General features: G+C 72.9%; 35 protein-coding genes and 1 rRNA gene. 14 read left to right on the forward strand and 22 right to left on the reverse strand.

Features of this window, described 5'->3' with window-relative positions; all coding sequences use genetic code 11:
- From F6X68_RS05530 to F6X68_RS05560, 7 genes are all read right to left on the reverse strand, one after another.
- A 16S ribosomal RNA gene (locus F6X68_RS05530) occupies positions 1–69 on the reverse strand; the annotation flags it as partial.
- Between the two features lie 628 nt (positions 70–697).
- The gene (locus tag F6X68_RS05535; protein WP_151453248.1) at positions 698–1,546 is read right to left on the reverse strand and encodes a PmoA family protein; all 849 of its coding nucleotides are present in this window, start codon (positions 1,544–1,546) and stop codon (positions 698–700) included.
- A 23-nt stretch (positions 1,547–1,569) separates the two neighbouring features.
- Complete coding sequence (locus tag F6X68_RS05540) at positions 1,570–2,208, reverse strand: hypothetical protein (RefSeq protein WP_151453249.1); 639 nt, start codon at positions 2,206–2,208, stop codon at positions 1,570–1,572.
- Positions 2,205–2,966, reverse strand: coding sequence for a carbohydrate ABC transporter permease (locus F6X68_RS05545; RefSeq protein WP_132238380.1), 762 nt, complete (start codon positions 2,964–2,966; stop codon positions 2,205–2,207). Before F6X68_RS05545 ends, F6X68_RS05540 begins: the two co-directional genes overlap by 4 nt.
- A 137-nt stretch (positions 2,967–3,103) precedes the next feature.
- Positions 3,104–4,087: a carbohydrate ABC transporter permease gene (locus tag F6X68_RS05550; protein WP_151453250.1), complete on the reverse strand. Its 984-nt coding sequence runs from the start codon at positions 4,085–4,087 to the stop codon at positions 3,104–3,106.
- A 28-nt stretch (positions 4,088–4,115) separates the two neighbouring features.
- On the reverse strand, positions 4,116–5,465 hold the full coding sequence (locus F6X68_RS05555; RefSeq protein WP_151453251.1) for an ABC transporter substrate-binding protein: 1,350 nt from the start codon (positions 5,463–5,465) through the stop codon (positions 4,116–4,118).
- 19 nt (positions 5,466–5,484) lie between these two features.
- Positions 5,485–6,612, reverse strand: coding sequence for a LacI family DNA-binding transcriptional regulator (locus F6X68_RS05560; RefSeq protein ID WP_151453252.1), 1,128 nt, complete (start codon positions 6,610–6,612; stop codon positions 5,485–5,487).
- Between the two features lie 239 nt (positions 6,613–6,851).
- Here F6X68_RS05560 and F6X68_RS05565 point away from each other — a divergent pair, with 239 nt between their 5' ends.
- The 9 genes from F6X68_RS05565 to F6X68_RS05605 all read left to right on the forward strand — a co-directional run bounded on the left by F6X68_RS05565 (position 6,852) and on the right by F6X68_RS05605 (position 21,354).
- Positions 6,852–8,180 carry a Gfo/Idh/MocA family protein gene (locus F6X68_RS05565; RefSeq protein ID WP_151453253.1) on the forward strand — a complete coding sequence of 443 codons (1,329 nt, stop codon included), beginning with the start codon at positions 6,852–6,854 and terminating at the stop codon, positions 8,178–8,180.
- Positions 8,181–8,210: 30 nt separating this feature from the next.
- Positions 8,211–9,635 carry a glucuronate isomerase gene (uxaC, locus tag F6X68_RS05570; protein WP_151453254.1) on the forward strand — a complete coding sequence of 475 codons (1,425 nt, stop codon included), beginning with the start codon at positions 8,211–8,213 and terminating at the stop codon, positions 9,633–9,635.
- Complete coding sequence (locus tag F6X68_RS05575; protein WP_151453255.1) at positions 9,632–10,936, forward strand: enolase C-terminal domain-like protein; 1,305 nt, start codon at positions 9,632–9,634, stop codon at positions 10,934–10,936. Before uxaC ends, F6X68_RS05575 begins: the two co-directional genes overlap by 4 nt.
- Positions 10,933–12,414 (forward strand): mannitol dehydrogenase family protein, encoded by a 1,482-nt coding sequence (locus tag F6X68_RS05580; protein WP_370518910.1) that lies wholly within the window; start codon positions 10,933–10,935, stop codon positions 12,412–12,414. The genes F6X68_RS05575 and F6X68_RS05580 overlap by 4 nt, the downstream gene beginning before the upstream one ends.
- 41 nt (positions 12,415–12,455) lie before the next feature.
- The gene (locus F6X68_RS05585) at positions 12,456–13,655 is read left to right on the forward strand and encodes a Gfo/Idh/MocA family protein (protein ID WP_151453277.1); all 1,200 of its coding nucleotides are present in this window, start codon (positions 12,456–12,458) and stop codon (positions 13,653–13,655) included.
- 171 nt (positions 13,656–13,826) lie between these two features.
- Positions 13,827–15,218 (forward strand): polysaccharide lyase family 1 protein, encoded by a 1,392-nt coding sequence (locus tag F6X68_RS05590; RefSeq protein ID WP_151453257.1) that lies wholly within the window; start codon positions 13,827–13,829, stop codon positions 15,216–15,218.
- A 115-nt stretch (positions 15,219–15,333) separates the two neighbouring features.
- Positions 15,334–16,956 (forward strand): polysaccharide lyase family 1 protein, encoded by a 1,623-nt coding sequence (locus tag F6X68_RS05595; protein WP_151453258.1) that lies wholly within the window; start codon positions 15,334–15,336, stop codon positions 16,954–16,956.
- A 121-nt stretch (positions 16,957–17,077) separates the two neighbouring features.
- Positions 17,078–19,618, forward strand: a complete 2,541-nt coding sequence (locus tag F6X68_RS34055) for a polysaccharide lyase family 1 protein (protein WP_225852007.1) — start codon at positions 17,078–17,080, stop codon at positions 19,616–19,618.
- A gap of 296 nt (positions 19,619–19,914) precedes the next feature.
- Complete coding sequence (locus tag F6X68_RS05605) at positions 19,915–21,354, forward strand: hypothetical protein (RefSeq protein WP_151453259.1); 1,440 nt, start codon at positions 19,915–19,917, stop codon at positions 21,352–21,354.
- 108 nt (positions 21,355–21,462) lie between these two features.
- On the opposite strand, the gene F6X68_RS05610 is transcribed toward F6X68_RS05605, so the two are convergent.
- Positions 21,463–23,184 carry an acyl-CoA dehydrogenase family protein gene (locus tag F6X68_RS05610; RefSeq protein ID WP_151453260.1) on the reverse strand — a complete coding sequence of 574 codons (1,722 nt, stop codon included), beginning with the start codon at positions 23,182–23,184 and terminating at the stop codon, positions 21,463–21,465.
- Positions 23,185–23,210: 26 nt separating this feature from the next.
- Entirely contained in the window at positions 23,211–23,762 is a 552-nt protein-coding gene (locus tag F6X68_RS05615; protein ID WP_151453261.1) for a PadR family transcriptional regulator, read from the reverse strand.
- Between the two features lie 98 nt (positions 23,763–23,860).
- Here F6X68_RS05615 and F6X68_RS05620 point away from each other — a divergent pair, with 98 nt between their 5' ends.
- Genes F6X68_RS05620 through F6X68_RS05630 form a run of 3 tightly spaced genes read left to right on the forward strand, consistent with a single transcriptional unit; the run spans position 23,861 to position 26,099 of the window.
- Complete coding sequence (locus tag F6X68_RS05620; RefSeq protein ID WP_151453262.1) at positions 23,861–24,586, forward strand: FadR/GntR family transcriptional regulator; 726 nt, start codon at positions 23,861–23,863, stop codon at positions 24,584–24,586.
- Entirely contained in the window at positions 24,583–25,434 is an 852-nt protein-coding gene (locus F6X68_RS05625) for a sterol desaturase family protein (RefSeq protein ID WP_151453263.1), read from the forward strand. The genes F6X68_RS05620 and F6X68_RS05625 overlap by 4 nt, the downstream gene beginning before the upstream one ends.
- Positions 25,431–26,099 (forward strand): lysoplasmalogenase, encoded by a 669-nt coding sequence (locus tag F6X68_RS05630; protein ID WP_151453264.1) that lies wholly within the window; start codon positions 25,431–25,433, stop codon positions 26,097–26,099. Before F6X68_RS05625 ends, F6X68_RS05630 begins: the two co-directional genes overlap by 4 nt.
- 60 nt (positions 26,100–26,159) lie before the next feature.
- Here F6X68_RS05630 and F6X68_RS05635 read toward each other — a convergent pair whose 3' ends face one another.
- From F6X68_RS05635 to F6X68_RS05650, 4 genes are all read right to left on the reverse strand, one after another.
- The gene (locus F6X68_RS05635; RefSeq protein ID WP_370518911.1) at positions 26,160–27,101 is read right to left on the reverse strand and encodes a hypothetical protein; all 942 of its coding nucleotides are present in this window, start codon (positions 27,099–27,101) and stop codon (positions 26,160–26,162) included.
- A gap of 96 nt (positions 27,102–27,197) precedes the next feature.
- Positions 27,198–28,253 (reverse strand): enediyne biosynthesis protein, encoded by a 1,056-nt coding sequence (locus F6X68_RS05640; protein ID WP_151453265.1) that lies wholly within the window; start codon positions 28,251–28,253, stop codon positions 27,198–27,200.
- Positions 28,250–30,157 carry a CRTAC1 family protein gene (locus tag F6X68_RS05645; protein ID WP_151453266.1) on the reverse strand — a complete coding sequence of 636 codons (1,908 nt, stop codon included), beginning with the start codon at positions 30,155–30,157 and terminating at the stop codon, positions 28,250–28,252. Before F6X68_RS05645 ends, F6X68_RS05640 begins: the two co-directional genes overlap by 4 nt.
- A gap of 413 nt (positions 30,158–30,570) precedes the next feature.
- Positions 30,571–31,248, reverse strand: a complete 678-nt coding sequence (locus F6X68_RS05650) for a MerR family transcriptional regulator (protein ID WP_151453267.1) — start codon at positions 31,246–31,248, stop codon at positions 30,571–30,573.
- A gap of 458 nt (positions 31,249–31,706) precedes the next feature.
- Here F6X68_RS05650 and F6X68_RS05655 point away from each other — a divergent pair, with 458 nt between their 5' ends.
- Entirely contained in the window at positions 31,707–32,483 is a 777-nt protein-coding gene (locus tag F6X68_RS05655) for a helix-turn-helix domain-containing protein (RefSeq protein ID WP_151453268.1), read from the forward strand.
- Positions 32,484–32,846: 363 nt separating this feature from the next.
- On the opposite strand, the gene F6X68_RS05660 is transcribed toward F6X68_RS05655, so the two are convergent.
- From F6X68_RS05660 to F6X68_RS05700, 9 genes are all read right to left on the reverse strand, one after another.
- A complete protein-coding gene (locus F6X68_RS05660) occupies positions 32,847–34,208 on the reverse strand; it encodes a cytochrome P450 (protein ID WP_151453269.1) in 1,362 nt (453 codons plus the stop codon).
- Complete coding sequence (locus F6X68_RS05665) at positions 34,205–34,738, reverse strand: flavin reductase family protein (RefSeq protein WP_151453270.1); 534 nt, start codon at positions 34,736–34,738, stop codon at positions 34,205–34,207. Before F6X68_RS05665 ends, F6X68_RS05660 begins: the two co-directional genes overlap by 4 nt.
- Positions 34,739–34,758: 20 nt before the next feature.
- Entirely contained in the window at positions 34,759–35,199 is a 441-nt protein-coding gene (locus F6X68_RS05670) for a thioesterase family protein (RefSeq protein ID WP_132238187.1), read from the reverse strand.
- A gap of 3 nt (positions 35,200–35,202) precedes the next feature.
- Positions 35,203–41,025, reverse strand: coding sequence for a type I polyketide synthase (locus F6X68_RS05675; protein ID WP_151453271.1), 5,823 nt, complete (start codon positions 41,023–41,025; stop codon positions 35,203–35,205).
- A 73-nt stretch (positions 41,026–41,098) separates the two neighbouring features.
- Positions 41,099–42,061: a DUF1702 family protein gene (locus tag F6X68_RS05680; protein ID WP_151453272.1), complete on the reverse strand. Its 963-nt coding sequence runs from the start codon at positions 42,059–42,061 to the stop codon at positions 41,099–41,101.
- A 185-nt stretch (positions 42,062–42,246) separates the two neighbouring features.
- On the reverse strand, positions 42,247–43,242 hold the full coding sequence (locus F6X68_RS05685) for a DUF1702 family protein (protein ID WP_151453273.1): 996 nt from the start codon (positions 43,240–43,242) through the stop codon (positions 42,247–42,249).
- A gap of 135 nt (positions 43,243–43,377) precedes the next feature.
- On the reverse strand, positions 43,378–43,983 hold the full coding sequence (locus F6X68_RS05690) for a copper resistance protein CopC (protein WP_151453274.1): 606 nt from the start codon (positions 43,981–43,983) through the stop codon (positions 43,378–43,380).
- Complete coding sequence (locus tag F6X68_RS05695; RefSeq protein WP_225852009.1) at positions 43,980–44,558, reverse strand: hypothetical protein; 579 nt, start codon at positions 44,556–44,558, stop codon at positions 43,980–43,982. Before F6X68_RS05695 ends, F6X68_RS05690 begins: the two co-directional genes overlap by 4 nt.
- A 113-nt stretch (positions 44,559–44,671) precedes the next feature.
- Positions 44,672–45,745, reverse strand: coding sequence for a carboxymuconolactone decarboxylase family protein (locus F6X68_RS05700; RefSeq protein WP_151453275.1), 1,074 nt, complete (start codon positions 45,743–45,745; stop codon positions 44,672–44,674).
- Between the two features lie 195 nt (positions 45,746–45,940).
- Between F6X68_RS05700 and F6X68_RS05705 the strand changes: the two genes are divergently transcribed.
- Positions 45,941–47,002: an SDR family NAD(P)-dependent oxidoreductase gene (locus F6X68_RS05705; protein ID WP_151453276.1), complete on the forward strand. Its 1,062-nt coding sequence runs from the start codon at positions 45,941–45,943 to the stop codon at positions 47,000–47,002.

A 47,002-nucleotide genomic window follows, 5' to 3' on the forward strand; every position in this document is an offset into this window, starting at 1 on the left:
CCGCTCGACTTGCATGTGTTAAGCACGCCGCCAGCGTTCGTCCTGAGCCAGGATCAAACTCTCCAACAAAAACTTGTTGAAAAACTGTCCCGACAACAAAAAGTGTTGCCAAAGGAATCCAAGACCAACAAACCATAAATGGTCTGCCAGTCCGGGGTATAAATCATAATTGGCACTGGCTTATCAAGCACCCTGTTGAGTTCTCAAAGAACAACCACACACCGCCCAGAAACCCCACACCGTGGAGCACCCGACCCGGGGCATTTCGTTCACCGCGTCCGCCGCTTTCCGCGCCGGGCACTTTTACTACGTTACCCGGTGGTTTCCGCCGTGTCAAACCGCTTCGTAGCGATCCGCACCACTTCAACCCGATTTCCGGGCATCCCGATTACGTCGACTCTCGCCGACGATTTTCGGGAAGTTCGGCAGACCGGCCGCTTCGCGGTTTCCCGCGAGCTCGCCCGGATCCCTGCCGGCCGTGAACCTTACCCGGTCGGTTCCGCCTCGCCAAATCCGCCTCGCGACGGATCCGGGGCACCGCCCGTGCCGGCCCCGGTGGGAGAACCCCACCCGGACCGATGGTCTCACCGCGCTCCGGCCTCGCCAGGGCTTTCACCCTGTTCGTCCGTTCCGCGCTGGCAGAGAGAAAGTTACGCCCGCCCGACAAGATCGTCAAATCCGGGGTGGGAGGGCCGCGTCACACCGTCCCGCCGGCGGCCAACGCGGCGGCCGTCGCCTGGTCGAGCGTGCCGTCGGCGACGACCACGCGGTGCCGCCCGGTGCGACTCGTACCCGCGGTGATCACCCTGGGCCGGTCGAAGGCGAACGCCACGCAGACCCCCGGGTACATCGCGGTGCGGACGAACCAGCGGTCGCCCTCCGCGAGCCCGGCCAGCACGAGCGTGTACGCGGCCCCGTCCGGCCCGGTGCCGGCGAAGGCCAGCCACGGCGCGTCGCTGCCGTTGACCGCGTCCTCCCCCTCGGCGGTGGCAGTGCACACCCGGGCGGGTGTCGCGCTGACCGCCCGCCAGAAGAAGCCGCCGTAGCCGGCGCCACCCGGGCGTCCGTTGGTCGCCGGGCTGCCCAGGGCGACGTCCCGGTCGGCGGGGGCGGTCAGCGTGTACCCCACGTCGAGGGCCCAGGCCCGCTCGCCGACCCGCTGCGCGGCCAGCTCCCGCCGCTCGGTGAGCAGCACCGCCCCGTCCCGGTCCCGCCACTCCAGCTGGTGCGCGAGCCGTTGCGGGTCACGGGTCTCCCAGCGGGTGTGCGCGATGCGGCCGTGGTCGTCGCGCCACGTGTAGCCGGTGTCGCGGACGTAGGTGCGCCCACCCCAGAGGTTGGTGCCGTCGACGTCCTGCACGGCCAGGGACGCGCCGAGGTGCCAGACGTGGTCGGCCGGGAACGCGTCGGTGACCACGGTCCCGCCGAGGGTCCGCACGGGGTGCAGGTACGGGCGGGGGCCGTGCCGGGGGTCGATCGCCGGGTCGACGACGTACCGGGCCACCGGCACGTCGTCGACGCTGAGCTGCCGATCGTTCTCGGTCACGCCGGCCCGCCGGTCGCCGCCCGTCACGACTGTCCCACCGGGGCGGGCACGGTCCGCCGCGCGACGGCGTGCAGGGCGGCGACCACGTACCCGGCGAGGATGGGCACCGCGACCGGAATGACCAGGACGGCGAGCAGCGCCGCGACGGCGCTGACCCCGCCGGCGGCGGCCCAGGTGCCCGGGCGGGCGCGGCAGGCGCCGGCGGCGGCACCGGCGGCCTCCCGCCAGCCGCGGCCACCACGGCGGCCGACCTCCACCACCACAAGCGCGGCGTACCCGGCCAGGGCGGCGGCCAGCACGACGGTGACCAGGAGCAGCGGTGCCCCGCCGGGGACCCGGCCACCGGCCAGCGCGGCGACGTTCACGGCGAGCAGCCCGAAGGCGGCGAGCGTCAGCACGCTCACCCCGGCGCCGGGCAGCAGTGCGCGGCCGTACCGGGTCAGGTTCTCCCGTGCGGAGGGCCAGGAACCGACGGTGTACCGGTCGTGCACCGCCGCGCTCGCGGCGGCGACGGCCGCCGCCGCGGTGAGCACCGGCAGCGCCGCCAGGGTCAGGACGATGCCGAGCACGGCCAGGTCCGTGGCGTCGGTGAGCACGTCCCGCCAGTCGCGGCGGGCCGGCCCGTCCTCGCGGTCCGGCCCGTCGTCCCGGTGCGGCCTCATCCCTTGAGTCCGCTCGTGTTGATGCCCTCCACCAGCATCCGCTGGAAGGCCACGAAGAACAGGAACACCGGCAGCAGCGACAGCACCGACATGGCGAACATCGGTCCGACGGCGCTCTGGCTCGTCGAGTCGATGAACAGGGTCAGCGCCACCGGCACGGTGTAGTCCTCGAGGTCGGAGAGGAAGACGAGCTGCCGGAAGAAGTCGTTCCAGGTCCAGATGAACGAGAAGATCGCCGTGGTGACCAGCGCCGGCCGGCTCAGCGGCAGGATCACGTGCCGGAAGATGCCGAAGGCGTTCGCGCCGTCGATCTTGGCGGCCTCGTCGAGCTCGCGCGGGATGCCCCGCATGAACTGCACCATCAGGAAGACGAAGAACGCCTCGGTGGCCAGGAACTGCGGGATCAGCAGCGGCAGGTACGGCCACTCGCCGCCCACCAGGCCCAGGCTGCGGAACAGGATGTACTGCGGCACGATCAGCACGTGCCCGGGCAGCAGGAGCGTCCCGATCATGACGGCGAACCAGACGCCCCGCAGCCGGAACCGCAGCCGCGCGAAGGCGTACGCGGCGAGCAGGCAGGAGACGCCGTTGCCGACCACGGTCAGCAGGCTGACCATCGCGCTGTTGAGGAAGAACCGGCCGAAGCTGAAGTCGAAGTTGGTCCAGCCGTCGGCGTAGTTGCCGGGGGTGAACTCGTTCGGCAGCAGGCCGATGTTGTTGACGATCTCCTCCTGGCTCTTCAGGGACGTACCGATCATCCAGAAGAGCGGGTAGAGCACGACCGCGACGATCGCGATCAGGATGAGCAGGCGCACGGCCTGCCCGCCGCCGCTGGCCCGGCGCGGGCCGCGCGGGCCGGTCGTCGCCGGGGTTGCCGTCGGGGTTGCCGTCGCGGTCACCGGTCCTCCCCGTCCGAGTAGTGCACCCAGAACCGCCCGGTGCTGAAGAAGATCGCGGTGATGATCGCGATGGCGAGCAGGAAGACCCAGGCCATCGCCGAGGCGTAGCCCATCTCCAGGTTGGTGAAGCCCGTGATGTAGAGGTTCAGCGTGTACATCAGGGTGGAGTCGACGGGGCCGCCGGTGCCGTTGCTGAGCACGAACGCGGCGGTGAAGCCCTGGAAGCCGTTGATGGTCTCCAGCACCAGGTTGAAGAAGATCACCGGCGAGAGCATCGGCAGGGTGACGGCGACGAACTGCCGCCACTTGCCGGCGCCGTCGACGGAGGCCGCCTCGTAGAGCTCGGTGGGCACCTGCTTGAGGCCGGCCAGGAAGATCACCATGGGCGCGCCGAACTGCCAGATGGCGAGCACCATGAGGGTTTCCAGCGCCCAGTCGGGGTCGTTGACCCACGGCTTGCCCTCGATGCCGAAGACGCCCAGCAGCGAGTTGAACGCGCCCTCGCGGTTGAACATGTTCACCCAGACGATGGCCAGCGCGACGCTGCCGCCGAGCAGTGACGGCAGGTAGAACAGGCCGCGGAACAGCCCGACGCCGCGCCAGGCGCGATTGAGCAGCAGGGCCACCCCGAGGGCGGCCGCCAGCTTCAGCGGCACGGCGATCAGGGCGAAGGTGAGCGTCACCCGCACCGAGTGCCAGTACGACGGGTCGGCGGTGAACATCCGCTCGTAGTTGGCGAGCCCGACCCACTCCACCTCGGAGAAGGGGGTGAGGATGTCGTAGTTGGTGAAGCTCAGGTAGAGCGACAGGAGCATGGGTATCGCCGTGACGGCCAGCAGGCCGAGCAGCCAGGGCGACAGGAAGACGTAGCCGGCCAGACCGTCACCGTGCCGGGACCGCCCGACCCCGCGCCTGCCGGCGGGGGTCGGGACGGATCCGGTACGTCGTCGGGTCGGACCGGGCGCCGTGGTCAGGGCCACGAGCCGGTTCCTCTCGGTAGCGTCAGGGTCAGGCGATGGCGGTCTTGCAGGCGGCGATGAACTGCTCCGCCGCCTGGGCGGAGCTGATCCGGCCGTACTGGGCGTTCTCGGCGGCCTTGATCAGCTCGGAGCGGACCTTGCTGTGCCCCTTGAGCGGGACCTGCGGCGCCTCGCCGAACTTCTCCGCCAGGTCGGACTCGACCTGGATCGACTGCTTCATCGCCGGGTCGGTGACGTCGTCGCTGACCACCCGGCGCAGGTCCAGGTTCGACGGCAGGCCGCGGTCGGTGCCGAGGATCTTGACCGCCTCGGGGTCGTTGGCCAGGAAGTTGATCACGTCGACCGCGACGTCCTTGTGCTTGCTGCCCTTGAACACCGACCAGTACATGGAGGCGCGGGCCCACTGGGCGCTCGGGTCACCGGGGTAGGCGATGACGCCCAGCTCGTCCTTGGTGTTCTTCTTCAGCTCCGGCATCTGGTTGACCCAGACCCAGCTGGTGCCGGCCTTGCCGGTGACCACGAGCTGCTTGGTGATGTCGGTGGCGTTGCCCTCGTGGATGACGTCGGGGGTCGGGGTGGCGCCCCGGTCCCGGGCTCCCTTCCACAGGTCGAACCACTTCGTCACGTCCTCGGCGGTGAAGCCGAGCTCCTTGCCCTTGTAGAGGTCCTTGCCCTGCTGGCGCAGCCACACCCAGAACGCCTTGTAGTCGGCGCTCGGGTCCTGGGTGCCGGGCACCTTGGTCTTCTTCGCCACCTGCTCGGCCCAGGCGATGTGCTCCTCCCAGCTCATCCCCGTGGTCGGCTCGGGCAGGCCGTTCTTGGTCAGCAGCGTCTTGTTGTAGACCAGGCCCTGGGTGTTCTCCCCCGCGGCCACGCCGGCGAGCTTGCCGTCGACGACGCCGTACTGCCAGAGGCTCTTGGGGAACTTCGACACGTCGAGGTCGCCGGAGTCCTTGTACGACGTCAGGTCGAGGGTGGTGCTGCGCGAGGCGTACTCGGCCAGGTAGTTGTCGTCGATCTGGAAGAGGTCCGGCGGGTTGCCGCCGGCCGTGAGAGTGGCCAGCTTGTCGAAGTAGCCCTGGTTGGCCTGCCAGGTCTTCTCGAACGTGACGTTCGGGTGCTTCTTGGTGTAGAGGGCGAGGGCCTCCTCGGTCAGTTTCGCCCGGGCCTCACCGCCCCACCAGAAGACCGAGAGCTTGACCGGGGCGTTCGGGTCGGTGCTGGCCTCGTCGTCGCCGCCGCAGGCGGCGGCACCGAGGACCAGGGGCAGGGCGACGACCGTGGCGAGCAGGCCGCGGATCAACCGCCGTCGGCGGACGGGGGTACGGTGAACGGGCACGGCCTGCGTGCCAGTGGTGGGGGGCGTTGCGGGGTGCATGTGCGCTCACTCCTTGGCGTTAGGAGGCGACGACGCCACCGGTGGCCGCGGTCGGGCGACCCGGGCCCGCAAGGCGATGCGGGCCCGGGACGACCAACTCGGCGTCGGGGCGGTTCCGACCGTCTGCCGGCGCGGCGGCGGTCGAGTCGCGGATGACCAGTTCGGTCTGGAGCATTACCTGTGCGGTGGTACGACGGTCGTCGCTCGTGACACCCCGACCGCCGCGTGAGCCACGGGCGGCGACGGTGTCGTGTTGCAGGAGCATGTCGACGGCCGTCCGGCCGGCGGCCGCGTTGGGCGTGGCCACCGTCGTCAACTTGGGCCGGGTGAGCCGGCTCAGGGCGATGTCGTCGATGCCGACGACGCTCACGTCCTGTGGGACGCGCATCCCGACGGCGTCGAGCCCTTCGATCAGGCCGATCGCCATCAGGTCGTTGTAGGCGAGGACCGCCGTGGCCTCGCTGCGGCGGACCTGCTCGGCGAGGGCCGCGCCGCCAATCTCGGTGGGCTGGTTGGGCCCGAGGACGGTGAACTCGGCGCCGCCGGCCCGCGCCGCGACGCCGGCCGCCCGGCGGATCTCCCGGCTGGTCCACGAGCCGCGCGGCCCGCTGAGCAGCGCGATCCGTCGGTGGCCGAGGCCGAGCAGGTGCTCGATGGCCGACCGGGCGCCCTGCCCGACGTCCATGGTGACGCACGGCAGGCCGGCGACCTGCCGGTTTATCACCACCAGCGGCACCTCGCGGCTGAGCTGCTCGATCATGCTGTTGCTCATCCGCGGGCTGCACAGCAGCACCCCGTCCACCTGCTTCGCGAGGGCGTGGACCAGCTCCTCCTCGGCGATCGGGTCCTCGTTGGTGTCGGCCACGAACACGTGGTAGTCGCGTTGGCGGGCCTGACTCTCCGCCGCCTTGATCAGCGGCGGGAAGAACGGGTTGGCGATGTCCGCGATGATCAGGCCGACGTTGTGCGTACGGCCGGTGATCAGGGCGCGGGCGGCGCGGTTGGGCCGGTAGCCGAGCTCCTCGGCGCAGGCCAGCACCCGGCCCCGGGTCTCCGGGTTGACCAGGTGCGGGGCCGAGAACGTGCGGGAGACCGTGGAGATGTGCACGCCGGAGGCCCGGGCGACGTCTCGGATGGTGGCTGGCACGGCGGGGCCCTTCGTCCAGTGTGGCTGGGGTCACGTCAGGTGCCGCCAATTAATGCAAACGGTTGTGCCGGTGTCAACGGCCGATGGTTACAGATGCGTTTCGGCCACGCTCCCACCATGTGCTCAAATGCCTATCAAAACGGATCTATGCCGCCGGTTTGGCATCGATCGTTGACGCCGCCGCGCGGCGCGTGGTTATTTCGCTGCAAACCTTTGCAGCAACACGGGAGGCGGTCGACATGTCGTCCAGCACCGGTCAACGGGTCCGACACGCCCTGGTGGGCACCGGGTCCCGGGCCGAGATGTTCGTCCGGGCGCTGGTGCGCGACCACGCCGACACCGCCGAACTCGTCGCGTTCGCCGACGTCAACCAGGCCCGCATGGACGCCCACAACCGGTGGCTCGGCGAGCTGGGCCACCCGCCGGTGCCGACGTACCGGGCCGAGGACCTGGCCGTCATGCTCGCCAAGGAGCGCGTCGACGTGCTGGTGGTGACGAGCGTGGACGACACCCACGCCGCGCACGTCGACACGGCGTTGCGGGCCGGCTGCGACGTCATCACCGAGAAGCCGATGACCGTGGACGCGGCCGGCTGCCGGCAGATCCTCGACGCGGTCGCCGACACCGGGCGGCAGGTGCGGGTGGCGTTCAACTACCGCTACAACCCCCTGCACGAGAAGCTGCGCGAGATGCTCGCCGACGGCGCGATCGGCGAGGTGGGCTCGGTGCACTTCGAGTGGCTGCTCGACGTGCGGCACGGCGCCGACTACTTCCGCCGCTGGCACCGCGACAAGGCGCACTCCGGCGGGCTGATGGTGCACAAGGCCGGCCACCACTTCGACCTGGTCAACTGGTGGCTGGACGCCACCCCCGTCGAGGTGTACGCCACCGGCCGGCTGTTCTTCTACGGCGAGGCCGGCCACCGGCACGGCTACGCCCGCGACTACGAGCGGGCGCACGGCTCCCCCGCCGCCGACGACGACCCGTTCGCGCTGCGGCTCGACGCGCACCCGAAACTGCGCGAGCTCTACCTCGACGCCGAGGCCGAGGACGGCTACCAGCGCGACCGCAACGTCTTCGCCCCGGGCGTGGACATCGAGGACGACATGGCGGTGCTCGCCCGCTACTCCACCGGCGCGACGATGACCTACCACCTCACCGCGTACGCCCCCTACGAGGGCTACCGGGTGATGGTCAACGGCAGCCGGGGCCGCCTGGAGCTGGAGGTCGTGGAGAGCGACCACGTCAGCCCGGCGTCCGCCGGTGCGCTCAAGGGCGCGGCGCTGCACGGCGACGAGGCCGCCGCCGAGGCCGGCTCCGCCACGCTGACCCTGCGGCCGTTCTGGGCGCCGCCGCAGGTCGTACCCGTCACCGGGCACACCCGCTCCGGGCACGGCGGCGCCGACGCCCGGATGGCCCGGGTCCTGATCGCCGGCGAGCCGGACCCGATGGGGCGGGCGGCGACTGCCCGCGACGGCGCCCTCGCCCTGCTCACCGGGCTGGCCGCGAACCGCTCCTTCACCACCGGCGCCCCGGTCCGGGTCGCCGACCTGCTCGACCTCTCCTGAGCCACGAACACCCTCCGAGGAGCCCCACCCGTGCCCACGACCGACCTGCTCTTCCCCGCCGACCCCGCGCAACGCGCGGTGGCCCGTCGGCTGTACGCGCTGGCCGCGCCCCAGCCGATCATCTCCCCGCACGGGCACGTCGACCCGGCGATCCTGGCCGAGGACCGCCCCTTCCCGGACCCGGCGCGGCTGCTCATCGTGCCCGACCACTACCTCACCCGGATGCTGCTCAGCCAGGGCGTCCCCCCGGCCGACCTGGGCGTGCCCACCGTCGACGGCAGCCCCACGGAGCCCGACGGGCGCACCATCTGGCGACGCTTCGCCGCGCACTGGCACCTGTTCCGGGGCACCCCCTCCCGGCTCTGGCTGGAGCAGACCTTCCGCGACGTGTTCGGGGTGCGCACCCCGCTCTCCCCGGCCACCGCCGACGCCGTCTACGACGAGCTCGCGGCCCGGCTCGCCGAGCCGGAGTTCCGGCCCCGGGCGCTGTTCGAGCGGTTCGGCATCGAGGTGCTCGCCACCACCGAGTCGCCGCTGGACGACCTCGGGCAGCACGCCAAGCTCGCCGCCGACGGCTGGGGCGGGCCGGGCGGCCGGGTGATCACCACGTTCCGGCCGGACAACGTGGCCGACATGGAGTTCGACGGCTGGGCGGACAACGTCGCGCAGCTCGGCGAGATCACCGGCGAGGACACCGGCACGTACGCCGGCTACCTGGCGGCGCTGCGCCGGCGGCGGACGGCCTTCATCGCGGCCGGCGCCACCTGCACCGACCACGGCCACCCCACCGCGCGCACCCTGGCGCTGGGCGCGGACGAGGCCGCGCGCCTCTACGACAAGGGCCTGCGCGGGGTCGCCGACGCGGCCGACGCGGAGACGTTCCGGGCGCACATGCTGCTGGAGTTCGCCCGGATGTCGCTGGACGACGGCCTCGTCATGCAGCTGCACCCCGGCTCGGTGCGCAACCACAACCGCTGGCTGTACGCGCGGCACGGCCGCGACGTCGGCGGCGACCTGCCGCAGGCCACCGAGTACCTGCACGCGCTGACCCCGCTGCTGGACGCGTACGGCAACGACCCGCGGCTGCGGGTGGTGCTCTACACCCTCGACGAGTACACCTTCAGCCGGGAACTCGCCCCCCTGGCGGGCGGGTACGCCGCCCTGTACCTCGGCGCGCCGTGGTGGTTCCTGGACTCGCCCGAGGTGCTGCGCCGGTTCCGCGAGTCGGTCACCGAGTCCGCGGGCTTCTACAACACCGCCGGGTTCGTCGACGACACCCGCGCGTTCTGCTCCATCCCGGTACGCCACGACGTGGCCCGCCGGGTCGACGCCGCCTACCTGGCCCGGCTGGTCACCGAGCACCGCCTCGACGAGGACGAGGCGGCCGAGACCATCGTCGACCTGGCGTACCGGCTGCCGAAGAAGGTCTTCAAGATCGGAGAGAATGTCCTGTGAGTGTCACCGTCACCGCCGTCGACGTGCACGACGTGCGGTTCCCGACCGCCGCCGCGGGCGACGGCTCGGACGCGATCAACCGGGGTGACTACTCGGCCAGCTACGTCGAGCTGCGCACCGACGCCGGCGTCACCGGGGCCGGGTTCACCTTCACCAACGGTCGCGGCAACGAGCTGACCTGCGCCGCGATCGAGGCCCTCGCCCACCACGTGCGGGGCCGGACCGTGGAGGAGATCTTCGCCGACCCGGTGGCGTTCTGGCGCTCGCTGAGCGCCGACGTGCAGCTGCGCTGGCTGGGCCCGGAGAAGGGGGTCATCCACATGGCCACCGGCGCCCTGGTCAACGCGGTCTGGGACCTGCGGGCCAAGCTGGCCGGCAAGCCGTTGTGGCAGCTGCTCGCCGAGCTGCCCACCGAGGAGCTGGTGGCCAGCATCGACTTCCACCACATCACCGACGCCCTCACCCCGGACGAGGCGGCGGCCATCCTCGACAAGGGACTGGTCGGACTGGACGAGCGCCGGGCCGGGCTGGAGCGCGACGGGTTCCCGTCGTACACCACCTCGGTGGGCTGGCTGGGCTACCCCGACGACAAGGTCCGGGCGCTGACCCGGCAGGCGTACGCCGAGGGGTGGCGGGCGATGAAGATGAAGGTCGGCGGGTTGCCGGCCGACGACCTGCGGCGGGCGCGGATCATCCGGGAGGAGATCGGCCCGGACGCGCTGCTGATGATGGACGCCAACCAGGTCTGGGACGTCGACGAGGCGATCACCAACATGGCGGCCCTGGCGGAGGTGGACCCGTACTGGATCGAGGAGCCGACGCACGCCGACGACATCCTCGGGCACGCCCGGATCGCGCGGGCGGTGACCGGCCTGACCGACGGCCGGTGCCGGGTCGCCACCGGTGAGGTGGCCGCCAACCGGGTCATCTTCAAGCAGCTGCTCCAAGCCGAGGCGATCGGCGTGATGCAGATCGACGCCTGCCGGGTCGGCGGCGTCAACGAGGTCCTCGCCGAGATCCTGATGGCGGCGAAGTTCGGGGTGCCGATCTGCCCGCACTCCGGCGGCGTGGGTCTGTGCGAGTACGTCCAGCACCTGGCGGTCTTCGACTACCTGCGGGTCGGCACCAGCCTCGACGGCCGGATGGTCGAGTACGTCGACCACCTGCACGAGCACTTCGTCGACCCGGTGCGCACCCGCGAGGGGCGCTACCTGCTGCCGCAGGCGCCCGGCTACAGCTCCACGATGAAGCCGGAGTCGATCGCCGAGTTCCGTTTCCCCGACGGACCGGTGTGGCGATGACCGGCGCCGCCCGGCTCGGTCTCGGGACGCTACGCCGGCTGCCGACGGAGAGCCGCCCGCTGATCCGCCCGGGCAGCGCGCCGGCGGGGATCGTGCACCTCGGGCTGGGCGCGTTCCACCGCGCCCACCAGGCGGTCTACACCGAGGAGGCGATGGCGCACGCCGGGGGCGACTGGGGCATCGTCGGCGTGGCGCCACGCAACCCCGACGTGGCGACGACGCTGGCCGCGCAGGACAACCTGTTCAGCGTCACCACCACCAGCGCCGAGGGGTGCCACACCCGGGTCGTCGGCGCGCTGGCCGGGACCCGGCACGCCGCCGGTGACCCCGCCGCCGTGGTGGCGCTGCTGGCCGACCCGGCGATCCGGGTGGTCACCCTCACGGTGACGGAGAAGGCGTACCAGCTCGACCCGGTGACCGGCCGGCTGCGGCCCGACCCGGAGGTCGCCGCCGACCTGCGCACCGACCGGGCGCCGGTCACCGTCCCGGGCCTGCTGCTGCGCGGGCTGCTCGCCCGCGCCGCCGCGCAGGGCCCGCCGTTGGCCCTGGTCAGCTGCGACAACCTGCCCGCGAACGGCCGCCGGCTGCGCGGCCTGGTCGAGCAGTCGGTGGCGTACGCGGGGGTGCCGGAGCCGCTGGCCGGCTGGGTGCGGGAGCAGGTCAGCTTCCCCGGCACCATGGTCGACCGGATCGTGCCGGCCAGCACGGCGCAGACCCTCGCCGACGCGGAGCGGGCCCTGGGGGTATCCGACCTGGCGGCGGTGGTCGCCGAGCCGTACCGGCAGTGGGTGATCGAGGACGACTTCCCGGGCGGCCGGCCGGCCTGGGAGCGGGCCGGCGCGGTGCTCACCGCCGACGCGGGATCCTGGGAGCGGCTGAAGCTGCGCGCCCTCAACGGCGTGCACTCGGCCGCCGCCTACCTGGGTGCGCTGGCCGGCCGGGAGACCATCGCCGACGCGCTGGCCCTGCCGCACCTGACCACGGTGCTGCGGCACCTGGTCGCCGAGGACGTGGCGGCCAGCTTCGACCCGCCCGAGGGCGTCTCGGTCGTCGCGTACGGCGAGGAGGTGCTGACCCGGTTCGCCAACCCGGCGATCCACCACCGCACCCTCCAGGTGGCCCTGGACGGCTCGCAGAAGCTGCCGCAGCGGATCCTGCACACCATCGCCGACCTGCGGGCCGCGGGCCGGTCGGCGCACTGGGCCACGCTGGTGGTGGCCGCCTGGCTGCGCTTCGCGCAGGGCCACGCCGACGACGGCAGTCCCCTGCCGCTGGCCGACCCGCTCGCCGAGGAGATCCGCGCCGCGCTCGCCGCCGGAGCGAAGACCCCGGCGGGTGCCGTCGACGCGGTGTTCGCGCTGCGCGAGGTCTTCCCCGCCGAGGTGGCCGAGGACGACGACGTACGCGCCGAGGTGACCGGGTGGCTGACCGCCCTGCAACGGCACGGGGTGGCCGCGACGCTGGCGGGCGCCCGGTGACGGCCGCCGCCGAGGGGGCGCCACCGGGACGGGCCAGCGCCGTGCCGAGGGTCGCGATCGTCGGGGCCAACGGGCACGGGCGCTGGCACCGACGGGTCGTCGCCCCACTGCACGCCGCCGGGCGGCTGCGGCTGGTCGCCCTGGTCGACGTACGTCCGATCGAGGACGAGCCGGCGGCACCGGTGCCCGACGGCACCCTGGTCCACGCCGACCACCGGGAGATGCTGCGGGCGGCCCGGCCGGACGTGGTGGTGGTCTGCACCCCACCGCACACCCATCTGCCGATCGCCCTGGACGTGCTCGCCGCGGGCGCCGACCTGCTGTTGGAGAAGCCGCCGGTGCTGTCCACCGCCGAGCACCGGGAGCTGGCCGACGCCCTCGCCGCGACGGGCCGGGCGTGCCAGGTGGGCTTCCAGGCGCTCGGCTCGGCGGCGCTGACGGCACTGACCGACGCGGTCCGGGCCGGACGGCTCGGTACCGTCACCGGCATCGCGACGGTGGCGTCCTGGCAGCGTTCCGACGCCTACTACGCGCGGGCGCCGTGGGCCGGTCGGCGGACGCTGCACGGCCGGCCGGTGCTGGACGGTGCCCTGGCCAACCCGCTGGCGCACGCGGTCATGCAGTGCCTGGCGGTCGCCGAGGCCGCCGCCGGGGACGGGCCGGTGGTCCCCGCGCGGATCGAGGTGGAGCGCTACCGGGTCCGGCCGATCGAGGTGGACGACACGGCGACCCTGCGGGTGTCGTCCCGTTCGGGACCGCCGATCGTCGCGGCGGTGACCCTGGCCGGGGAGGACTTCGTCGCCGGGGAGGTGATCGTGACGGGCACCGCCGGCCGGGCCGTGCTGGAGTACCCGACCGACCGGTTGCTGCTGCCCGGCGACGCCGGCGCACGCGAGGTGCCGGGCCGGCGCGGGCTGCTGGAGAACCTCCTCGCCCACCGCGCCGACCCGGCGGTGCCGCTGATCGCGCCCCTGGCGCGGACCGCCCCGTTCACCGCGGTGCTGGAGGCCGTCACGACCGCGCCCGAGCCGGCGCCGCTGGGCGGCGACCTCGTCACCGCCACGGGCGACGGCCCGCAGCGGGTGCTGACGGTGCGCGGGATCAACCGGCTGCTGCGCCGGGCGGCCGAGGAGGGGGCGCTGCTGTCGGAGCTGGCGGTGCCGTGGGCGGTAGCGCCGCACCGCACGGACCTGACCAGGCAGGAGGGACCGCAACGCACTGCAACTGAACCGCCCGCCTGACGCGGGTCCATATCGGATATAGGGGCGTCAACCCGACCGAGGGCGGCCGGGGCGATACTGGCGGATTTGATCAGTTGCAACACTTCTGCACACGTTTGTCATTGACTCGCATAAATCGCGAAACCTACCGTTGCCACATATCAAACAGGCGACGAACAGGTGGTCCGATAGATGTGGAAGCAGACACTGGGCGCGGCGACGATCGCCGTCGCGCTCGCGGCGACATCCGGGAGCGCGGCGGCGGCCCCGGCCCCGGACGGCGCCGCCGCTCCGGCTCCGGGCGGCGCGGCCGCCACGACCGGTGGGCTCTCCTGGGCCGCCCGGCACCTCGGCCGGCAGGCGCTGCCGGCCGGGGACGGCTGGGCGGCTGAGGGAACCGGCACCACCGGCGGCGCGGCGGCGACCCCGGAGCAGGTGCACGTGGTCTCCAGCCGGGCCGAGCTGGTCGCGGCCCTCGGCGGCGACAACACCACCAACCGGGGCAACGCCACCCCGAAGATCATCTACGTCAGGGGCGAGGTCGACGGGTTCGAGGGACCCGACGGGAGCGTCCTCGACTGCGCCGACCTCGCCGACCCGGAGTACTCGCTGGCCGCGTACCTCGCGGCGTACGACCCGACGGTCTGGGGACGGGTCGCGCCGAGCGGGCCGCTGGAGGCCGCGCGGGTGCGCTCCGTGACGAACCAGACCCGGCAGACCCAGATCAACGTCGGCCCGAACACCACGATCGTCGGCCTGCGCGGCGCCCGGCTGACCGGCCTGACGCTGATGCTCGACGGCGCGCACAACACCATCGTGCGGAACCTGACCTTCGACGACGCCCGGGACTGCTTCCCCGCCTGGTCCCCCACCGACGGCGACGCCGGCAACTGGAACTCCCAGTACGACCAGATCTCGGTGCGCCGCAGCGAGCACGTCTGGATCGACCACAACACCTTCACCGACGGCGACAACCCGGACAGCGGCCAGCCGGTGCACCTCGGCCGGCCGTACCAGGTGCACGACGGGTCGGTGGACGTCACGCACACCGCGAGCCTGGTGACCGTCTCGTACAACCGGTTCGTCGGGCGGGACAAGGTCATGCTGATCGGCTCGTCCAACACCGTCGGCCCGGACGTCGGGCGGCTGAAGGTGAGCCTGCACCACAACCTCTTCGACGGGGTGCTCCAGCGGCTGCCCCGGGTGCGCTTCGGCCAGGTCGACGTGTGGAACAACCACTACCGGCTGGCCGGCGACGGCTTCGAGTACGCGATCGGCGTCGGGGTGCAGTCCGCCGTGGTCGCCGAGAACAACTTCTTCACTCTCGGCGCCGGCGTCACGGCCGACACCCTGCTCTACGACTGGGGCGGCACCGCCGTCACCACCCGGGGCAACTGGGTCCGCGCCGCCGGGGACCGGGCCCGCCCGGTCGACCTGGTGGGCGCGTACAACGCGGCGCACGAGCCGGACCTGGCCCCGGACGCCGGCTGGACGCCGACCCTGCGCCGCGGTCCGGTGCTGCCGGCGCCCGCGGTGCCGGCGGTCGTCGGAGCGCTGGCCGGCGCGGACCGGCTGCTCCTCTAGGACGCCGGCCGCCGCGCCGTGGTGCGCGGCGGCCGGACGGCCGGTGGGCCGCCGCGTCCGGCGCTCAGCGCGGCGGCCCACCGATGCACACCCCCCCACCACCAGGAGGTGCACCATGAACCGGACACCCCGCTCCCGGACGCGCACACCGAGGCTGCTCGGCGCGGCGCTCACCGCCGGCGCCCTGGCCGTCGGCACGGTGCTCGCGACCACCTCGTCGGCGCACGCCGACACCCTGTTCAGCGACACGTTCTCCGACGGCGCGGCCGACGGGTGGTCCCGCTCCGGCGGCAGCTGGTCGGTGGTGACCGACGGCTCGTACGCCTACCGGCAGTCCGGCACCAGCAGCGACGCCCGGGCCCTGGCCGGCGCGGGTACCTGGACCGACTACGGGGTGCAGGCCCGGGTCCGGCCGACGGGCTTCGGCGGGGCGAACCGGCACGCCGGGGTGATCGCCCGGGCGCAGAGCAGCAGCAGCTACTACGCCCTGGTGGTGACCGCGAGCGGTGGCGTGCAGCTGATCCGCCGCGCCGGCGGCGACCCGGTGTCGCTGGGCTCCGCCCCCGCCGGGATCGCCGTCGGCAGCTGGGCGACGCTGCGGCTGGAGGCGGTCGGCAGCTCGCTGCGCGGCTACGTCGACGGCACGCTGCGGGTGCAGGCCACCGACGGCGCGTTCGCCGCGGGACGGACCGGCCTGGCCACCTCGTACGCGAGCGCCACCTTCGACGACGTCCAGGTGGACACGGCCACCGGCGCCCCGCCCACGGCCACGCCGACCGGCGGGCCCACCCTGCCGCCGACCGGGCCCCCGATCGATCCGGGCGCCCCGCCGATCGGTTTCGCCTCGGTGCACGCGCTCGGCCAGAACGGCACCACCGGCGGGGCCGGCGGCCCGACCGTCACGGTGGACACGGCCGCCGAGCTCCTCGCCGCGATCGGCACGGCCGGCCCGCTGACCGTGCGGGTGGACGGGATGATCGCGCTGCCCGGCCCGATGCACGACGTCACCTCGGACAAGACGATCGTCGGCGTCGGCGCGAACTCCGGCATCACCGGCGGCGGGCTGAACATCGGCCTGCCGGTCAGCGACGCGACCAGCCCGCCGGCGAACGCCGTGCACAACGTGATCGTGCGGAACCTGAACTTCCGCAACACCGTCGACGACGCGATCAACGTGCAGATGTTCTCGCACCACGTGTGGATCGACCACAACGACCTGGCGTACGGCTACGACGGCCTGATCGACGTCAAGCGCGGGTCCAGCTACGTCACCGTGTCCTGGAACCACACCCACCACCACACGAAGAACATGCTGCTCGGCCACGACGACCGCAACGCCGCCCAGGACGTCGGCAACCTCAAGGTCACGTACCACCACAACTGGTTCGACCGCACGCCGCAGCGCAACCCCCGGGTCCGCTACGGCGATCCCGTGCACGTGTTCAACAACTACTTCGTCTACAACACCGACGTCGGGGTGGCCTGCCAACTCGACTCCGGCTGCGTGGTCGAGGGCAACTACTTCGAGGACGTCGAGGTGCCCTGGTCGATCAGCTACTCCGGGGACCGGGGCCGCATGATCGCCCGCGACAACGTGCTCGCCGGCACCAGCGAGCCCGGCGACGCGGGCGGCACCGTCCAGGAGCCGCGCACGTTCTACCCGTACACCCTGACCGAGCCGGCCACCGTGAAGTCCGTCGTCACGGCCGGCGCCGGCACCGGCAAGCTCCCCTACTGACCGCCCCTCCGCGGACCGCCGGGCGCGGTTCGGCGCCGGGCATCGGCCCGGCGGTCCACGGCGCACCACACCCTCAGGGATCGATGTTCATCGATCATTTGATCACCACCAGGGAGGTCCCGTGCACCACTCCGACACTCGTCGGCGGAGGCACCGCCGAGGGTTCCTCACCGCGATCGGGGCCGCGTTCCTCGCGGTCGCCCTCACCGTCGGCATGGCCGCCACGGCCCACGCCGACACGCTCTTCTCCGACGACTTCTCCGACGGCAACTCGTCCGGCTGGACGGCCTCCGGCGGAAGCTGGTCGGTGACCGGCGACAGCGCGCGGGCGCTGCGACAGGGCGGCACCAGCAGCGACGCCCGCTCGCTGGCCGGCACGTCGAGCTGGACGGACTACTCCGTCCAGACGACCGTCCGGCCGACGGCGTTCAACGGATCGAACCGGTTCGTCGCGCTGCTCGCCCGGGTGCAGAGCAGCACCAGCTACTACTACCTCGCGCTGCGCAGCAACAACACCGTCGAGCTCAAGCGGCTGACCGGCGGCTCCGCCACCACGCTGGACACCGCCGCCCTGCCGGTCGGCACCGGGACGACCTACACCGTGCGGCTGGACGTCGCCGGCGGCTCGCTCAAGGGGTACGTGAACGGCGCCCTGCTCGCCGAGGCGACCGACACCTCGTACGCCAGCGGCCGGATCGGCGTCGCGACGTTCTACGCCAGCGCCGACTTCGACGACGTGCGGGTCGACTCGGGTGGCGCCGGCCCCACGCCGACGCCGACCAACCCGACGCCGTCGCCGACCGGCGACCCGGGCAACCCCGGCACCAACGTGGCCGACGGCTGGGCCTCGGTCGACGCGTGGGGCCAGAACGGCACCACCGGCGGCGCGGGCGGCCCCACCGTCACGGTCTCGACCGCCAGCCAGTTCGTCACCGAGGCGGCATCGAGCGGGCCGAAGATCATCCAGGTCAGCGGGATGATCGCGCTGCCCGGCCCGATGCACGAGGTCACCTCGGACAAGACGATCGTCGGCGTCGGCGCCAACTCCGGGTTCACCGGCGGCGGCCTGAACATCGGCCTGCCGATCGACAACGCGGTCACCGCGCCGCCCGCCAACGCCGTGCACAACGTGATCGTCCGGAACCTCAACTTCCGGAACTGGGCGGACGACGCGATCAACGTGCAGATGTTCTCCCACCACGTCTGGATCGACCACAACACCTGGACCACCGGGGCGGACGGCGGCGTCGACATCAAGCGCGGCTCGTCGTACGTGACGGTCTCCTACAACCACGCCGACGGCACCGACAAGAACATGCTGCTCGGCCACGACGACGGCAACGCCGCCCAGGACACCGGCCGGCTGAAGGTCACCTACCACCACAACTTCTTCGACAACACCAACCAGCGCAACCCGCGCGTGCGCTTCGGCGACCAGGTGCACGTCTACAACAACTACTACCTGAACACCGGCAACTACGGCGTCGCGTCCACCGAGAACGCCGGGGTCGTCGTCGAGGGCAACCACTTCGAGAACGTCGACGACCCGTACCACCTGGCGGAGGGCTCCTCCGGCGACGGCCGACTGGTCGCCAGGAACAACTGCCTGGTCAACTCCGGCGCCGGGCAGACCGGCGGCAGCGTGACCAACCCGCCGTACGCGTACACCGTGGGCACGGCCTGCGACATGAAGGCCGTGGTCACGGCGCAGGCCGGGGTCGGCCGGGTCGGCCTGCCCGGCAACCCGACCACCCCGCCGCCGAGCACCCCGGCGCCGACCCCGACGCCGACCCCGACGCCGACCTTGCCGCCGGCCGGGGACCTGGTCGGCTGGGCGACCCAGAACGGCGGCACCACCGGCGGGGCCGGCGGCCAGACCGTCACCGTCTCCGACGGCCAGGCGCTCGCCGACGCCCTGGAGTCCTCGTCACCGCTGGTCATCCGGGTCACCGGGTCGCTGACCATGCCCGACAAGATGAACGACGTGCGCAGCAACAAGACCGTGCTCGGCGTGGGCACCGCGACGCTGGACAACGGGCTGAACATCAGCGGCGCGAGCAACGTCATCGTCCGCAACCTGACCTTCCGGGGCTGGGACGACGACGCGATCAACGTGCAGGGCTCGCGCAACGTCTGGATCGACCACAACACGTTCGACGGCGGCTACGACGGCGCGGTGGACGTCAAACGGGCCTCCGACTTCGTCACCGTCTCGTGGAACCGGGTCACGAACCACACCAAGAGCATGCTGCTCGGCCACGACGACGGGCACACGGCCGACATCGGCCACCTGCGGGTCACCTACCACCACAACTGGTTTGACGGGAGCAAGGAGCGCCACCCGCGCGTCCGGTTCGGTGACCCGGTGCACGTGTTCAACAACTACTACTACGGCGCGGACTACGGCGTGGCGTCCACGATGGGCGCCGGGGTGCTGGTCGAGGGCAACCACTTCGAGAACGTGACCCGCCCGACCGCCGTCGGCTACGCCGAGTCGGACCCGGGTGACCTGGTCCAGCGCAACAACATCTTCACCAACTCGGGCGCGCCGGAGAGCGCCGGGGACGTCGCCCCCATTCCCTACCCGTACCGGCTCGACGACGCGAGCGGGGTCAAGGCGGCCGTGACCGCCGGGGCCGGCGCCGGTCGGATCAACCCCTGAGCCGGACCCGGGGGTGGCGGTCGGGCCGACCGTCACCCCCGGGGCGGTGGCCGGGCGGGCTGCAACAGACCTGCACGTACGGCATCGGCGACGGTGGGCAGGGCGAGAGCCAGGAAGCGACAGCCCCCCACCAGGGCGGCGGCGGCCCCGCGGACCATCCGGTCCCGCGGGGCCGTCGCATGTGGTCACCCTTTTCGCGGGGGCGTGCGGCCGCGACGGTAGCGTGGCGCCTCAGCACGGCCCGTGGGGCGGCTCTCCCGCCGGCGCGGCGCTCGCGATCGTACGGAGGAGGATGCATGTCCCACGGCGACGACCCGTTCGCGGCACGCGAGGACGCGGCCTCGCGGCCGAGCTTCGACCTCGCGCTGCGCGGCTACGACAAGCGGCAGGTGGACCGCTACGTCGAGCAGGTCGACGGCGAACGGTCGGCGCGGGCCGCGGAGCGGGAACGGGCCTCGACCCAGCTGCGGGAGCTGACCATCGAGGTGCACCGGCTGCGCGCGGAGGCGACCGAGCTGCGGGACCGGCCGGCGCAGCCGGACCGGGCGTCCTTCCGCGACCTCGGTCCGATGGTCGACCAGATCCTGGCCCTGGCCGAGAAGCAGGCCGGGGCCATCACCGACGCCGCCGGGCAGCGGGCCGCCGAACTCGAGGCCGAGGCGGAGCGGGTGCTCGCCGAGGCCCGCGAGCAGGCCACCACGACGCTGCGTGAGCTGACGGAGGAGGCGGCCGCGCGGCGCGACGAGCACGACCGGGAACACGAGGAACGCCGCGCCAACGCCCAGGCCGAGCTGGCCAGGATCCGGGAGGCGGCGGAACGGCTGCGGACGGCGGGCGAGGCGGCCCACGACCACGCGGTGCAGGAGGCGAAGCGGATCGACGAGCAGACCGCCCAGCAGGTCGAGCAGGCCCGCGTCGAGTCCGAGGCGTTCCTGGCCTCGGCCCGCGCCCAGATCCAGCAGGAGGTGCAGGCGGCGCGCGCGAAGACCCAGCAGGAGCTGGGCCAGTGGCAGGCCGGCGTGGAGCGGGAGATCAACGACCGGCGGGCCGCCGCCGAGCAGGAGATCGCCGAGCAGCTCGCGTCCGCCGAGCGGGAGCTCGGCGCCCAGCGTACGGCGGCCGAGCAGGAGATCGCGACGCTGATCGCGGAGGCCCAGCAGTACGCGGCCAAGGTCCGCCAGCACGTGGACGAGCAGGCCGCGACCCACCAGCAGCAGCTCGCCGCGACGCAGCAGGGCATCCGGGACCGGCGGGAGGCGCTGGCGCGGATGCAGTCCGAGCTGGACGCCGCCCAGCAGCAGCTGGCCCAGGCGCGGCAGGAGAGCGCGGGCGTCGAGCACGAGTTCGTCGAGGTGCAGCAGCGCCTCGCCGAGACCCGGCAGGAGCTGACCGACGAGCTGCGCCGCCTCGACGAGGCGCGCCGGGCTGCGGACTCCGCCGAGCAGCACGCCAAGGAGGTCCGCGCCCGGGTCAAGCGGGAGGCGAAGCGGGTCGCCGACCTGGCCGCGGCGGCGGTCATGGCGGCCGCCACGGGCGGCGCGGAGACCGCCGAGTACCCGCAGGTCGCGGCCCGGCCGAGGCCGGACCGGCCGGTGCCGGTGGCGGTGCGCCCCGCCGACGACGCGGCCCCGGAGGGCAGCGACGACGCGGCGGCGACCGCCCCCGGCGACGGCGGGCGGGCCCCGGCCGAGGCGCCGGCGCCGCAGCCGGCGAACCAGGTGGTCACGGCCGGCTGACCCGGCACCGGGTGGTGACGGCCGGCCGACCCGGTGCCGGGTGGTGACCGGCGGCGGCCGACCGTCCCGCGCCGGGCAGCCGGCCGTCGGCCGCCACGGCCCGCAGCGTCAGGGGCGCATCTCGTACGCGCCGCTGAGCGCCGCCACCCGCGCCCACATCCGCGCCGTGCGCCCCGGGTCCGCCACGGGCCGGCGGACGTGCGCCAGCGCCCAGGCGGCCTGCTCCCCAGTGGTCGCCGCCCGGCCGTGCAGGTCGATGGCGTACGCGGAGAAGTCGCGGACCAGGACGTCGAATATCTCGTCGAGCACGTCGCGGTCCAGGCCGGTCAGCTCGGCCTGCTCCAGGATCAGGTGGCCGTAGACGATCAGCGCGAAGAGCTGGCCGAGGGCGAGCAGGAAGTCGAGGTCGCGCTGCTGCTCCTCGCTCGGGGCGTGGGCGGCCAGCAGCGCGCAGAAGCCGTCGGCCTGCTCGCGGAAGCGGGCGACGTTGGGCACCTCGGCGTGGGCGTCGTAGGCGGCGCGCCAGTCGTGGAACCGGATCGTGCCGAGGCCCCGGGCCGGGCCCTGCCGGAAGAGGAACTCGTCGTCGGCGGCGTCGTGCCGGGTCGGCACCGGCGGGTGTTCGGCCGGGTGGAACAGGTAGTTGGCCATGAACTTCATGATCAGTGTGAGGTTGACGTGCACCGTTCCTTCGAGCTTGGGCAGCCCGCGGATGTCCTTGGCGGCCTTGTCGAAGTAGGTGTCCGCCTCGAAGCCCTTGGCGGCGATGACGTCCCAGAGCAGGTCGACGACCCGCTCGCCCTCGGTGGTGACCTTCATCTTGGTCATCGGGTTGAACAGCAGGTAGCGGCGGTCGTCCGGGCCCGCCGAGCGGAAGTAGTCGACGGCGCGGTCGCTGAACAGCTTCATCGCGACCAGGCGCGCGTACGCGTCGGTCAGCTCGCGCCGCACGTGCGGGAAGTCGGTGACCCGCCGGCCGTAGAGGACCCGGTTGTGGGCGTGGGTCACGGCCTCGTACATGGCGTGCTCGCAGATGCCGATCGAGGCGGTGCAGAGGTTGAACTTGCCCACGTTGACGGTGTTGAGCGCGGCGTCGAACGCGGCCCGCCCGGTGTGCAGCACGTCCTCGGGGCGCACCGGGTAGTCCTCGAGGCGGAACTCGCTGACGTACATCTGTGCGTTCACCACGTTGCGGACCAGGTGGTAGTCGGGATGGCGGCTGTCGGCGGCGAAGAAGACGTAGCCGTCCGGTCCCTCGACGTCGGCGCGGCGGCCGAAGACGGAGACCAGTCCGGCGACGTTGCCGTTGCCGATGTAGTACTTGGCGCCGGTGGCGCGGAACCCGCCGTCGCCGTCGGGGGTGAGCATCATGTCGGTGGAGTAGATGTCCGCGCCGTGGGCGCGCTCGGAGAGGCCAAACGCCATCACGTGGCCGTCGGCGAGCAGCCCGGCGGCGCGGGCCCGCGCGGCGGCGTTGTCGCTCTGCCAGACCGGGCCGAGGCCGAGCACCGTGACCTGCCAGGTGTACCAGTAGCCGAGGCCGTAGAAGCCGAGGATCTCGCTGAGCGCGGCGTTGCGCGCGGTGTCCCAGCGCCTCGCCGGGTCCCCTCCCCCGTCAGCGGCCGGCGTGCAGAAGGCGGCGAACAGCCCCTCCTTCGCGGCGAAGTCCAGGAAGTCGGCGTACCACTCGTGCCGGTCGTAGGAGTCGAGCAGCGCCTCCTTCCCCCGGCCCTCGAACCAGTCGACGGTGGCCCGCAGCAGCCGGCGGGAGGTGTCGTCGAGGTGGGTGGGGTCGTAGCTGTGCGGGTCGAGCAGGAGCGAGTCCGCCATGACGGGACTCCCTTCGGTGGGGTGGGTCAGTCGTCCAGGGTGCGCAGGGTGGCCAGCACGTCGTCGAGCCAGGCGAGCACCATCCGCTCGTACTCGATGCCGCCGCGCAGTACGACGTGCTGGAGCGCCGCTGCGGCGTCGGGCGCGGCGGCGTCGGGGAAGTCGCGCCGCTCGCCGGCCAGGTAGCGGGCGAGCGTCTCCTCGTGGGTGGCGCGGTAGCGCTCGACCTCGGCGACGAGCGCGGCGCGGCCGGCGGCGTCGTCGAAGGCGGCCCCGCGGATCTTGACGGCCAGTTCGTGCCGGACCGCCTCGGGTTGGACGGGCGCGCGCAGCCAGTCCACCAGCGCGGACCGGCCGGCCGGCGCCACCGAGAAGGACCGCTTGTCGGGGCGGCCCTCCTGGCCGATCTCCTCGGCGGTGACCCAGCCGTCGGCCTCCATCCGCTTCAGCACCCGGTAGATCTGCTGGTGGGTGGCCGTCCAGAAGCGGCCGATGGAGCGCTCGAAACGCCGGGCCAGCTCGTAGCCGGAGCCCGGCCGTTCGAGCAGGGAGACCAGGATCGCGTGTTCGAGCGCCATGCCCGCCATCCTGCTATGCAACTCGTTGCATAGCAAGCGTCGAATCGACTGGTCCAACCAGTTGACGGGTTGATGTGGTCTGCCCCACACTCCACGGCATGGCGTTCGCTCCCGTCCCCCGCTCGTCGGTCTCCGACCACGTCTTCGGCCAGATCCGCGACGCGATCGTCAGCGGCGTCTACCGCCCCGACGAGGCGCTGCCCGGCGAGCGGGAGTTGGCCGCCACCTTCGGGGTCAACCGGCACGCCGTGCGGGAGGCCCTGCGCCGCCTTCAGCAGCTCGGCCTGGTGCGGGTCAGCCAGGGCGACGCCACCCGGGTGCTGGACTGGCGGGTGCACGCCGGGCTCGATCTCGCCCTGTCGCTCACCCGCTTCCACGACACCCTCCCGGTGGACACCCTGGTCCGCGACATGCTGGAGATGCGGGCCTGCATCGGCGTCGACGCGGCCCGGCTCTGCGCCGAGCGCGGCGACCCGGCGGTGCGGGCCGCGATCCTGCGGGCCGTCGAGGAGTACGCGGGCCTGGCGCCGGACCTCACCGGGATGGGCGAGGCCACCATCGTGCTCTGGCGACACATCGTCGCCGGCTCCGGCAACACCGCCTACCTGCTGGCCTTCAACAGCCTCGTGGCCGGCGCGCTCGCCGTCGGCGAGGTCCCGCCGCAGCGGCGCGCCGCGGAACTGCTCGACGTCGCGGGCCACCGCCGGCTCGCCGACGCCGTCGTCACCGGCCGGTCCGCCGACGCCGCCCGCGAGGCACGGGCCCTGCTCACCGCCCCCCTCACCACCCCCGCCGCAGCACCGAGAAGGGAAGCCCGGGCATGATCCCCGCCGTGCTCTACGCCGTACCGGCGTTCCTGCTCCTCATCGTCGTCGAGGCGCTCTCCTACCGGTTCGCCCCCGACGACGGCGAACGCGGGTACGAGCTGCGCGACACCGTCACCAGCCTGACCATGGGCGCCGGCAGCCAGGTCATCGGCGTGCCGTGGAAGCTGGCGACGATCGGCCTCTACGCCGCCGCGTACACCGTCACGCCGATCCAGCTCTCCCCCACCAGCGTCTGGACGTGGGTGCTGCTGTTCTTCGCCGACGACCTCGCCTACTACTGGTTCCACCGCTCCCACCACGAGGTGCGGCTGCTCTGGGCCGGGCACGTGGTGCACCACTCCAGCGTCTTCTTCAACCTCTCCACGGCCCTGCGGCAGAGCTGGACCCCGATGACGTCCGTACCGTTCTGGCTGGGCCTGGCGCTGCTCGGCATCCCGCCCTGGATGATCTTCCTCCAGCAGTCGGTCAGCCTGCTGTACCAGTTCTTCCTGCACACCGAGCGGGTCGGCCGGCTGCCCCGGCCCGTCGAGTGGTTCTTCAACACGCCCTCGCACCACCGGGTCCACCACGGCGCCAACGCCGAGTACCTCGACCGCAACTACGGCGGCATCCTGATCGTCTGGGACCGGCTGTTCGGCACGTTCGAGCCAGAGCGGGCAACCGTCCGCTACGGCCTGACCAAGAACGTCGGCACGTACAACCCGCTGCGGGTGGCGACGCACGAGTACCGGGCGATCTGGGCCGACGCCCGGGCCGCCTCGTCCTGGCGGCACCGCCTCGGCCACGTGTTCGGCCGGCCGGGCTGGCAGCCCACCCCGCAGGCGCAGCCGGCGGTGGCCCGATGAGCATCCTCTGGCTGTTCGGTGTGGTGGCCGCCGTCGAGCTGATCGGCGTGGCGACCGACTCGACCCTCCTGCAGTGGCTGGCCAAGCCCCTGCTCGCGCCGGTGCTGCTGGTCCACCTGCTGCGGGTACGCCGACGCGTCGACCCCGTGGCCGTCGGGCTGGTCTTCGCTACCGGCGGCGACATCGCGCTGCTGGTCTCCGGCGACACGGCGTTCCTCGTCGGCATGGGCTGCTTCCTCGGCACCCAGGTGGCCTTCCTGACCGCCTTCCTGCGCCACCGGCGCCCGCCGGTCGTCGCGGTCGCCGCCTACCTCGCCTGCTGGGTGGCGGCGAACCTGGTGCTGTGGAACTCCCTCGGCCCGCTGCGGCTGCCGGTGCTCGGCTACAGCCTCGCGCTCAGCCTGATGGCCGCCGCCGCGGCCGGCGTCTCCCGGCGGGTGGCCCTGGGCGGTGGGCTGTTCCTGGTCTCCGACCTGCTGATCGGGATGGACGCCGCCGGCTCCCGGATCCCCGGCCACGGCCTGGCCGTGATGACCACCTACATCGCGGCCCTGCTGCTGATCACGACCGGCTGGATGGCGGCCACCGCCGGGCGTGCCCGGCGCACGGCCGGCACCGGCAGCCCCGCGCGCGCCCCGGGGCCGGTGCCCGGCAACGCCCGTTGACCGGGCCGACGGCGCCCCCGGTCCAGCCCGGACCGGGGGCGCCGTCGGTCGTCGCGCCGGTCAGTTGTACGGCATCGTCGGGAACCAGCCCACACCGAAGATCGCGGGCACGCGCAGGTCCCAGTACACGACGGTGAAGACGCCCAGCGCGACCAGCAGCGCGCCGGTCACGGTCGCGGCCCGGCGCGGCGACGCCATCCAGGCGAGGAACCGACCCCGGCTGGCCAGGATCAGGACCGCGAAGAGCGCCGCGACGATCAGCACGTTGCCCAGCGACTGGAGGGCGAAGGCGAGCGCGCCGTACCCCGGGTTGCCGGTGTCGACCGCCCAGTGGAACAGCTTGTTGAACAGCGGGTACGGCCGGCCGACCAGGAACCCCCCGACCAGGGCGCCCATGACGACCACCCGCGCCACCGGCCGGCGCGCGAAGACGTCGGGCAGCAGGCCGAGGGCCGCCAGCCCGAGGTAGGTCAGCGCGAGGCCGATCAGGCCGAAGACCACCGACGACTGGATCAGGCGTACGGGCATCCCGCCCACGGTGTCCGTGGACAGCTGCGGCAGCCGTTCGCCGAGGAGCACCCCGAGCGCGCCGTAGGTCGCCGACACCGCCAGCATGCCGACCGTCAACCAGGCGACGGGCCGCAGCAGCGACCGTACGCTGTGGCGGCGCCCGGCCGCGCCGGCCTGGCTCATCGGGCCGACCGAGGCCGCCATCGCGATGTTGCAGGCGGTGAAGGTCCCGGCGAAGCCGGACACGAAGGCGAACAGCAGCCCCGCCGCGGTGCCGGTGATGGCGGTGCCCTTCGCGTCGTGGCCCAACAGGGTGTCGGCGACGGTGTCGCCGATCACCGAGTCCACCAGCTCGAACGACCAGAGCACGGCGAGCAGCACGCCCGCCGCGGCGCTGATCACCGCCGTCCGTCTGGGGCGGGCCACCGGCCGGGGTACGGATTGCGGCGGCACACCTCGCGGTGGGGCCTGCGGGCTGTGGTGCACGCTCATCGCCTCGCTCTCCTCTCTGCCGTGCGGGTCGGTCGGAACGAGGTCCGTCGCCGGCGCGCCCACCCGGGGCCGCGCCGGCGACGGACCGCCCGTGCGTCAGGTGACGGCGGGCCGCGCCTCCGGCGTGTTCGCACGCCGGGAGCGGTCACGCAGCCAGATGCCCCACCAGAGCAGGCCCCGGGCGAGACAGACGATCGTCACGGCGAAGAAGAGCGTGTAGACGACGTTGAAGGTGATCAGCACGCCGTACACGCCGGCGACGCTCGCGCCGAACATGAACTGGGCCCGACCCGAGCTGGGCGTCGTGCCCGGGTCGGTGATCATGTAGTTGGTGAAGAGCACGAACGCGACACCGGTGATCGGCAGCAGGGCCGCCCAGAGGGCGACGTCCCAGATGAAGTGCCGCACGAGCGCCTGGATGACGAAGCCGCCCACCCAGCCCACGACCAGCGGGATCTTCTTGGTCAGCACCCCGTTGAGCACCGTGCCGGCCGTCAGGATGACCAGCGGCACGAGGATCCGGATCATGTCCGGGACGTCCTCGGTGAAGTGGTACGGCGGGGCGATGTTGACCCAGGAGAAGGCCACCAGGGTCACCGTGATGCCGAAGTTCGACGGGTTCATGAAGTGCCGCATGCGGCCCTTGATCGGCGCCAGGAAGATCGCCTTCTGGCCGATGGCGACGACCACCGCGAAGGCGATCGGCCAGAAGTTGTCGTTGGCGTAGAGCAGCATGTTCGCGGCGAGCGCGGTGATGTGGGTGGGCAGCAGGAACGTGTACATGCCCCAGGCGCCGTTGCCGGTGAAGGCGGCGGGGCGCTTGTTGGCGCGGGCGGTGACCAGCTCGACCACGATCTCGGTGGCGTAACCGACCGCCAGGGCGAGCAGCGGCCAGGTCCAGGGCTGCTCGAAGCCGAGCACCGTGTAGCCGAGGATGTTGAAGATGCTCATGGAGAGGGCGAAGTTGCGCAGGGCCAGGTAGCGGGGGTCCCGCCGGTCGACCCTCGGGGGAGCTCCGGGCGTGGCCGCCACCGCCGCGTTGCGGTCGAAGGTGACGGTCGGCGCCGGGCCGACCGGGGCGTCGGCGACCGCGGTGCCCCCCACCCCCCTCACGTCGGTGTCGGTGCGGGCGCTGTCTCGGACGTCGGTCATTTGGCGTTCATCTCCTGGGCTTTGTCCGTGAGCATGATCGTGTGCCAGCCCGCGGCGAGGTCGAGGGTCTGCTTGTGCACGCCACCGTTCAGGTCGCGCCAGGCGATCTCCGCCGAGACCGGCTTGGCGCCGGCGTCACCGAGACCGAAGAAGACGTCGAAGCTGCGCTTGCCCGAGTGGCCGCTGCCGCCGTCGAGCTGGGCGACGCGGGTACGACCGTCCGCGGTCTTCACCCGGACCTGGGCCCCGTACGCGGGCGTGCCGCGGCCGTCCTCACCGGGGCGGCACAGGCGCAGGCCGAGGAAGTTGCCGCTGCCGGGCTTGTCGTTGCGGTAGTAGGACGGGGCGCCCCACTGGCGGGCCACCGCGAAGTCCTGACCCCCGTCGCCGTTGGTGTCGGCGACGGCCACCCCACGGCTGGGGGTGCTGTCGGTCATGCCGAGCTCGGCGCTGATGTTCGCGTAACGCCCGTTCTTCTCCCGCACCCAGAACGCGAACGGCTCGGAGCCGGCGATGTCGTCGCCCGGCTCGGCCTTGGGCCACATGGCCGGGTTACGGAGCATGAGGTCGTTGCTCATGGCCAGTTCCTGCAGCCAGGACCAACGATTGATCTTGCCCTTGACGAACCCGGCGGTCTGGACCACCGACATCTCGCCGCTGTTGTCGAAGTCCGCGATCTTGGCGTCCCAGCCCCAGCCGACCCAGGCCATGTTGAGTTCGGCGGCCTTGTTGTCGAAGACGGCCTTGCCCTCGCTCAACCGCTTGCGGGCGTCGGCCAGGCTCGACGAGTTGTTGCGCCAGACGAAGTTGCTCTCCTCCAAGCCCCAGGAGGTGGTGATGTTGCTGACGAACATGTCGAACTTGCCGGTGCCGCCGAGGTCGCCGAACTCGATGGACATGCCCTTGAACGAGTCGTGGCCGACCACCATGGACTTCGGGGTGAGCGCGCCGCGGCGGCCCTCCGCCATCGCGAAGCGGATCTGCCCCGGCGTGGAGACGTTGTGGAAGAAGCGGTCCCGTCCGAAGTCGTTGGCCAGGTACAGCTCGGGCAGCAGGTCGCCGTCGATGTCGGCGGAACCGGCGCCGAGGGTCCAGCCGGTCGCGTACTGCGGCGGGATGGCGGACTGCTCGACGTACGTCGCGGTCGGGTTGTCGCCGCTGGTGGCGGCGGTCCAGCGCAGCACGTGCGCCCCGCCGGCGTTCTGCGCCCGGGACAGCGAGTGGTTCATCTCGACGTTCGGCTGGCCGGCCGGGTCGAGCACCTGGCTGTCGGGGAAGTAGTTGAAGACGCCGATGTCCGGCCGGCCGTCGCCGTCGAAGTCCGCGACCGCGACCGCGTTGGTGTTCCAGAACTTGCCCTGGTACTCGCCGCCGGAGGAGGACGGCTGGCCGATCAGTTCGGTGGGGTGGTAGGTCCCCAGGGCCAGCGGTCCGGCGGCGGAGGCGCGGTGCAGGAACAGCACCGGCGTACGACCCCAGTAGTAGGCGAGCAGGTCGGTGCGGCCGTCGCCGTTGAAGTCGCCGGGCACGCAGCCCATCGGCGCCATCGACTTGTGGGTGGGCAGGGGCGCGGGGTCCAGCACGAAGGGTGCGTACCGGGCGGGCCCGTCGGGCGACGGCGTGACGATGACGCTGTCGCTGCGGGTGTCGACCAGGCAGAGGTCGTTGGCGATCATGTCGCCGTCGAGGTCGTTGGCCGCGACGGCGGCGCCGACCGACGACACCCAGGCGCGGATGTGCTCGTACTCGGGATTGACGGGCCGCACGGAGCGCTCGGGAAGGCCGGGCGGCAGCGCGATCGGCAGCTCGGTGAAGCCGAACCGCGACGCCAGCGTCTGACGCTCCTCGGCCGACGCGCTGGGCAGCCGGGCGACGGCGAAGAACGCGGCCACGAGGACCAACACGAAGACAGCGGGAATGATTCGGCGGATGGCGCCGACGGGTTGGGATGGCAAGGGGTTCCCCTCCAGATTGGGCCACCACCCGTGCCGTGCAGCGGCTGATCTCGCCGTGCGGCCGGGTCTGGCGACGGGCAGTGTCGCCGACCGAGAAATGGAGTGAATTGTCCCGGCGACAATTTTATCGCTGTCATCCATCGGCAGTTCATTGCCGCAGGAACGGGGCATTCACTCACGCGGAGCGCTACGGCGTACGTAGCCGGCGCTGCCCATTCTCAGCCGATCGAGGCATGGCGTGCGGTCCCTTCACGATGCCTGGTGAACCGGCCGCGAAAGTCGCCGCCGGCCCACTTATGGTCGCGGGAGCACGGCTTGAGTTCTTCTCAAAAGTTGCTCAGTGGCCGAGGGGCGCGCACACGTTACCGGCCGGTTGGATCCGGCATCTCACCCGTTCGAGGACCGCACTCAACCGCATTCAGTGGGAATCGCAGGGCGGCGTGGTGCTCGTGCGCCATGCGGCGCAGGGCGGACAGGGCGACCCCGAACAGGACGCTGCGCACGATCGCGGGACCCTTCTCGGTCCCGCCGTCGCCGGCGAGCAGGTCGAGTTCCGCGACGACGAGCTGCTCGGCGGCGCGGGCGTAGGCGAGGAAGAAGGGGGCGTCGGCCTCACAGCCGAGGCTGCGCAGCCCGGCCAGCACCTGTGCCAACACCTCGCCGCCGGAGGCACTGGTCTCGCGGGACCAGCCGAGCGAGTCGGCGAACTCGGCCACCTCCGTGCGTGCGCAGTCCACGGCGGCCCTGCCCAGGGTCTCCGACCCGTCGAGGTAGAGGGCGCGGTCCAGCACCTGGTACGCGTCGCGCAGGCTGACCTCGTCGTCGTCGATGGCCGCCAGGATCTCCCGGACCGACGAGAGGTCGAGCCCGGCGATCCCGCTCAGGGTCCGGATCAGTCGGATCCGGCGCAGGTGCCGCTCGCTGTAGTCCGCCTGGTTGCGACCGGTGGGCAGGCCCGCCGGAAGCAATCCCTCACGCAGATAGAACTTGATCGTCGGGACCGACACGCCACTCTGTCGACTGAGCTCCGAGATACGCACGCGTCCTCCGCCCTGGCGAACGTTTGGGCAATCTTGCCATAGAGATCGATCGCTAGCCATTGATCGATGCTCATCCACGACGGATCGGACACGCCGGCGACGGGGGCGCGGGCCACTTGATCGCCACGCATCGGAACGCGCCGCCGATGTCCGAAAAATTACGCTAAGGATTGATAGAAGGCGGCGCGGATACTGGTGAGTTCCACAATACGAAGCGCAATCTTAGCGATCTTCATCCGGAACGTACAGTGGCACTTGCCAATTCTGGGCAAGAATTGATAAGCCCCCCCTCGTCACTCCGCGCTACTCTCCGAACGCAGAACGTGTTGACCGGCCGTCCGGCCTCGGCTAGCATCGACTGCGGTTAGCGGGGAATAGTGGCGGTCGATGCTCCCAAATGACTCGGCCCAATTCGCCACATCCACACATTGGGATTGTCCGCAATCCGGGGGAGACAAATGCACGACAGCGCAGAGCAGGCAGTGGAACGAGCGATCGACACGATGCGCAGCAATTTATCGGAGCAGTTGACGGTGGACGACATGGCACGCGCAGCCATGTTCAGCAAGTTCCACTTCACGCGGATCTTCCAGCGGGTCACCGGCATCTCGCCCGGTCGGTTCCTGTCCGCGATCCGCCTGCAGGAGGCCAAGCGGCTGCTCACCACGACCAGGCTCAACGTCACGGACATCAGCCTCCGGGTGGGCTACAACAGCGTCGGCACGTTCAGCACCAGGTTCACCAAGAGCGTCGGCCTGCCACCCACCACGTACCGGCGGATGGGCGGCTTCGCCCCGCGCATCCCCACCCAACGCCCGTCGGGCCAGACGCACGGCACCATCACCGGGCGGGTCACCGCCCCCGCCCGCGGGCCGGTGCCCGGGCTCATCTTCATGGGGCTGTTCCAGCACCGCATCCCCGAGGGCCCGCCAGCACGCTGCGCCATCATGGAGTCGCCGGGCGTCTACCGCTTCGTGAACGTGCCCGACGGCACCTGGTACCTGCTGTGCCACTCCGTCTCGGGCGACGTGCTCCGGCTCCAGCAGGACACCATGATGGTGTCCGCGGTGGGTCCGCTGGTCGTCCGCGGCCGGCAGACCCTGACCGCGGACGCCCACCTCAAGGAGGTGTCCAAGATAGACCCACCGGTGCTCCTGGCCCTGCTCGACAGCCGGAAGGCGGCGAGCGAACGCCAGGCCCAGGGGGAGAACCGGGCCGAGGTGTACGCGGCCTGACCCGCCCACCGGGGGAGCACCGCGTACCCCTCGGGCGGCGCTCCCCACCGCCGCGTCACCCGCGGTCGGCCACGAGGTACCCCGGCCGTCGGCGCCAGCAACGGCGTCGACGGCCGGGGTACCGCCATGTCCGCCGACGGACCGCCTCGTGCACGCCGCCGGGCCGCACCCGTGCACGCCGCCGCGTCACGCCCCGTTCACGCGCTCCCCCGCGTCACGCCGGCGCTCCCGTCACGCCCCGCGTCCACGTCCCCGCGTCACGCCAGCGCGGAGCCGGCGTCCGTCCGGGGCGGTGCGGACGCCCGGGCGGACACACGGCGGTCCCGCGGACGCCGTGGCGCCCGCGGGACCGCTGCGCGGCAATCAGTCGACCTTGTGCACCGTCATCGGCAGCCCGCCGCGCACCCGCAGCGACAGCATCGGCTCGGGCACCACCGGACGGCCCGGCACCCCGGCCAGGCGCACGTCCCGCAGCAGCATGGCCAGGACGAGGGTGGCCTCCATCATGCCCAGGTTGTTGCCCACGCAGAACCGTGGGCCGGCGCCGAACGGGATGTACGCGTACCGGGGGCGCTCCGTGCTGCGCGACGGGTCGAAGCGGTCCGGGTCGAACCGGTCCGGCTCGTCCCAGAACCGGGGATGCCGATGCAGGGTGTACGGGGAGATGAGGATGTCCGCCCCCGCCGGCACGTGGTACCCGCCGATCTCGTCGGCCTGCTGGGCCTTGCGGGGCAGGAGCCAGACCGGCGGATAGAGCCGGATGGCCTCCTCCACCACCATCGCCGTGAAGCGCAGCCGGTGCAGGTCCTCGTACCCGGGCAGCCGGTCGCCCAGCACCGTCACGGCCTCCTCGCGGACCCGCTGCCGGATCTCCGGATGCCGGTCGAGCAGGTGCAGGCTCCAGCCCAGCGTGCTGGCCGTCGTCTCGTGCCCGGCCAGCAGCAGCGTGACCAGCTCGTCGCGCAGCCGCTGCCGGGCCACCCGCGGGTCCTTCTCGAGCCGGGTCGAGATGATCAGGCGGGAGAGCACGTCGTCGCGGCCGTCCACGTTCCGGCCCCGGCCGGCGACGAGCTCGTCGACGACCTGCTGGAGGTGGCGACGGGCGCGCCGGAAGCGCAACTGCCGGGGCAGCGGGATCCACGGCGGCACCGCGCTGAGCGTCTCCAGCTCGAACATCGCCTGGTCCTGCACGGCGGCGAACGACCCGCCGACGCCGTGGAAGCCGCTCAGCTCGGCGTCGAGCAGGGTCCGCCCGAGCACCCCGAGGGTCAGTGTGGTCATCTCCTCCAGCACGTCCACCGGAGGGCCGCCGGCCCGCGCCGCCAGCCGCTCGACCAGCAGCGCGGCCTCCTCGCCGATCACCCCCGCGTACTGGGCGAGCCGTCCCTTCTGGAACGCCGGCTGGATCACCTTGCGCTGCTTGCGCCACAGCTCACCCTCGCTGGTGAGCAGGCCGTCACCGAGCGCCCGGCGGGCGTGCACCAGGCCGATGCCCTTCTGGTAGTTGGCGCTGTTGTCCGACAGGACGTGCTTGGCGTGGTCGGGGTGGTTGAAGAAGTAGAGCTGCTTGGGGCCGACCGGCAGCCGGGCGGCGTCGCCGTACCGCTCCGCGGCCAGGGTCATCATCCGCAGCCGGTCCCGGCCCATCAGGACCAGCATCTGCAGGCCGGCGGAGCGGGGCGGGCCCGGCGGCGTGCGCCGGGCGGCTCCCTCGATCGTCGTCATGCCGCCTCACTCCGCTCCCGCTCGACCTGACGGAACCGTCCGGAGAGGAAGAGCAGGGCCTCCCCGTCCGACCGGCGCTCCAGGGAGAGCAGCCGGCCGAGGAAGATGGTGTGGTCACCGCCGTCGTAGGAACGCCACACCTCGCACTCGAAGTGGGCGAGGGCGCCGCTGATCAGCGGCGCTCCCGTCGTCGCGCCCGGCCGCCAGTCCACCTGGTCGAACTGCTCGCCGCCGAGCGGTCGCCGCCCGTCAGCGAAGTACCGGGCCACCTTCTCCTGGTCGTCGGTCAGCACCGAGACCCCGAACTCCCGGGTCTCGGAGAGACAGGCGTGCATCACCGCGTTCCGGTCGACGCACACCAGCACCAACGGCGGGTCGAGCGACACCGAGGTGAACGAGTTGGCGGTCATCCCGTGCGGGGTGGCACCGCCGACGGTCACCACCGTGACGCCGGTCGCGAATGCGCCGTACGCCCGCCGCAGTGCCGTCACGTCGGGCGTCCCGACGGTGAGTGTTCGCTGTACGTCCACGACGTCTCCTCCTCGCGCCGTCAGGTGCGCCGCGCCGAGGTGTACGGCGCGAGCGCCGTCACCAGTGCCTCCGGCACCCTCGCCGGCGCGGTGCGGGTGTTCGGGCCGCGCATGCAGGCGATGCGCTGCCGGCCCCGGGCCACCAGCGTCTCGCCGCCGTCCCGGTCGAGCTTGACGTAGTCGAAGCTGAACTCCAGCTGGGTCTGCGCCAGCTCCACCAGGCGCATCCGGATGGACAGCTCGTCGAACGCGGTGATCTCGGCGAAGAACTCGCAGTCGACCCGGAGGGTGAACAGCTTCAGGTCGTCGCGTACGTCCGCCAGCACGTCCGGCGCCCGTTCCTTCAGGAACATCTCCCGGCAGCGCCCCTGCCAGCGCAGGTAGTTGACGTAGTACACGTTGCCGACGAGGTTGGTCTCCTCGAAGCCCACCGTGTGCAGGTACTCGAAGTACTTGTCCATCGCCTACGCCCGTCCTTCCGTGAGGATCGCGAACGCCATCGGCTGGGGCAGGTCCCGCACGGTTGTGACGAGCGTGGCGATCCGCAGGTCGCCGGAGGCGAAGACCAGCCAGCCGGCCCGGTCCGAGGGCACCGCGGCCAGCGGCGCCCGGTGCGAGAGCCCCGCCTTGCGCAGGCACTCGATCGCCGCCCACACCCGCGTGGCCGCCGCGTCCAGGGACTCCCCGCCGTCGGCGGCGCAAAGCCGGGCGAGGTCGACGTGTGCGCCGAGCAGGCCCTGCCAGACCGACTCCTCCCGGGCGCGTACCGCCTCGACGTCGCAGGCCAGCGGCCCGGTCCCCACCACGCACAGCGTCAGGTCCTCGGCGTGCGCGGCGGAGAGGGACCGCCCGTCGGCCAGCTCGGGGCGGCCGTCCGGCCGGTACGCGACCTCGACCGGCCCGCCCGCGGCCCGGCCGGCGGCCACCGCGGTCCGGGCCCGCCGCCGACGGGTCTCGTCAGGCGTGCCCTGCCCGGACGGCTCGCCGCGCCCGCCCTGCTCCGTCGGGATCGGCTCCACCGCGACGGCGACGTCGCCGCCGACCAGGTCGCCGACCGCCCGCTCCAGGTAGGAGCCGAGCAGCGGCGCCACCCACGGGCCGCGGCCGTCCTTCTTGCGTACCGCCCGCAGCCGCAGGCCCTCCCACCGCTCCACGACCGCACCGTCGGCGGAGCGCAGCGCGATGTCGTAGACGTAGGTGTCGCCGTCGCGGCTGCGCTCCTCGGCGCAGTAGCGGAGCTCCTCTGCCCCGGTCAGGCGGGTCCCCGCCGGGTGCAGCCGCTCGATCCCGGCCGGCAGCAGCGTCGCGTCGGGAACGCAGACCTGGTTGCCGTGCATGAGGGCGTCCCGCACGCCGGGGTCGCCGAGGAGCAGGGCGTCCGGCAGGTAGTCGGCGAACCAGCGCGTCTGCGGAGCCGTGACGACGTCGGCGTCGACGTGCCGGGCGGCCGACCGGTGGTAGCGGCGCAGCCGCTGGAACCGTCCACCCTGGAACAGGATGTCGCCGTACAGGTCGGTGGCGGGCTCCAGCGGCACCGCCGGCAGCCCGGCGGGCACCTGCTCGGGCGGGCCCGCCGGCGGTCGCGTGCCGGTGAAGTGCAGCCGCGCCCGGAAGTGCGCCGCGCTGAACTCCGTCTCCGCGCTGTAGATGACCGCGTCCACGACGTCGTCGTCGACCACGAGGGTGGCGATCCGGATGGTGGTGCTGCCCTCCGGCGGCACCACGATGGGCCGCAGGAACTCGGCCCGCTCGACCACCGGTGTGTCGTCGCGTCCGGTCACCGCCGCGGCGACCTGGGCCATCGCCTCCATGCCGAACACCGCCGGGAACAGCAGGTTGCCGTCCAGCCGGTGGTGGTCCAGGTAGAGGTCGGTGACCGGCTTGAGCTCGGCCTCGGCGACCAGCTCGACGCCGTGGTAGCGCACGAGCGGGCGGTCCACGAACCGCAGCAGCGGCAGCTCCGGACGGTCCATCCGGACCGTGTCGATGCCCTCCGTACGCCCGCTGACCACCACCACCGACGGTGCCTGCGGGTCGGCGAGCAGGCGCCGGAGCATCTGCACGCCCTGGTCGGGGGTGACCGGGGTGATGCCGTCGCGGGTCAGCGCCTCGACCACGGACAGCCGCTCACCCATGCCGACGCCGGACCAGACCGACCACTCCAGGCAGAGGCTGCGGCAGTTCGGGTGACGCCGGCCGAAGTCGACGGTCAGCTCGGCCAGCCAGTCGTTGGCCGTGGCGTAGTGCGCCTCGCCGCGCAGGCCCGCCCGGCCGATGATGCTGCCGAACGTCACCAGCAGGCGCAGCCGGTCGGGGTCGACCGCGTCGAGCACGGCGCGCAGGCCGTCGACCTTCGGCGCGAACGTGCGGCGGAACGCGTCCATGGTGAGGCCGGTCAACGCCGCCGGCTCGTTGCGGCCCGCGCCGTGCAGCACCGCCGTGACCGGTCCCAGCTCGGCGACGAGCCCGTCGACGGCCTGCCGCACCTGCTCCGGGTCGGAGACGTCGGCCCGGGCGTAGCGCACCCGTACGCCGGCGTCCGCCATCCGCTTGAGGTTCGCGGCCAGCTCGTCGTCCTGGGCGGGATCGGAGCGGCCCAGCACGGCCAGGCCGGCGCCGCTGTCGACGGCCATGGCCAGGGCGCACTCCGCGGTGATGCCCTTGCCGCCGCCGGTGACCAGCAGCAGGTCCTCGGCGCCCAGCGGCTGCCGCGTCTCGGCGGGCCGCACCGGCAGCCCGCGCAGGGTCGGCACCCGGCGCCGCCCGGCGGCGTCGTAGCGGACCTCGGCGAACCCGTCCGTGGCGCCGACCTCCGCCGTCACCCGGGCCACGGCCTCCGGCACCGGCGGGGTGTGCACGATGGTGGTGCGCAGCTGCGGCGCCTCCAGCCGTAGCGTCTTGGCCAGCCCGGCCGCGCCCGGTCCCTGCTGGACGAGGACGAAGCGGGTGCCGGGGGCGGCGGCCGTCGCCGCCTGCGCGCCGCGCAGGGCCAGTTCGAGATCGGCCTCGGCGCACCGCTCCGGCAGGCACACCAGCACGCCCGCGCCGAGGCCGGCGGTCTGCAGGGCCGCGCGCAGCGGCTCGGCGAGCGGGTGACCGGCGGGGGCGAACAGCTGCCAGGCTCCGTCGGCCCCGGCCCGGGCGGCGACCGGGGCCGGCGCCTCGTCGAGGTCCACCGACCAGGCCCGGCACCAGTCTGCGACGCCGTGCACGATGGCCGGGCCGGCCGCGTCGGTGTCCCGACCGGTCCGGGCGAGCTGCTCCAGTGCCTCGGCGAGCTGCCCGACGGTGGCCGTCGCGAAGTTGGTGGGAGTCTGCGCGGCCGGCACGCCGAGCTGCTGCGCCGCCTGGTTGACCAGCTGGCCGACGGTGATCGAGCTGAGGTGGAGGTCGTCGAGGAGCTGGCTGCCGTCGTGCACCATCTCCAGCGGCAGCTCCGCCCGCTCGGCGGCCAGCCGGCGCAGCAGTTGCAGGCTCGACTCGCCGGCCGGCTGCTCCGACTCCGGCCGCTGCCCGTTCGCCGTCGACGGGACCGCCGCCCGGACGCCGGCGCCCTTGGGCAGGCTCACCACCGGGGCGGACTCGCAGGGGCTGGCGAAGAAGCGGAAGTTCTGGCCCACCTCGAGCGGCCGGACCAGCCGGTCGTGGAAGAGGGTGCCCTCCACGCCGCCGGCGCCGACGACGTACGCGGCCGCCGCGACCCGCAGCAGGCCCGCCAGCGACTCGTCGTCGGTGTTGAGCGCCACCGCCGGCAGGTCGGTGCTGGCCGCCGCGAGGCCGGAGAGCACCTGCCCCGGGCCGACCTCGACGAAGAGGTCGACCTCCTTGGCGGCGAGGGCCACGGCCTGGCTGAACAGCACCGGGTCGGTGATCTGGCGGTGCAGGAGGGCGGAGACGTCGGTGTCGTGGGCGAGCGGTTCGCCGGTGACGGTGGAGACGACCCGCCGGGTGACGGATCCGAACCGCTCCCCCGCCAGCGCGCCGAGGAAGGCGTCCGCGGCCGGCTCGACCAGCGGGGAGTGGAACGCGTGGGACACCGACAGCCGCGTGGTCCGCAGGCCGGCGGAGCGGGCCCGCTCGCAGGCGTCCTCCACCGCGGCCTCCGAGCCGGCGATCACGGTCTGCTCCGGCCCGTTGTACGCGGCGATCACCACGGACAGGCCGGCGATCAGCCCGGCCACCCGCTCGGGCGGGGCGCCGATGTTGGCCATCGTGCCGGAGGCGCTGTGCTCCCCCATCGTCCGGCCGCGCACGCCGGCGACCCGGAGCAGGGCCTCCTCGTCGAGCACGCCGGCCCAGTGCAGGGCGGCGATCTCGCCGAGGCTGTGCCCGACGGCGACCGTCGCGTCGAGGTTGAGCAGCGACAGCGCCCGCAGGCCGGCGAGCGAACCGGTGACGATCCGCGGCTGGGCCACCGCGGTGGCGACCATGTCGCCGCTGCTCGGCAGCGCCGCCCGCTGGTACACCTCCTCCACGTCGGCGAAGCGGCGGCGCAGCGCGCCACCCGAGGTGCCCTTGCCGGACCCCTGCCCGGGGAAGAGGAAGCCGATGCGGCCCGGGCCGCTCACGTGGCCCAGGAAGCAGCGGCCGTCGGAGGAGAACAGGCGTACCTCGCCGGCGTCGAGGGCGTCGCAGATCCGGCGCAGCTGCCGCTCGCCGTCCTCCGGCGAGGAGACCACCACGCCCGCCCGGTACGGCAGGTCGCGCAGTTCCCGGTGCAGGGTGGCGGCGAGGTCGCCCAGTTGGGCGTACGACACCGTGGGCACGAACTCGACGAGACGCTGCAACCGCTCGCGCAGCTCCTGCGGGCTGCCCCCGTCGACGAGCAGCAGCTCCACGTCCTGCATCGAGGCGGCGAGGTTGCGGAAGCGGCTGTCCAGCCGGGACGAGCGACGCGGCTGCCCGTTCTCCAGCACGATGTGGGTGTTGATGCCGCCGAAGCCCATCGCCGTGATGCCGGCGCGCACCGGCAGGCCGCGCGGCCACGCCTCGGCCTTGCGCAGGGCCCGCAGCGCGGACTGCTCGGCGGTGAGGATCTCGTGCGGGTCGACGCAGCCGATGGTGGGCGGCAGGACCTCGTGGTGGACGGCCATCGCGGCCTTGATCAGGCCGGCGACGCCGGCCGCCGCCTTGGTGTGCCCGATCATGCCCTTGATCGAGCTGATCGCGGCCTGGGCGGCGTTCTCGTCGGCGGTGCGCCGGGCCAGGGACAGGGCCTGGAGCTCGGTGGCGTCGCCCACCTGCGTGCCGGTGCCGTGGCCCTCGAAGAGCCCGACGGTCTCGATGCCGAAGCCGGCCCGGTCGTACGCCCGGCGCAGGGCGAGCTGGTAGCCGGCGACCTCGGGCCGGGTGATGCCGCCCTTGCCGTCGGAGGAGATGCCCCAGCCCGCGATGGTGGCGTAGATGCGGTGCCCCGCCTGGCGGGCCTCGGCCTCGCGCATCAGGACCACCATGCCGCAGCCCTCGCCGGGCCAGAAGCCGTTCGAGCCGCGGTCGTAGACCCGCATCTCGCCGCGCGCCAGCGCGCCGGTCTTGGCGAAGCCGATGATCTCGAAGGGGTCGATGGAGAGGTCGACCCCGCCGGCGACCGCCACGTCGACCTCGCCGTCGGAGAGGGTCTTGCACGCGGTGGCGACGGAGAGCAGCGACGAGGAGCAGGCGCCGTCGACGGTGTAGCCGCCGCCCTTGAAGTCGAAGTGGTTGCAGATGCGCCCGGCGATGGTGTTGGACAGGCCGCCCGCGAGGGTGTCCTCGTCGACCTCCGGGAACGGGCCCTTGAAGGTCGCCTCGAAGTCGTCGAGGAACGTGGTGAGCTGGTCGTCGTCCCAGTCCTGCTCCTTGAGCGCGGCGGCGACCATGCGGCGCACGTAGGGCCAGCGCAGCCGCAGCTGGTTGGCCCGGGAGAACTCGCCGGTCAGCGTGTTGCCGACGACCACGCCGGTGCGCTCGCGGGGCAGTCCCTCCCCCATCGGGAACCCGGCGTCGGCCAGCGCCATGGCCGCCATGTCGAGGGCGAGCCAGTGGGTGAGGTCGGTGGAGCGGTAGGTGCTGCCGGCGATCTTGTAGGCGATGCGGTCGAACTCGTAGCCCTCGATGACCGCCGCGTTGCGGGCGTAGAAGCGGTCGGGCGTGGCCGGGTCCGGATCCCAGTAGTCGTCCAGACTCATCCGCACGTCGGGCAGCCGGCGGAAGGCCCGCCGCCCGGCGAGGGCGTTCTCCCACAGTTCACGGGGCGACGTGGCGTCCGGGTAGCGGCACGCCATCCCCACGACAGCGATCCTTGTCACGAGGTCTCTCCTTCGTTGCGTGCGGTGGTGGACCGCCGGGGCGCGGGACGGGCCGCTGGGTGGGGCGCCACGGTCAGCACCGCCCCTCGAACTCGGCGGCGATGGCCTGGCGCCACCGCTCGTAGGCGGGCGTGCCGCCGTCCTGCCCGCTGGGCAGGGTCACGTCGGTCACCTTCGACGCCTCGGCGGTGGACATGCCGCAGAACACCTGCGTGGCGACCTCGTTGTGCGGGACGACCAGACCGGCGCGTACCCGGGCCCCGGCCGCGAAGGCGCTGCCCTGGGCGAGGTCCACCCGGTAGTCGCCGGCCCGGTCGCGGAACCGGTGCAGGTCCGCCTCGGTGGCTCCCCCGGCGTAGGTGGCGGCGAGGCCCGCCCCGGCGTACAGGTCGGCCCGCCGGTGCGCGGGGAACGCGGCGAAGATCTCCGTCACCCGGTCCACGTCGGTGCCGCCGACGAACCAGGTGGCCCGCCCGATGCCCTGGTCGATGACCCGGTCGGCGTACTCGCGCGGGCCCTCGGCCGGCCACGGGAACCGCGGGTGGCGGTACTGCCCGTACACGTACCGGTCGGTGTGGAAGTACGCCTGGTGGAAGCCGTAGCCGTCGAGCACCAGCCACCGCAGGAGCGGGTCCGGGGCGTACAGCTGGCCCCAGCGGATCCGGGGCAACCGGGCCATCGCCCAGCCCACGCCGACGTACGCCATGTAGACGTGCGCGTCGCCCCGGCCGGCGAGCAGACCCGCCACGTGCCGGGGGCGGCCCGGCCGCAGCGCGTCCCGGACGGCGAAGCCCATCGCGGCGCCCTCGTACGCGAAACCACGAAAACGCGTCGGCACCGTTTCCAGGCGGCGTTCGGCCGCCTCGGTCGTCGGCGCCTCGGCGGCGTATCCGTAACCGGCGAGGAATGAGGCGCCGACGGTTTCGAGCAGCGCCTTCGATTCCTCGTTCTTCACGTGGAATCCGCGCACGTCCATTTTCGTCTCGGAGATATTTGGCGTCAGGATTCTGCGCCGCAGATCACGCAGGCTCTGCATGGCACGTTCCCCCAAAGGGTCGGTGTTTCCGTTTACCGGGGATGGACATCCATTTCGATGATGGCAAGCGCGGGAAGGATTGATTTCTTCAACCTTGCGCACTCGTCGCAACTAGGCGGAACATTCACGTGCACCGTCGACACGCGACGGCACGGCGACCGTCCGGGGGACGACGCGGGCGGTTCTCAGCGACCGTGGTTGATGCCGGCCGGCTCGAAGTGCGCGCGGACGTTGCGCCGCCACACCTCGTACGCGGGCACCGGCCCGGCCGGCTCCGCGCGGACCGCCACGTCGTCGGCGAGCGCCGCGGCGGCGGCCACGGACCGGCCGCCGAGCGCGTGCATCGCCGCCTCGCTGTGCGCCGGCACGTGCCCGGCGTGGCTGCGGGCCTTGGCGGCGAAGACCGCGCCCTGGGCCAGGTCCGGCGCGCACGGGCCGGCGTCGGTGCGCAGCGCGGCGAGCGCCTCGGCGTCGGCGCCGCCGGCGAAGGTGGCGGCGAGCCCCACCCCGCTCCACAGGTCGCCGTGCCGGTCGGCGGCGAAGGCCCGCACGGCCCCGGCCACGTCGGCGGTGCGGGCGCCGTGGATGAACCACAGTGCCCGGCCGAGGCCCTGGTCCGTGGCCCGGAGGAAGTAGTCCCCGTGGCCCTGCCACGGGTACGCCGCCAGCCGCTCCTGCCGGGTCACCCAGCGGTCGAGGTGGAAGTAGGCGCGGTCGAACCCGTAGCCGTCCACGGCCAGCCAGGTCATCGTCGGGTGGTACGGGGAGCCGGTGAGGTCCGGCACGACGTGCCGCCAGAGGGGCCGCGGCAGGCGTGCCATCGCGAAGCCGATGCCGATGTAGGCGAGGAAGAGGTGCGGCGCGCCGGGGCCCCGCAGCAGGTCCCGGGTACGGGTGCCGCGCCTTGGCCCCATCACGTCGAGGATGGTGCAGGCCATCGTGGCGCCCTCGTAGGCGAAGCCGAGCAGTTCCCGGTCGACGAGCGCGAGCCGGCGTTCCAGCTCCCACGGGTCGCGGGTGTCGATGCCCCACTCGAATCCGCAGACGACCGACTGCGGAACCGCCTCCAGCCGGCGGGTGACCTCCGTGGCGGGGCCGGGGAAGCCCCGACGCGCGAAGGTCACCTCCGCGAGCGTCGGCGCCATCAGCAGTCGACGCATGGAGCCCAGTACCGTCGGCATGGCAGATCCCCCTGTCGTTACGACGACGCCGGCCCCGGCCGGCGGGTGACTTCATCGTCACGCCGCGCCGGCCGGGGCCGCGTCTTCTGCTGTGCGCTCATCCGCCGCGACGGGCGGGGCCGCGCGGTGGGCGGGTCACGGGCCGGTGACGGGCCCCCTTCCCCGCTGCGGACGGAGGAACATCAGCAGCAGGGCCACCGCGACGAGGCCCAGGTCGAGCAGGAGGAGCACGCCGTTGATGCCGTCGATCCGGGCGTGGTCGTGGCTGGCGTTCGCGGCCTCGTCCCCGATCGGCGCGGCGACGGGCCCGGCCGGAACGGCGCCGGGGGTCACCGTGAAGCCGGCCAGCCCGGCGACCTGTCGGCCGTCGGGCAACAGGGCCCGGTAGGCCACGCGGTACGCGCCCGGCCCGGCGTCGCGTACCCGCACGGCCAGGCGGCCGTCGCGGACGGCCGCCTTCCCGATCGAGACGACCGCCCCGGTCGGTCCGGTGACGGCCAGGTGCACGTTCTCGGCCGACTCGGCGCCGCCGAGCGTGAGCGTCACCTCGGCGGGCGCGACCCCGACGACCGACCCGTCGCCCGGGTTCAGCATGAACCTCCGGCTCTCGGCCGGAGTGCCGAAGGCCAGCAGCGCCACGATCGACAGCACGATGCCGACCGCGACGGCGATGGCCGCCCGCTGCACCGCCCCGACGGACGTGGGCGGTGCCGGCGGACGGGCGCCGTCCACGGTGGTCATGACGGCTGGGCCGCGACCTCGGGCTGCCGGCAGCTGCACGACATCAGCTCCGCCTCCGCCGGGGAGGGCCGCAGGTGCAGGTACATCGCGATCACCATCGGCACGAAGACGACCGTGTTGTAGAACAGGTGCAGCTCGACCCGGGGGATCACGACCTGGAGCAGGCTGGTGGGCACGGGGCTGTCGAACAGGTGCCGGCCGGTCTGCGCCTGCAACAGCAGCAGCAGGTGCTCGATGTGGTGCCAGAACTGGATCGCCAGGGCGGCGGTCCACCAGCTCCGGCTGCGCCCGACGAAGCCGGGGCGCAGCATCCACAGCCCGACGAGCATCACGATGGCGTAGCCGTAGTGCAGCCACTCCGAGCTGACCAGCCACGGGAACGGCATGCCGAGCACCCCGCGGGCCTCGGGCCGCGACCAGCCCAGGCCCCAGATCTGGTACGCCTGCACCAGGTGCTCGGCCCAGTGCGCGAGCACGATCACGAGAAAGGCGTTCAGGGCCGCCCGATGGTGTGCGCCGTTGAGTGTCGCCCAACGCCCGGAAGCTCCGGGCAGGGTCGCCTGGTAGCTGGTCACGTTTCCTCCTTGGAAGGGTCACGGGCGCGAGAGACACCACGCCCCTCACCCAGCGTGTCGGCTCCGACACGCCGTCACGTCTCCAATGTTGCGCAGTTCGGGTCGGGGATCCGTCAGACCGGCTCGGGCGAGCCGGCGGGGGCGTACCAGGTGCCGACCCGGCGGGCCGCCGCGAAGCTGGCCCAGGCCACCGCGTCGACCAGGGCCGCGTCGCCCGGCTGGTGGCGGCGGAACTCCGTGACCACCTCCTCGTCGACCTGGTAGGAGGCGAACACGGTCAGCAGGGCCAGGCGGCCGGCGGCCCGCTGCGCCTCGGGCAGCGGCGCGATCAGCCGCTCGCACCACTGTCGACTGAGGCCGGTCTCCTCACCCCGCCAGTCGTCGAGGCGTTCCGCGACCAGCTCCCGGACCGCCGGCGGAACGGCCCGCTCGCCGGCCGCCTCGAACGCCGCGTAGGCGCGGGCCATCGCCCCGGCCACGTGCGGGCTGCCCGCCGCCCAGGCGGCCTCCGCCGGCAGCGGCGCCGGCGGCAGCAGCTCCACCGAGCGGCCCGGCTCGCGGGCGTCGCGCAGCGTCCCCTGCAACACCCAGCCGATGCCCCGCTTCAGGCGCCGGCGCGCCCGCGGCGTCAGCCCCGGCGGGAGCAGGAAGTTGGAGAGGAACACGTTGACCACGCGGGCGATGTAGTGGAAGCCCACCACCACGCCGACCAGCTCCGGGCGGTCCCGCTCCGGAAACGGCAGGACCGGCCGCGAGGTCTGCGGCTGGTGTGCCGTACGGCCCCACTCCGCCGCCACCCGGATGCGCCGGTCGGCGATCTCGGTGAGCCGGTCGGCCACGATCGCCTCCGCGTCGTGCTCCGTGGAGAGCTCGTAGAGCCCGACGCTGTGCATGTCCACGCAGTACGGGCAGATGTTCGCCACGGACACCGCGGCGGCCACCGCCTCCTTGGTCGCCCGGTCCACGTTCTCCGTCGGCAGCAGCGGCTCCCGCATCACCATCCAGTACGCCGCCAGCACCTCCGGCGACGGGGAGTGCAGCTGCGCCGGCGGCACCACCAGCTGCATCTCCTGCGCGACCTGCCGGTAGACGGCGTCCACCAGGCCCCGCGCGGACCCCTGCGGCACCGGCGTGACGTAGTTGACCTGGCGCTGGACCACCGACGAGGCCACCCGACGAGCGATCATGATCTGCCTCCTGCTCTGCGCCGCCCCGCCAGACGGTCACGACGACGGCTCCCACGACTGCGGCAATGCCAGTATTGGGAGTCCGGGGGCGCAGGCAACGCCATCGACGCCGGTTGAGCACCCTGGGAGAAGGAGGGCCCGGCGGCGCCCGCCCATGATGGGCGACGACCCAGTCCCCCACCCGCGGGAGTCGCGATGCTGGTCCTGGTAACCGGTGGCACCGGATTCATCGGCTCCCACTCGACGGCGGCCCTCCTCGACGCCGGGCACCGGGTCCGGCTGCTCGTGCGCGACCCGGCCCGCGCCCGGCGGGTGCTGGCGGCGCTGGGCGCCGACGCCGGGCGCGTGGAGCTGGTCACCGGCGACGTCACCGACCCCGCCGACGTGACCCGGGCCGCCGACGGCTGTGCCGCCGCGCTGCACGCCGCCGGCGTGTACAGCTTCGACTCGCGGGACCGGGCGCGGATGCGGGCGGTCAACCTCCGCGGCACCGAGGTGGTGCTCGGGGCGGCGCGGGCGGCGGGCCTCGACCCGATCGTGCACGTCTCCACCTTCGGCGCGCTGCTGCCGGCCACGGGGTCGCCGCTGACCGTCGACTCCCCGGTGGGCGCGCCCCGGGAGGCGTACCTGAGCAGCAAGGCCGCCGCCGAGCACGTGGCGCGCCGGCACCAGGACGACGGGGCACCGGTGGTCATCACCTATCCGCTGGCCTCGCTCGGGCCCGACGACCCGCACCTGGGCGACCAGACGACCCGGGTACGCAACGTGCTGCGCGGGTTGATGCCGCTGTGGCCGACCGGCGGCTTCCCCGTCGGGGACGTGCGGGACGTGGCCCGGCTGCACGCGGCGGTGCTCGAACCGGGGCGCGGCCCCCGCCGCTTCCCGGCCCCCGGCCGGTACGTCACGACGCGGGAGTTCGTCGACGCGCTGCGCCGGGTCACCGGGCGGGCCCTGCCCACCCTCCGGCTGCCGGCCCCGGCCCTGCTGCCGATGGGCCACCTGGTCAGCGCGGCGCAGCGGCTCTCGCCCGTGCACCTGCCCGCCGAGCACGGCGCCATCTACCTGTGCGCCACGGCCCGCCCGATGGACGGCACGCCCACCGAGGAGCTGCTCGGGTCGGCGAGCCGGTCGCTGGACGAGACCCTGACCGACACCGTGCGCTGGCTGCACCGGACCGGGCGGCTGAGCCGCCGGCAGGCCGGGCGCGCCGCGCTCCCGGCGACCGCCCCGCCGCGCCGCGCCACCGAACCGGCCTGA

The organism is Micromonospora sp. AMSO12t, from assembly GCF_008806585.1.
Classification (GTDB): domain Bacteria; phylum Actinomycetota; class Actinomycetes; order Mycobacteriales; family Micromonosporaceae; genus Micromonospora; species Micromonospora reichwaldensis.

What these genes read in the sequence shown, in the direction of transcription:
- F6X68_RS05540 (WP_151453249.1), bottom strand. Translation starts at nt 2,208, where the DNA reads ATGAGGCCGCACCGGGACGACGGGCCGGACCGCGAGGACGGGCCGGCC.
- F6X68_RS05545 (WP_132238380.1), bottom strand. Translation starts at nt 2,966, where the DNA reads ATGATCGGTACGTCCCTGAAGAGCCAGGAGGAGATCGTCAACAACATC.
- F6X68_RS05555 (WP_151453251.1), bottom strand. Translation starts at nt 5,465, where the DNA reads ATGCACCCCGCAACGCCCCCCACCACTGGCACGCAGGCCGTGCCCGTT.
- F6X68_RS05565 (WP_151453253.1), top strand. Translation starts at nt 6,852, where the DNA reads ATGTCGTCCAGCACCGGTCAACGGGTCCGACACGCCCTGGTGGGCACC.
- F6X68_RS05580 (WP_370518910.1), top strand. Translation starts at nt 10,933, where the DNA reads ATGACCGGCGCCGCCCGGCTCGGTCTCGGGACGCTACGCCGGCTGCCG.
- F6X68_RS05590 (WP_151453257.1), top strand. Translation starts at nt 13,827, where the DNA reads ATGTGGAAGCAGACACTGGGCGCGGCGACGATCGCCGTCGCGCTCGCG.
- F6X68_RS05595 (WP_151453258.1), top strand. Translation starts at nt 15,334, where the DNA reads ATGAACCGGACACCCCGCTCCCGGACGCGCACACCGAGGCTGCTCGGC.
- F6X68_RS05605 (WP_151453259.1), top strand. Translation starts at nt 19,915, where the DNA reads ATGTCCCACGGCGACGACCCGTTCGCGGCACGCGAGGACGCGGCCTCG.
- F6X68_RS05610 (WP_151453260.1), bottom strand. Translation starts at nt 23,184, where the DNA reads ATGGCGGACTCGCTCCTGCTCGACCCGCACAGCTACGACCCCACCCAC.
- F6X68_RS05615 (WP_151453261.1), bottom strand. Translation starts at nt 23,762, where the DNA reads ATGGCGCTCGAACACGCGATCCTGGTCTCCCTGCTCGAACGGCCGGGC.
- F6X68_RS05620 (WP_151453262.1), top strand. Translation starts at nt 23,861, where the DNA reads ATGGCGTTCGCTCCCGTCCCCCGCTCGTCGGTCTCCGACCACGTCTTC.
- F6X68_RS05625 (WP_151453263.1), top strand. Translation starts at nt 24,583, where the DNA reads ATGATCCCCGCCGTGCTCTACGCCGTACCGGCGTTCCTGCTCCTCATC.
- F6X68_RS05630 (WP_151453264.1), top strand. Translation starts at nt 25,431, where the DNA reads ATGAGCATCCTCTGGCTGTTCGGTGTGGTGGCCGCCGTCGAGCTGATC.
- F6X68_RS05635 (WP_370518911.1), bottom strand. Translation starts at nt 27,101, where the DNA reads ATGAGCGTGCACCACAGCCCGCAGGCCCCACCGCGAGGTGTGCCGCCG.
- F6X68_RS05640 (WP_151453265.1), bottom strand. Translation starts at nt 28,253, where the DNA reads ATGACCGACGTCCGAGACAGCGCCCGCACCGACACCGACGTGAGGGGG.
- F6X68_RS05655 (WP_151453268.1), top strand. Translation starts at nt 31,707, where the DNA reads ATGCACGACAGCGCAGAGCAGGCAGTGGAACGAGCGATCGACACGATG.
- F6X68_RS05660 (WP_151453269.1), bottom strand. Translation starts at nt 34,208, where the DNA reads ATGACGACGATCGAGGGAGCCGCCCGGCGCACGCCGCCGGGCCCGCCC.
- F6X68_RS05670 (WP_132238187.1), bottom strand. Translation starts at nt 35,199, where the DNA reads ATGGACAAGTACTTCGAGTACCTGCACACGGTGGGCTTCGAGGAGACC.
- F6X68_RS05680 (WP_151453272.1), bottom strand. Translation starts at nt 42,061, where the DNA reads ATGCAGAGCCTGCGTGATCTGCGGCGCAGAATCCTGACGCCAAATATC.
- F6X68_RS05685 (WP_151453273.1), bottom strand. Translation starts at nt 43,242, where the DNA reads ATGCCGACGGTACTGGGCTCCATGCGTCGACTGCTGATGGCGCCGACG.
- F6X68_RS05690 (WP_151453274.1), bottom strand. Translation starts at nt 43,983, where the DNA reads ATGACCACCGTGGACGGCGCCCGTCCGCCGGCACCGCCCACGTCCGTC.
- F6X68_RS05700 (WP_151453275.1), bottom strand. Translation starts at nt 45,745, where the DNA reads ATGATCGCTCGTCGGGTGGCCTCGTCGGTGGTCCAGCGCCAGGTCAAC.
- F6X68_RS05705 (WP_151453276.1), top strand. Translation starts at nt 45,941, where the DNA reads ATGCTGGTCCTGGTAACCGGTGGCACCGGATTCATCGGCTCCCACTCG.